At 66.5% G+C, this 56645-nt stretch carries 56 protein-coding genes and 1 tRNA gene (2 of these 57 cut by a window edge); 30 read left to right on the top strand and 27 right to left on the bottom strand.

The genetic code is table 11. The features are described 5' to 3' along the window. Positions 1–607, bottom strand: the 5' portion of a protein-coding gene (locus DI276_RS44045; protein ID WP_112275278.1) for an LmeA family phospholipid-binding protein. The gene continues 224 nt to the left of window position 1, outside the view; 607 of the gene's 831 nt are visible here — the first part of the coding sequence; it begins with the start codon at positions 605–607; the stop codon falls past the left edge of the window. Next, positions 604–1368, bottom strand: coding sequence for an alpha/beta hydrolase (locus tag DI276_RS44040; RefSeq protein ID WP_269814361.1), 765 nt, complete (start codon positions 1366–1368; stop codon positions 604–606). Before DI276_RS44040 ends, DI276_RS44045 begins: the two co-directional genes overlap by 4 nt. Positions 1369–1502: 134 nt before the next feature. Between DI276_RS44040 and DI276_RS44035 the strand changes: the two genes are divergently transcribed. The 7 genes from DI276_RS44035 (at position 1503) to DI276_RS44005 (ending at position 8390) form a co-directional block, all read left to right on the top strand. Further along, positions 1503–2267 carry a response regulator transcription factor gene (locus DI276_RS44035; RefSeq protein WP_112275274.1) on the top strand — a complete coding sequence of 255 codons (765 nt, stop codon included), beginning with the start codon at positions 1503–1505 and terminating at the stop codon, positions 2265–2267. A 10-nt stretch (positions 2268–2277) separates the two neighbouring features. Next, positions 2278–3150: a mycothiol synthase gene (mshD, locus tag DI276_RS44030; RefSeq protein ID WP_112275272.1), complete on the top strand. Its 873-nt coding sequence runs from the start codon at positions 2278–2280 to the stop codon at positions 3148–3150. Positions 3151–3347: 197 nt separating this feature from the next. Then, positions 3348–4472 carry a phosphate ABC transporter substrate-binding protein PstS gene (gene pstS / locus DI276_RS44025; protein ID WP_112275270.1) on the top strand — a complete coding sequence of 375 codons (1125 nt, stop codon included), beginning with the start codon at positions 3348–3350 and terminating at the stop codon, positions 4470–4472. Between the two features lie 72 nt (positions 4473–4544). Next, entirely contained in the window at positions 4545–5519 is a 975-nt protein-coding gene (gene pstC, locus DI276_RS44020; RefSeq protein WP_112275268.1) for a phosphate ABC transporter permease subunit PstC, read from the top strand. Then, on the top strand, positions 5516–6430 hold the full coding sequence (gene pstA / locus DI276_RS44015) for a phosphate ABC transporter permease PstA (RefSeq protein WP_112275266.1): 915 nt from the start codon (positions 5516–5518) through the stop codon (positions 6428–6430). Before pstC ends, pstA begins: the two co-directional genes overlap by 4 nt. A gap of 15 nt (positions 6431–6445) precedes the next feature. After that, positions 6446–7222, top strand: a complete 777-nt coding sequence (pstB, locus tag DI276_RS44010) for a phosphate ABC transporter ATP-binding protein PstB (RefSeq protein ID WP_112275264.1) — start codon at positions 6446–6448, stop codon at positions 7220–7222. 10 nt (positions 7223–7232) lie between these two features. Beyond that, complete coding sequence (locus DI276_RS44005; RefSeq protein WP_112275262.1) at positions 7233–8390, top strand: hypothetical protein; 1158 nt, start codon at positions 7233–7235, stop codon at positions 8388–8390. 3 nt (positions 8391–8393) lie between these two features. Here the strand turns inward: DI276_RS44005 and phoU are convergent, their stop codons facing one another. The 7 genes from phoU to DI276_RS43970 form a co-directional block, all read right to left on the bottom strand. Beyond that, positions 8394–9059 (bottom strand): phosphate signaling complex protein PhoU, encoded by a 666-nt coding sequence (phoU, locus tag DI276_RS44000; protein ID WP_112275260.1) that lies wholly within the window; start codon positions 9057–9059, stop codon positions 8394–8396. Between the two features lie 71 nt (positions 9060–9130). Further along, positions 9131–12079 (bottom strand): LCP family protein, encoded by a 2949-nt coding sequence (locus tag DI276_RS43995; protein WP_157985334.1) that lies wholly within the window; start codon positions 12077–12079, stop codon positions 9131–9133. 296 nt (positions 12080–12375) lie between these two features. After that, positions 12376–13224 carry a GGDEF domain-containing protein gene (locus DI276_RS43990; RefSeq protein WP_112275357.1) on the bottom strand — a complete coding sequence of 283 codons (849 nt, stop codon included), beginning with the start codon at positions 13222–13224 and terminating at the stop codon, positions 12376–12378. 142 nt (positions 13225–13366) lie between these two features. Then, positions 13367–13819, bottom strand: coding sequence for a hypothetical protein (locus DI276_RS43985; RefSeq protein ID WP_232837333.1), 453 nt, complete (start codon positions 13817–13819; stop codon positions 13367–13369). Beyond that, on the bottom strand, positions 13812–14936 hold the full coding sequence (gene dusB / locus DI276_RS43980; RefSeq protein WP_232837332.1) for a tRNA dihydrouridine synthase DusB: 1125 nt from the start codon (positions 14934–14936) through the stop codon (positions 13812–13814). Before dusB ends, DI276_RS43985 begins: the two co-directional genes overlap by 8 nt. A gap of 10 nt (positions 14937–14946) precedes the next feature. Further along, complete coding sequence (locus DI276_RS43975) at positions 14947–15594, bottom strand: DUF4937 domain-containing protein (RefSeq protein ID WP_112275257.1); 648 nt, start codon at positions 15592–15594, stop codon at positions 14947–14949. A gap of 33 nt (positions 15595–15627) precedes the next feature. Continuing rightward, entirely contained in the window at positions 15628–15879 is a 252-nt protein-coding gene (locus tag DI276_RS43970) for a hypothetical protein (protein ID WP_112275255.1), read from the bottom strand. Positions 15880–16079: 200 nt separating this feature from the next. On the opposite strand from DI276_RS43970, the gene DI276_RS43965 reads away from it, so the two are divergent. Continuing rightward, complete coding sequence (locus DI276_RS43965; RefSeq protein WP_157985333.1) at positions 16080–16751, top strand: DUF4241 domain-containing protein; 672 nt, start codon at positions 16080–16082, stop codon at positions 16749–16751. A 14-nt stretch (positions 16752–16765) separates the two neighbouring features. Here DI276_RS43965 and DI276_RS43960 read toward each other — a convergent pair whose 3' ends face one another. Next, positions 16766–17317, bottom strand: coding sequence for a superoxide dismutase (locus DI276_RS43960; protein ID WP_112275251.1), 552 nt, complete (start codon positions 17315–17317; stop codon positions 16766–16768). A gap of 91 nt (positions 17318–17408) precedes the next feature. Here DI276_RS43960 and DI276_RS43955 point away from each other — a divergent pair, with 91 nt between their 5' ends. Further along, complete coding sequence (locus tag DI276_RS43955; RefSeq protein ID WP_112275249.1) at positions 17409–17885, top strand: DUF6328 family protein; 477 nt, start codon at positions 17409–17411, stop codon at positions 17883–17885. On the opposite strand, the gene DI276_RS43950 is transcribed toward DI276_RS43955, so the two are convergent. Next, positions 17850–18536 (bottom strand): hypothetical protein, encoded by a 687-nt coding sequence (locus DI276_RS43950; protein ID WP_112275247.1) that lies wholly within the window; start codon positions 18534–18536, stop codon positions 17850–17852. The two genes, DI276_RS43955 and DI276_RS43950, sit on opposite strands and share 36 nt — an antisense overlap. A 319-nt stretch (positions 18537–18855) precedes the next feature. On the opposite strand from DI276_RS43950, the gene DI276_RS43945 reads away from it, so the two are divergent. Beyond that, complete coding sequence (locus DI276_RS43945; protein ID WP_112275245.1) at positions 18856–20337, top strand: MDR family MFS transporter; 1482 nt, start codon at positions 18856–18858, stop codon at positions 20335–20337. A 78-nt stretch (positions 20338–20415) separates the two neighbouring features. On the opposite strand, the gene DI276_RS43940 is transcribed toward DI276_RS43945, so the two are convergent. Genes DI276_RS43940 through DI276_RS43930 form a run of 3 tightly spaced genes read right to left on the bottom strand, consistent with a single transcriptional unit; the run spans position 20416 to position 23126 of the window. Continuing rightward, entirely contained in the window at positions 20416–20739 is a 324-nt protein-coding gene (locus DI276_RS43940) for a hypothetical protein (protein ID WP_112275243.1), read from the bottom strand. Next, positions 20736–22415, bottom strand: coding sequence for a hypothetical protein (locus DI276_RS43935; protein WP_112275241.1), 1680 nt, complete (start codon positions 22413–22415; stop codon positions 20736–20738). The genes DI276_RS43940 and DI276_RS43935 overlap by 4 nt, the downstream gene beginning before the upstream one ends. A gap of 60 nt (positions 22416–22475) precedes the next feature. Next, positions 22476–23126 (bottom strand): hypothetical protein, encoded by a 651-nt coding sequence (locus tag DI276_RS43930; RefSeq protein WP_112275239.1) that lies wholly within the window; start codon positions 23124–23126, stop codon positions 22476–22478. 191 nt (positions 23127–23317) lie between these two features. Here DI276_RS43930 and DI276_RS43925 point away from each other — a divergent pair, with 191 nt between their 5' ends. After that, the gene (locus DI276_RS43925) at positions 23318–23785 is read left to right on the top strand and encodes a hypothetical protein (protein ID WP_157985332.1); all 468 of its coding nucleotides are present in this window, start codon (positions 23318–23320) and stop codon (positions 23783–23785) included. Further along, entirely contained in the window at positions 23782–24750 is a 969-nt protein-coding gene (locus DI276_RS43920; protein WP_112275235.1) for a TIR domain-containing protein, read from the top strand. The genes DI276_RS43925 and DI276_RS43920 overlap by 4 nt, the downstream gene beginning before the upstream one ends. A 39-nt stretch (positions 24751–24789) precedes the next feature. Here the strand turns inward: DI276_RS43920 and DI276_RS43915 are convergent, their stop codons facing one another. The 5 genes from DI276_RS43915 to DI276_RS43895 form a co-directional block, all read right to left on the bottom strand. After that, complete coding sequence (locus DI276_RS43915; protein ID WP_112275233.1) at positions 24790–25647, bottom strand: helix-turn-helix domain-containing protein; 858 nt, start codon at positions 25645–25647, stop codon at positions 24790–24792. A 44-nt stretch (positions 25648–25691) separates the two neighbouring features. After that, positions 25692–27467, bottom strand: coding sequence for a copper resistance CopC/CopD family protein (locus DI276_RS43910; protein ID WP_232837331.1), 1776 nt, complete (start codon positions 27465–27467; stop codon positions 25692–25694). Between the two features lie 80 nt (positions 27468–27547). Next, on the bottom strand, positions 27548–28261 hold the full coding sequence (locus DI276_RS43905; RefSeq protein ID WP_198681274.1) for a YcnI family copper-binding membrane protein: 714 nt from the start codon (positions 28259–28261) through the stop codon (positions 27548–27550). A gap of 53 nt (positions 28262–28314) precedes the next feature. Next, complete coding sequence (locus DI276_RS43900; RefSeq protein ID WP_232837339.1) at positions 28315–29253, bottom strand: multicopper oxidase family protein; 939 nt, start codon at positions 29251–29253, stop codon at positions 28315–28317. A 160-nt stretch (positions 29254–29413) separates the two neighbouring features. Continuing rightward, on the bottom strand, positions 29414–32119 hold the full coding sequence (locus DI276_RS43895) for a plastocyanin/azurin family copper-binding protein (protein WP_232837330.1): 2706 nt from the start codon (positions 32117–32119) through the stop codon (positions 29414–29416). Positions 32120–32723: 604 nt separating this feature from the next. Between DI276_RS43895 and DI276_RS43890 the strand changes: the two genes are divergently transcribed. Then, positions 32724–33152 carry an MmpS family transport accessory protein gene (locus DI276_RS43890; RefSeq protein ID WP_157985331.1) on the top strand — a complete coding sequence of 143 codons (429 nt, stop codon included), beginning with the start codon at positions 32724–32726 and terminating at the stop codon, positions 33150–33152. Between the two features lie 469 nt (positions 33153–33621). On the opposite strand, the gene DI276_RS43885 is transcribed toward DI276_RS43890, so the two are convergent. Beyond that, positions 33622–34353 carry a DUF7873 family protein gene (locus DI276_RS43885; protein ID WP_112275225.1) on the bottom strand — a complete coding sequence of 244 codons (732 nt, stop codon included), beginning with the start codon at positions 34351–34353 and terminating at the stop codon, positions 33622–33624. A 201-nt stretch (positions 34354–34554) separates the two neighbouring features. Here DI276_RS43885 and DI276_RS51645 point away from each other — a divergent pair, with 201 nt between their 5' ends. Together DI276_RS51645 and DI276_RS50565 are read left to right on the top strand one after the other, a co-directional pair. Then, positions 34555–35499 (top strand): helix-hairpin-helix domain-containing protein, encoded by a 945-nt coding sequence (locus DI276_RS51645; protein ID WP_198681273.1) that lies wholly within the window; start codon positions 34555–34557, stop codon positions 35497–35499. A gap of 909 nt (positions 35500–36408) precedes the next feature. After that, positions 36409–37737: a putative sensor domain DACNV-containing protein gene (locus DI276_RS50565; protein ID WP_157985330.1), complete on the top strand. Its 1329-nt coding sequence runs from the start codon at positions 36409–36411 to the stop codon at positions 37735–37737. Positions 37738–37770: 33 nt separating this feature from the next. On the opposite strand, the gene DI276_RS53560 is transcribed toward DI276_RS50565, so the two are convergent. From DI276_RS53560 to DI276_RS43860, 4 genes are all read right to left on the bottom strand, one after another. Next, positions 37771–38391: a Cap15 family cyclic dinucleotide receptor domain-containing protein gene (locus tag DI276_RS53560; protein WP_157985329.1), complete on the bottom strand. Its 621-nt coding sequence runs from the start codon at positions 38389–38391 to the stop codon at positions 37771–37773. Then, positions 38388–39107 (bottom strand): nucleotidyltransferase family protein, encoded by a 720-nt coding sequence (locus tag DI276_RS43870; RefSeq protein WP_198681272.1) that lies wholly within the window; start codon positions 39105–39107, stop codon positions 38388–38390. Before DI276_RS43870 ends, DI276_RS53560 begins: the two co-directional genes overlap by 4 nt. Before the next feature lie 196 nt (positions 39108–39303). Continuing rightward, positions 39304–39774 (bottom strand): NUDIX hydrolase, encoded by a 471-nt coding sequence (locus tag DI276_RS43865; protein ID WP_112275221.1) that lies wholly within the window; start codon positions 39772–39774, stop codon positions 39304–39306. 8 nt (positions 39775–39782) lie between these two features. Continuing rightward, positions 39783–40526 (bottom strand): DUF5919 domain-containing protein, encoded by a 744-nt coding sequence (locus tag DI276_RS43860; protein WP_112275219.1) that lies wholly within the window; start codon positions 40524–40526, stop codon positions 39783–39785. Positions 40527–40697: 171 nt separating this feature from the next. Between DI276_RS43860 and DI276_RS43855 the strand changes: the two genes are divergently transcribed. The 8 genes from DI276_RS43855 to DI276_RS43820 all read left to right on the top strand — a co-directional run bounded on the left by DI276_RS43855 (position 40698) and on the right by DI276_RS43820 (position 46527). Next, positions 40698–41150, top strand: a complete 453-nt coding sequence (locus DI276_RS43855; protein ID WP_112275217.1) for a hypothetical protein — start codon at positions 40698–40700, stop codon at positions 41148–41150. Further along, entirely contained in the window at positions 41150–41395 is a 246-nt protein-coding gene (locus tag DI276_RS43850; RefSeq protein ID WP_112275346.1) for a hypothetical protein, read from the top strand. The genes DI276_RS43855 and DI276_RS43850 overlap by 1 nt, the downstream gene beginning before the upstream one ends. Continuing rightward, positions 41382–41633 (top strand): AMED_5909 family protein, encoded by a 252-nt coding sequence (locus tag DI276_RS43845; RefSeq protein ID WP_232837329.1) that lies wholly within the window; start codon positions 41382–41384, stop codon positions 41631–41633. The genes DI276_RS43850 and DI276_RS43845 overlap by 14 nt, the downstream gene beginning before the upstream one ends. A 221-nt stretch (positions 41634–41854) precedes the next feature. After that, positions 41855–42073, top strand: coding sequence for a hypothetical protein (locus tag DI276_RS43840; protein WP_112275213.1), 219 nt, complete (start codon positions 41855–41857; stop codon positions 42071–42073). A 134-nt stretch (positions 42074–42207) separates the two neighbouring features. Next, on the top strand, positions 42208–43533 hold the full coding sequence (locus DI276_RS43835) for an FtsK/SpoIIIE domain-containing protein (protein WP_332874758.1): 1326 nt from the start codon (positions 42208–42210) through the stop codon (positions 43531–43533). Next, entirely contained in the window at positions 43530–45134 is a 1605-nt protein-coding gene (locus tag DI276_RS43830) for a replication initiator (RefSeq protein ID WP_112275211.1), read from the top strand. The genes DI276_RS43835 and DI276_RS43830 overlap by 4 nt, the downstream gene beginning before the upstream one ends. A 17-nt stretch (positions 45135–45151) precedes the next feature. After that, the gene (locus DI276_RS43825; protein WP_112275209.1) at positions 45152–45346 is read left to right on the top strand and encodes a helix-turn-helix domain-containing protein; all 195 of its coding nucleotides are present in this window, start codon (positions 45152–45154) and stop codon (positions 45344–45346) included. Positions 45347–45546: 200 nt separating this feature from the next. Further along, a complete protein-coding gene (locus tag DI276_RS43820) occupies positions 45547–46527 on the top strand; it encodes a tyrosine-type recombinase/integrase (RefSeq protein WP_408610633.1) in 981 nt (326 codons plus the stop codon). A 74-nt stretch (positions 46528–46601) separates the two neighbouring features. Here the strand turns inward: DI276_RS43820 and DI276_RS43815 are convergent. Beyond that, positions 46602–46677: transfer RNA gene (locus DI276_RS43815), tRNA-Lys, on the bottom strand. Positions 46678–46879: 202 nt separating this feature from the next. On the opposite strand from DI276_RS43815, the gene DI276_RS52810 reads away from it, so the two are divergent. The 4 genes from DI276_RS52810 (at position 46880) to DI276_RS43795 (ending at position 50519) form a co-directional block, all read left to right on the top strand. Beyond that, a complete protein-coding gene (locus tag DI276_RS52810) occupies positions 46880–47299 on the top strand; it encodes a hypothetical protein (RefSeq protein WP_232837328.1) in 420 nt (139 codons plus the stop codon). 110 nt (positions 47300–47409) lie between these two features. Further along, entirely contained in the window at positions 47410–48291 is an 882-nt protein-coding gene (locus tag DI276_RS43805) for a methyltransferase domain-containing protein (RefSeq protein ID WP_157985328.1), read from the top strand. A gap of 93 nt (positions 48292–48384) precedes the next feature. Beyond that, the gene (locus DI276_RS43800) at positions 48385–49503 is read left to right on the top strand and encodes a serine hydrolase domain-containing protein (RefSeq protein WP_112275203.1); all 1119 of its coding nucleotides are present in this window, start codon (positions 48385–48387) and stop codon (positions 49501–49503) included. Further along, positions 49503–50519: a serine hydrolase domain-containing protein gene (locus DI276_RS43795; protein WP_112275201.1), complete on the top strand. Its 1017-nt coding sequence runs from the start codon at positions 49503–49505 to the stop codon at positions 50517–50519. The genes DI276_RS43800 and DI276_RS43795 overlap by 1 nt, the downstream gene beginning before the upstream one ends. Here DI276_RS43795 and DI276_RS43790 read toward each other — a convergent pair whose 3' ends face one another. Both DI276_RS43790 and DI276_RS43785 read right to left on the bottom strand, forming a co-directional pair. Continuing rightward, positions 50520–51431, bottom strand: a complete 912-nt coding sequence (locus DI276_RS43790; RefSeq protein WP_112275199.1) for a CobW family GTP-binding protein — start codon at positions 51429–51431, stop codon at positions 50520–50522. A 15-nt stretch (positions 51432–51446) separates the two neighbouring features. After that, a complete protein-coding gene (locus DI276_RS43785; RefSeq protein WP_198681271.1) occupies positions 51447–52262 on the bottom strand; it encodes a TIGR03619 family F420-dependent LLM class oxidoreductase in 816 nt (271 codons plus the stop codon). Positions 52263–52357: 95 nt separating this feature from the next. On the opposite strand from DI276_RS43785, the gene DI276_RS43780 reads away from it, so the two are divergent. The 3 genes in view from DI276_RS43780 to DI276_RS43770 are tightly spaced (at most 1 nt apart) and all read left to right on the top strand, a layout consistent with a single transcriptional unit that may run on beyond the window. Continuing rightward, complete coding sequence (locus DI276_RS43780) at positions 52358–52891, top strand: hypothetical protein (protein WP_232837327.1); 534 nt, start codon at positions 52358–52360, stop codon at positions 52889–52891. Between the two features lies 1 nt (position 52892). Then, positions 52893–54818 (top strand): flotillin family protein, encoded by a 1926-nt coding sequence (locus DI276_RS43775; RefSeq protein WP_232837326.1) that lies wholly within the window; start codon positions 52893–52895, stop codon positions 54816–54818. Then, a protein-coding gene (locus tag DI276_RS43770; protein ID WP_112275194.1) for a DNA repair ATPase crosses the window boundary here: on the top strand, positions 54815–56645 show its start. Its footprint extends 2576 nt past the window's final position; the window shows 1831 of its 4407 coding nt (coding positions 1–1831); the start codon lies at positions 54815–54817; its stop codon lies off the right edge, out of view. Before DI276_RS43775 ends, DI276_RS43770 begins: the two co-directional genes overlap by 4 nt.

Genomic DNA, 56645 nt, shown 5'->3' with positions numbered 1-56645 from the left:
CGTAGGCGCTGAGGGTGACGACCTTGCCGGCGACGTTGGTCTGGCCGGAGAGCTTGATCGCCGCCGTCGTCTTGGGGGCCTTCGGGTCCGTCGGCGTGGTGGTGGTCGTCGTGGTGGCGGTCGCGCGCTTGTCCGGCTCGATCGAGAGCTTGTCGAACGGCGTGACCTGGTTCGCCAGGCGGTTCAGGTCCAGCGACTTGATCTTGACGCTGCCCTCGACCTCGTCGATGGTCGCCTTCGAGACGTTGCCCGCCAGCAGGTCGGACAGCTCGACGCGGGTGTGCCGCAGGTCGGCCTCGACGTCGAGGTCGCGCAGGTCGACGCCGGTCTGCTCGTTCTTGATCGGCACGCCGTACGCGCGGATCTGCACGTGCTTGTAGTCGCCGCGGAGCGCTTGCAGGGCGAACGGGAAGCCGTTGATGCGCACCGACGGGTCCTCGTCGAGCTGCAGCTTCTCCCGCATGCGCTGGGCGATCTGGTACTCGCCGGCCGCCGCGAGGGCGAAGTCGGCCGCCACGAGCAGGATGCCGAGCACGATCACCGTGATGAGGAGGAACTTCCCGCGCCGAGACTTCTTCCGCGGTTGTGCAGGGTTGTGCGCAGTCATTCCTCGTCCTCGACTTTGCCGGCGATCCATGCCGCCATCCGGTCTACCAGGTCTGGAGTCGCGGCCGATTCCGCGTGCCGCATGCCGGGCTCGATCCACAGCTCGGCATGTCCCAAGGACGCGCGGTGCAGTGACCTGGCGTGCTCCTGGCTGAAATAGTGGTCCAGGTCACCGTGCACGATCAGCAGTGGGGTGGGCGTGATGCGCGCCACCACCTCCAGCGGACTCTCCGGCGGTTGTACCCAGCTGTCGCCGAGCCGAACCCCGATCGCCCGCGCCGCGAGTTTGCCGTGCGGCTGCTCCAACAACCAGTGCACCCGCCGCATCGGCGCCGTCTCCCGCGACCACCACCTGGCCGGCGCGCTCACCGACACGACGGCGTCCGGCCTGGTCTCACCCAGTGCGGCGTGCCGGATGACGATCGACGCGCCCATCGAGAAGCCGACCGTGGCGATCTTCGAGTAACCGAGCTCGCGCGCCGTGCGCACCGCCGCCTCGATGTCGTGGACCTCGTCCGCGCCGACCGTGGACCGTCCCTCGGAGCGTCCGTGACCGCGGAAGTCGAACGCGACGACACCGGCGTGCGTGGCCAAACGAGCGAGCACCCGCGCGACGTACGGCTTGGTCACGTTGTTCGTGAACCCGTGCCCCACAACGAAAGCGAGGTCGTTTTCACCCTTGTGGTGGACGCCGTGCAGACGTATTCCGTCATGTGACGTGGATGTAACAGGCGTGACGCTTGTGGAAACAACTGTGAGCACGGCTTCTTGACCTGGGACTTTCTCGGGTTGCACCGGTATTGTCTCCGTCATCCGCAGGCAACGGGGCCCGGTCACCGTACGCCGCTGGTCTGGTCGAGGTGACCTGACCTCGGCCGATTTGGAGGGCGCCGCGAATGAGCATCGACGTGCTTCTGCTGACGACAGACCCGGACCCGGAGGCTGTGCTTCCCGCGCTGGCTCTGCTCCCGCACGCCGTGCGGCCGTTGCGGCCGGAGGTGTCCGCGCTTCTCGAAGCCGGTCCTCACGACATCGTGCTGGTCGACGCCCGCACCGATCTGGTCGGCGCCCGCTCGCTGTGCCGCCTGCTCGACTCGTCCGGCGTGGACGTGCCCGTGGTGGCCGTGGTCACCGAGGGCGGTCTGGTCGCCGTCAACTCCGACTGGTCGGTCGACGAGATCCTGCTGCCGAACTCCGGCCCCGCCGAGGTCGACGCCCGGCTGCGGCTGGTCCGCTCGCGCCGCGGCACCACGCAGCCCGGTGGCGACGGCGCCCTGCAGCTCGGCGACCTCGTGATCGACGAGGCCACCTACACCGCGCGCCTCAAGGGCCGCCCGCTCGACCTCACCTACAAGGAGTTCGAGCTGCTCAAGTACCTCGCGCAGCACGCGGGCCGGGTCTTCACCCGCGCGCAGCTGCTGCAGGAGGTCTGGGGCTACGACTTCTTCGGCGGCACCCGCACGGTCGACGTCCACGTGCGACGGCTGCGCGCCAAGCTCGGCCCCGAGCACGAGGCCCTGATCGGCACCGTGCGCAACGTGGGCTACAAGTTCGTCCGCCCGCCGCGTCCCGGTTCGTCGCGTCGTCCCTCCGAGCTGGCCGAGGTCGACGAGGTGGGCGACTCGGTCCGCGTTCTGGATGAGCGTTTGATCGCGCGGTAGGTTCGCCTGTGTGGCGCAACTGAGCTGGTACGACGAGCTGACGACCGACCAGGCTGTGGAAGTCCGGCAGCTGCTCGAGGCTGCCGAGAGCACCGACGGCGTGGCACCGGTCGGCGAGGCCGTGCGACTGCGGATGCGCCCCGGCGCGACCGGCAGCAGGCACCTCCTCGCGCACCGCAACGGCGAGCTCGCCGGGTACGCGCACGTCGACATGATCGGTGACTCCGGCGGCCACAAGGTCGCCGAGTTCGCCGTGCACCCGAAGCACCGGCATCAGGGCGTCGGTGAGGCACTGGTGAACGCCCTTCCGCAGGAGAACCTGCGGATCTGGGCGCACGGCGGCCACCCGGACGCCGACCAGCTCGCGACGAAGCTCGGCTTCCGCAAGGTCCGTGAGCTGCTGCGGATGCGCCTGCGGGTCGAGAACGAGCTGCCGGAGCCCAAGCTGCCCGACGGCGTCACCATCCGGCCGTTCGTCCCCGGCAAGGACGAGGCCGCGGTCGTCTACGTGAACCACCGCGCGTTCGACTGGCACCCCGAGCAGGGCTCGATGTCGATCGAGGACGTCCGCGCCAAGGAGGACGAGGACTGGTTCGACCCGGCCGGCTTCCTGCTCGCGTTCGACGCCGACGAGCGGCTGGTGGGCTTCCACTGGACCAAGGTGCACACGCCGGAGCTCGGCGAGGTCTACGTCGTGGGCGTCGACCCCGCCAGCCAGGGCGGTGGCCTGGGCAAGGCGCTGACGCTGGCCGGGTTGCGGCACCTGCAGCAAAAGGTCAAGGAGGTGATGCTCTACGTGGAGGCTGACAACGCTCCGGCAGTGCGCGTTTACACTGGGTTGGGCTTCACTCTTTGGGATGCCGACGTCCAGTACGCCCGGTAGTGAACAAAGCGTCACAAACCGCATACGTGCAGGTCACGGCGTCACCCATCTGGCGGTGTGCCTGGTCACTTCCCGCTCTGTGTTCACCTCACGTTCACCTCGTCTAGGCGGACTGTCCACTCTGGCTACCTACCTTCCGTAGCGAGCGGCGACGTCCGTCGCAAAACCGCTAATGCTTCCGCAGGTGGAGGACTCAGGTGAAGATCCAGCGGCACGGTGCCGTGCTCGGTCTCGTCGCGGCGAGCGCGCTGCTGCTCAGCGCGTGTGGCTCCGACAACAACGCCCCCGCGGGTGGTAACAACACCCCGTCCAACGCGGCCGCCAAGGTCGAGTGCGGCGGCAAGGCCAAGCTCAAGGCCAGTGGCTCGTCGGCGCAGGCCAACGCCATGACCCGGTTCGTCACCGCTTACGAGAGCGCGTGCGACGGCAAGAGCCTCGACTACAACTCCAACGGCTCCGGTGCCGGCGTCAAGGAGTTCAACGGCAAGCAGACCGACTTCGGTGGCTCGGACTCGCCGCTGAACAAGGACAAGGGCGAGGTCGAGGCGGCCAAGACCCGCTGCGACGGCAGCGACGCGTGGAACCTTCCCGCCGTCTTCGGCCCGATCGCGATGACCTACAACGTTGCGGGTGCAGACGGTCTCGTCTTCGACGCCGCCACCATCGCCAAGATCTTCAGCGGTGCGGTCACCACGTGGAACGACCCCGCCATCGCCGCGTTGAACAGCGGCAAGCAGCTGCCGGCGGACAAGATCGTCGTGATCTTCCGCTCGGACGAGTCGGGCACCACGGACAACTTCCAGAAGTACCTGGAGGCTGCTTCCGGTGGCGCCTGGACCAAGGGTGCCGGCAAGGCGTTCACCGGCGGTGTCGGTGAGGGCGCCAAGGGCAACGAGGGCACGTCGGCGGCGGTGAAGGGCACCAAGGGTGCCATCACCTACAACGAGTGGTCCTTCGCCAAGGCCAACAAGCTGCAGATCGCCAAGATCGTCAACTCGGGTGGTGGCGAGCCGGTCGAGCTGACCACCGCGAGCGCCGGCAAGGCCATCGAGGGTGTCAAGATCAAGGGTCAGGGCAACGACCTGGTGCTCGACCTGAACTCGCTCTACGCGACCAAGACCGCCGGTGCCTACCCGCTGGTGCTCGCCGCGTACGAGATCGTCTGCTCCAAGTACGCCGACGCGGAGACCGGCAAGGCGGTCAAGGCGTTCCTGACGGTTGCCGTGACCGATGGTCAGAAGGGCCTGGAGGAGGCCGGGTACAGCCCCGTGCCGACCGCGTTCCAGGAGAAGCTGCTGACCGCCATCAAGGCGATCGCCTGACGGTAGTGACCACCGCGCCGGGAGCGTCCGACACGATTGGACGCTCCCGGCCGACTACGGATGATTGGCACCATGGCTGAAGAGGTCACCGGGAGCTCGCCGCCCGCCAAGTCGCAGGGCCGTCGCCGTGGCGACGGCATTTTCCGTTCCATGACCACTGGCTCAAGCCTGGCAATCGTGGTCTCCATCGGGTTGATCGGCCTGTTCCTGCTGATCCAGGCCGTTCCGTCGCTCAACGCGAACAACATCAACTTCTTCACGAGCCCGGAGTGGTCGACCGGCGACGTCGGGAACCTGCGGTTCGGCATCCGCGACCTGCTCGTGGTCACGGTGCTGTCGTCACTGCTGGCGCTCGCGATCGCGATGCCGGTGGCGATGGGCATCGCTCTGTTCCTCACGCACTACCTGCAGCCGAAGTTCGCCAGGCCGTTCGCGTACATCATCGACCTGCTCGCCGCGGTGCCGTCGATCGTCTTCGGCCTGTGGGGCGCCAAGGTGCTCGGCCCGTCGCTGGAACCGATCGCCACGTTCCTCAACAAGAACCTGGCATGGATTCCGCTGTTCTCGGACGGCAACGTCTCGCTCTCCGGCGGCGGCAACATCTTCACCGCCGGCATCGTGCTCTCCATCATGATCCTGCCGATCATCACCGCGGTCAGCCGCGAGGTGTTCCGCCAGACGCCGGTGATGCAGATCGAGGGCGCGCTGGCACTCGGCGCGACTCGCTGGGAGATGATCCGCACCACGGTGCTCCCGTTCGGGCGCAGCGGTTACATCGCCGGTTCGATGCTCGGCCTCGGTCGTGCTCTCGGTGAGACGGTCGCGGTGCTGATCATCCTGCGTTCTGCGACGAGCTCGTCGACGTTCAGCTTCTTCGACGGCGGCTACACGTTCGCGTCGAAGATCGCGTCGGCGGCACCGGAGTTCAGCGAGCCGTTGTCCACCGGTGCGTACATCGCTGCCGGCCTGGTCCTGTTCTTGTTCACGTTCGCCGTGAACGCCCTCGCGCGCTACGTCGCGGGCCGAGGAAAGGCGAAGGCGTCATGACGGCCACGCTGACCGATCCCAACAGGCCCGCGCAGACACCTGCGTTCCAGAAGATCAGTCCGGGCAGGCAGTTCAAGAACTACCTCGCCATGAGCCTCATGGGACTCGCCTTCCTGGTCGCGGTCATTCCGCTGGTGTGGCTGCTGTTCACCGTGATCAGCAAGGGCTACAGCGCGCTGCTGAGCGGCGACTGGTGGGGCAAGTCGCTCAAGGGCGTGCTGCCCGAGCAGTTCGCAGGTGGCGTCTACCACGCGCTGTACGGCTCGATCGTGCAGGCGCTCGTGTGCGCGGTGATCGCGGTGCCGATCGGCATCCTCGCCGCCGTCTACCTGGTCGAGTACGGCAACAACGGCCGGTTCGCGCGCATCACGACGTTCATGGTCGACATCCTGTCCGGTGTGCCGTCGATCGTCGCCGCGCTGTTCGTCTTCGCGCTGTGGGTGACCACGTTCGGGTTCGAGACCAGCGCGTTCGCCGTGTCGTTGGCGCTCGTGTTGCTCATGCTGCCGGTCGTCGTCCGCTCCACCGAGGAGATGCTGCGCCTGGTGCCGGACGAGCTGCGGGAAGCCTCGTACGCGCTGGGTGTGCCGAAGTGGAAGACGATCGTGAAGATCGTGCTGCCGACGGCGCTGTCCGGCATCGTCACCGGCGTCATGCTCTCGATTGCCCGTGTGATGGGTGAGACCGCGCCGGTGCTGGTGCTGGTCGGCTACAGCCGCTCGATCAACTTCGACATCTTCAGCGGCAACATGGCTTCGCTGCCGCTGCTGATCTACAACGAGCTGCTGAACCCCGAAGAGGCGGGCCAGTTGCGGGTGTGGGGCGCTGCGCTCACGCTCATCCTCCTCATCATGTTCTTCAACCTCGTGGCGACCGTGATCTCGCGGTTCTCCGCGATCAAGACCAAGTGAAGCGGCGGAAGACCGATGGCCAAGCGCTTTGACATCAAGGACCTGAACATCTACTACGGCAAGTTCCACGCGGTGAACAGCGTGAACCTGGCCGTGCCGCCGCGTAACGTCACCGCGTTCATCGGGCCGTCCGGCTGCGGCAAGTCGACCGTGCTCCGATCGCTGAACCGCATGCACGAGGTCATCCCCGGCGCGCGCGTCGAGGGCAAGGTGCTGCTGGACGGCGAGGACATCTACGCGTCCAACGTGGACCCGGTCGAGGTGCGCCGCACCATCGGCATGGTGTTCCAGCGTCCCAACCCGTTCCCCACGATGTCCATCAAGGACAACGTGGTCGCGGGCCTGAAACTCGCGGGCATGAAGAACAAGCGGGAGCTCGACGAGGTCGCCGAGCGCTCGTTGCGCGGCGCCAACCTCTGGAACGAGGTCAAGGACCGCCTCGACCGTCCCGGTGGCGGTCTCTCCGGTGGTCAGCAGCAGCGCCTGTGCATCGCGCGTGCCATCGCGGTGCAGCCGGACGTGCTGCTGATGGACGAGCCGTGTTCGGCTTTGGACCCCATCTCCACGCTGGCGATCGAGGACCTGATCACGGAGCTGAAGAAGGACTTCACGATCGTCATCGTCACGCACAACATGCAGCAGGCCGCGCGTGTCTCGGACCAGACCGCGTTCTTCAACCTGCTGGGTGTCGGTCAGCCGGGACAGCTGATCGAGGTGGACGACACGGAGAAGATCTTCTCCAACCCCAGCCAGAAGGCCACCGAGGACTACATCTCCGGCCGGTTCGGCTAAATTTCTGCGGGTGAGCCCGCAGAGCAAGTCTCGCAAGAAGAAGCAAGGCACGGTCGGCCGTCGGCCCGAGAAGCAGTCCCCGTACGGGGCGTTGCTCGAGTCGGCGGCCGCACTGCGTTCGGAGTCCTGGCTGCTCGCGGACGCCTGGGCGAGCGAGCTCTACGCCACGCTCTGGCTCGCCGGATCCGGCCACGCGCCGATGATCGAGGCGCTGGCCGCGATGCAGGACCCGGCGGCGCTCACCGCGTTGCGCGCGTTGTCCGGTGTGGGCGATGAGGACACGCGCGCCGCTGCTGCTCTTGCCGCTGATGCCGTTGCGGCACATGGTGTTGCCGAACCCTCGTGGTACGTCGAGGACGCGTCGTTGGAGTTCCGCGAGGCGTTCCTCGTCACGAACCTGTTGGGAGACGTGGAAGTCGTCGCGATCACCCAGGAACGTGCCGGTGCTCGCGAGACTGTCCTGTTCATGCGCCAGCCGGTGCTCGGGGCCACCGCGATCGAGCTGTTCGGCACGCCGGACGAGGGCACCGTGGCGTTGCTGGAGGACATGATCGCCTCGACGCCGGAAGCGTTCCGCGACCTGATCACGCCGTTGAGCGCGGCCGAGGCGTTCGACCGGGTGTGGCCCGACATCGAGCAGTTCTGGGAAGAGGGACCGGACGAGGAGGCCGAGGAAGGGCTGATCGGTTCGGAGGACATCCGGCACCCGATCCAGCTGATCGCCCTGGCCGACGCGCGTGTGAGTGCGTTGGTGTCCGAGGACTACGAGATTCCGGTGATCAGTCCGGACAGGATGGACGAGACCGTCGCGGCTTTTTTGGCGTCACCGCACGGGATCGCCGACGTCGAGGCCGCGCGGGCGTTCGCGCGCGTCGTCGTGGGTGCGGCGGTCGAGCAGAACCGCGATCCGGTCGTGTACGGGCCGGCGTCGCTCACCGCGGTGCTGATCCTGAACGTGGCTGCGCGGCTGCACGTGTCCGACGCGGATCTGGCTCTGCTGCCCGAAATCGTGCGCGCGTGGGCCTACTTCACCGTCGACGCGCGGGAGCTGCCGCGCGAGGAAGCGCGCAAGGCGTGGGACGAGGAACTGCCCACCGTGCTCGCCGAGTTCTCCGAGGCCTACGCCGATCCGGAGCTCGCGGCAGAACGCGATGGGCAGTTTCGCTGAGGTTTAGAGGTTTTCGTCGCCACCGTAGCCGGGCATCCGGCCGGTGACGACGAAGACCGTGCGCTTGGCGACCGACACGGCGTGGTCGCCGTAGCGCTCGTAGAACCGGCCGAGCAGCGTCACGTCCACGGCGGTCGCCACGCCGTGGCTCCACTCCTTGTCCATGATGACCGTGAACAGGTGGCGGTGGATGTCGTCCATCGCGTCGTCCTCTTCTTCGAGGCTGCGCGCGCGGTCGACGTCCTTGTCGCGGATGATCGAGGCCGCCTCGGTCGCGAGCTTGACCGCGATCCGGCCCATCTCGGCGAAGTACGGCTGCACGTCGTCCGGCAGCGCAGGCGCCGGGTGGCGGCGCCGTGCGGCCTTCGCCACGTGCAGGGCGAGGTCGCCCATGCGCTCGACGCTCTCGGCGGCGTGGATCACCGCGAGCACGGTGCGCAGATCGGTCGCGACCGGTGCCTGCAGCGCGAGCAGCGCGTACGACTGCTCCTCGATGCTGGCTCGGACGTCGTCGACCTTCTGGTCACCGCTGATGACCTGCTCCGCGAGGCCGAGGTCGGCCTGCAGCAGGGCAGCGGTCGCGTTCTCCATCGCCTCGGCGACCATGCCGGTCATGTCGGCCAGTCGGTCGGCGAGCTGTTCTAGCTGGTCATGGTAGGCCTCGCGCATGCGCTCAGCCTACGTCCCGACCTTCGCAGCAGCGACATTCCAGCATGAACCGGAGGTGAACCCCAGGCGAATCACTTCGCGCAGGGGTCCTGTGCCGCGTTCACCACATCCAGCTGACCTGCGGCCTGGTTGGCGTTCTGCCCCTGGTTCTGCCCCTGGACCGGCGCCCCCGGCTGCGGTGCCTTGATCACCTCGTCGAAGCTGGAGCCGATCGTGAGCATCACCGCGCCGCCCATCTCGGGCGCCTCCACCAGTTCCGCACTGGGCACCGCGGCCTTGAGCGTCGCTGCCCAGTCCTCGCGACCCTTCGCGAACTTGATGGTGGTCTTGGTGGAACGCTCCTGGGCTTCACCCCTGTTCGAGATCTGGAAGCCCTTCTGCTGCAGGGCGTTGGCCGCCAGGTTGGCAGCGCGGTTGCCGGCCGCGTTGCCGTTGACCACCTGGATCGTGACCTGCTTGGGGTCGATCACCGTGCTGGGCTTGGCCGCGGTGTTGGGGTCACCGGGATTCTGCTCGGCCGGCTTCTCCTGCGGTAGCGGCGTGCCGTCGATGATCGTCTGGAAGAGCTTCCTGACGTCGTCGTCCCGCAGGCGCTCGATGTTGTCGCTCGGGTCGTTGATCCGCTTGTTGTCGTCGGTCCAGTGCGGCATCGTCACGAACGAGACGCGGCCGGCTTCGAGGCTCTGCAACGAGTTCGCGAGCTCGAGCAATGACGCCACGTCGATGTTGTCACCGGCGGTGGACTTCGTGAGGGCGTTGATGAAGTTGTTGAGCTTGGTCGGGCTCAGCAGCACCTCGTTCGACAACGCCTGGCGCAGCATCGCCGACAGGAAACCCTGCTGCCGCTTGATGCGGTCGAAGTCGGTGCCGCCGTCGCCGACGACCGTACGTGCGCGCACGTACGACAGCGCCTGGTTGCCCTGGAGCGTGTACTTACCCGGCTTGTCGAGGATGACGCCGAGCTTCTCGTCAACGATCTTCGTGGGCGTGCAGATCTGTACACCGCCGATCGCCGTCGACATCTCGCGGAAGCCGACGAAGTCGATGCTGACGAAGTGGTTGATGTTGAGGCCGGACAGCTGGGTCATCATGTTGGCCACGCACTTGGGCCCGCCGTCGTTGTAGATGGAGTTGGCCATGACCTCTTTCTCGGGGGCGAGAGGTCCGCCGTACTCCCCGGTGTCCGGGTTCCAGCTGTTGCACGCGGGCCGGTCGACCCGCACGTCCCGCGGCAGCGAGACGACGACCATGCGCTTCCGGTCCGCCGGGATGTGCGCGAGCATGATCACGTCCGACCGCGCGCCACCCTCCTGCGCCTGGGTGCCGACGTTGTCGCCCGCCTTGGCGCCTGCCCTGGTGTCCGAGCCGACCAGCAGGAAGTTCTCGTCACCGAGCTGCTTCTCCGCCTGCTGCACGGCCTGCTTGTTGCCACCGAGCGCGTCGATCTGCGTGAACTTGGACTCGGCCCACTTCGTCGCGGCCCAGCTGATGCCGCTCGCCGCGAACACGACGGCCGCGGCGGCGATCGCACCGATCTTGGCGCCGCGCATCAACCTGCGCTGCTTCGGCGTGCGGCCGGCGATCTTCTGCTCGCCGTCCTCTTCACCTTCGGTCAGCACGACCGGGTCGGCGAACTGGGTCGCCTCCTCGATCTCGTCGCCGTCCTTGACCCACGGCATGAGCTTGGCGCGTCGCTCCTTGCGCTGACGCTCCTGCTCGAGCAGTTCGTCGTGCACCGCGGAGAACCGCGCGAGGGTGTGGTCGACCTCGCGGCGCTTCTTCACGTCCTCGCCGATGGCCTCCATCTCGGTGGTGAGGCTCGCCGGGTCCATGTCTTCGCGCTTCTCGACCTTGGCCACGCCGGCTGCCGAGGCGATCTGGGTGGCTTCTGGTCCGGGGTCGGCCTTGGGCTCCTCCGCCGCGGGCTTGCTCGGCGCCGCAGCGCTGTTCGCCGCGGGAACCGGCGGAACGGGAGCGCTGGGTGCAGCGGGGCCGCCACCGAGCCGGTTGGCGATCGCCGCGCCACCCGGTGCGGGCCGGGGACCGCTCGACTCCGCCCTCGGGGGCATCGGCCGGGGACCGCTGGACTCCGCGCGGGACGGCATCGGGTGCCTGCCGGTCAGGTCCCCGTTCGGGGGCATCGGCCGGCGGTCCGGCCGCTCGCCAGGGGCGGGAGGGCGCGGAATGCTGTTCGAGGACGGCGCTTCACCCGGCAGGAGGCGGCGGGGTGCACCGGCGTCCGGAGCGTCCGGCGCCTTCGGCCGCGGCATGCCGTTGGACGTGACGTCCGGGGCAGGCGGGCGCGGGACGCCGTTGGACGACGGCGGGTCGAGCCTGCGCGGCGGTGCGCCGTTGACCTCAGGCGCCGGAGCCGGGCGGCGGATCGTGCCGTTGGGCACGCCGTTGGCCTCCGGCGCTCCACCCGGCGCGGGACGCCGTGGGACACCGTTCGACGAGGGCGCGTCACCAGGAGGCATCCGGCGCGGGTCGGCGGGTGCCGGTGGCCGCTGGATGCCGTTGGACGACGGCGCGTCGCCGGGAGCGAGCCTGCGCGGGGTGCCGTTCGGACTCATCGGGCGAGGCTGCATGCCGGTCGCGTCCGGACGCGGGCGCTGCCCGGTCTGCTGACCGGGAGCGGCAGGCGGGTAGGCGCCGTTCTGGGCAGGCCTCGGCCGCGTTCCGGTCTGCTCGGCGGGGGCGTCGGGCAGCCGGCGCCTGCCGGTCTGCTCGCCGGTGAAGTTCTGCGGTGGCGCCTGCTCTGCCAGCGGCGGCCGCGGGCGCGTGCCCGTCTGCTCACCAGGCCGGTGGGCGACGGGCGGCTGCTGCCGCGGTGGCTGTGGCTGTGGCTGCTGTGCCGGCGGGTCGGGCAGCGCACGCCTGCCCGTTGCGGGTGGGTCGGGCAGGGCACGCCTGCCTGTCGTGGGAACGTCGGGCGAGCCAGGCGGGACGGGTCGGGGGATGTTCGTCCTGCTGTGCTGCTCGATGAGGTCCGAGACGCTCAGGCCCCCAGAGCCTTCCATCGAGCGACGTCTACGGCCGGTCGGCTGGTCTTGGGGGTCCTGATCACCACGGGAAGAGGGGCCGCCACGTCGGGGGTCGTCGGGCACCCAATCTCCCTTCTGGGTCAGAAGCTAAAAGCGGTTCGTCATTACGAGTTGACGACGACCGGGACACAAGGGTTGCATCACCGGCGTGTCAGTTGCGCCCGCGATACTACGGATGTAGCCGACTTCTGACGACCACTCCGGGTGATACAGGTTCGATCTGTACGCGATTACGCGCAGTCCGTCTGCCCTGAACGGGTGAGCCAGCTCACTCAGTAGTAACCGAGAACACGTGTCTCGGTGATGGCACGCCGACCACTCGCCGCACCGGCGAGGCGAACCCGTCCATCGGCACGGTACGCCACCGCGTTGCGACCTGACTGCTTGGCCGTGTACAGGAGGCTGTCGGCACGCAGCAGCTGTTGCTCGGCACCGACCGCCGGGCGGCCGGGCACCTCGTCCGCGGGCGGCTCGTACGCGAGGCCCGCGCTGACCGTCACGCGCAGCCCCGGCGCGATCTCCTGCCACGGGTGACGCTCGACACGTTCGCGGGCCGCCTCGGCGATCTCCACGGCTGTCGCCGCGTCCACCCGCGGCAGCACGAGCACGAACTCCTCGCCGCCGTAGCGGGCGCAGAAAGCACCCTCCGGCAGGCCCTGCTGCAGCAGCTCCACGACGCGTTGCAGCACGCGGTCGCCGAGCAGGTGCCCGAAGCTGTCGTTGACCTGCTTGAACCAGTCGAGGTCGATCAACGCGATGGCGAGCCCGTGCCGGCACGCGCCGTGCTCGGCCAGCAGGTCCATCAGCCTCTGGTCGAGGTAGCGGCGGTTGTAGGAGTCGGTGAGGCTGTCGCGCAGGCTCTGCTCGCGCGCCTCCGCGTGCTCCCGTCGCAGCCGGTCGACCTCGCGGCGCAGCTGTTCCGGGACCTGCGGCTCCTCGACCTGGTCCGCGTGGACGAGGTCGAGCGCGGAACGCAGGTGCTGGTACGCCTGCCGCCACTGGCCGCGGGAGGCGAGCAACGTCGCGATGGACTCGTGCAGCCCAACCAGTCCGGGACCCTGCTCGTCGACGCTGGCGTCGTCCTGCTGGGCCTCTGCGATCTCTGGTCGCAGCGCGGTCATCGCGGTCACCTCCTTACTTGCCAGGTGTCGTCCCAGAAGAGGCGGCCCTTGAGCTAGAAGGACGCGTGGGGGCGGGATTTCCCCCGTCCGGTTGACCGTCAGCTGCTCCGATCAAGTGAGCTTGTCCGATCAACAAACCCGTTCAGCCACCGAGGCAGGGCGCGAACCCGTAGACCTCGTCGTCCAGGAGCACGACGTGCAGCGACCCGATCTGGCTGCCGATCACCGCGTCCTCCTGGCGCAACGTGACCGTGACGGCGACGACGTAGACGTCCCCACGCGGATGGCTCTTCTCGCCAGGGGGTGCCCAGTCGGCGTCCGTCCGAAGCGTTGACCAGGTCGGTTCGACCTTGATCGTGGCGCCGCGCAGGTCGCACGTCTTCTGCCGGAAGTCCGGGTGTTGGGTGTCCTTCAACAACTTCTGCTGCTGCGACGCACCCTCGTCGCCCGCCTTGTTGAGCCGCTCGTAGAACTGCTTGAACTTCGCCTTGTCGCCGTCGCTGAGCTGGACCGGCCGTGCCGTGCCCGCGACCGGACCGGCACAACCCGCGAGGAGCGCGAGCGAGGCGAGGAGAACCGCGATGCGCTCAGCCACCGGAGTGCATCACGTCCGCGCCGACCGGCACCGTCGCGTCCTCCGGGTCGTCCAGCCACCCCTCCGGCAGCACGACCTTGGCCGCGGACCCCTGCCGCCCGCGCGGCCCCTCCGCGTTCTCGGGGAAGGGGATCGTCGGGTCGAGCTGCCCGATCAGGTCGTCCAGCTGCTGCAGGCTCGACACCATCGCGAACGCCCGGCGCGTGTCGCCGCCGACCGGGAAACCGTGCCAGTACCAGGCCATGTGCTTGCGCAGGTCCCGCAGGCCCTTGTCCTCGCCGTAGTGGGCGGCGAGCAGCTGCGCGTGCCTCTTCAGGATCTGCGCGACCTCGCCGAGGTCCGGTCCGGCGGGAACGGGCTCGCCCCGGAAAGCCGCCTGCAGATCCCGGAACAACCACGGCCTGCCAAGGCATCCACGCCCGACGACCACGCCGTCGCACCCGGTCTCGGCGACCATGTCGAGCGCGTCCTGGGCGCTGAAGATGTCGCCGTTGCCCAGCACCGGAATGCTCGTGACGGCTTCCTTGAGCCGCGCGATCTTCGACCAGTCGGCCTTGCCGGAGTAACGCTGCGACGCCGTGCGCGCGTGCAACGCCACGGCCTGTGCGCCCTCGTCCTGCGCGATACGTCCCGCGTCGAGGTACGTCAGATGGTCGTCGTCAATGCCGATGCGGAACTTCACGGTGACCGGCATGTCTCCGGCGTTCCGGACGGCGGCCCGCACGATCTGCCGGAACAGCTCGCGCTTGTACGGCAGCGCCGCGCCGCCACCCTTGCGCGTCACCTTGGGCACCGGACAACCGAAGTTCATGTCCATGTGGTCGGCGAGGTTCTCGTCCACGATCATCTTCGTGGCCTCGCCGACGTTCTTGGGGTCGACCCCGTAGAGCTGCATCGACCGCGGGTTCTCACCCTCGTCGAACGTGATCATGTGCATGGTCATCGCATCCCGCTCCACGAGCGCGCGGGCGGTGATCATCTCGCACACGTAGAGCCCGGCCCCGTACTGACGGCACAGCTGCCGGAACGCCACGTTGGTGATGCCGGCCATGGGGGCGAGCACAACGGGCGGGTCGACGGCGAACGGGCCGATTTTGAGGGTGGAGGGAACGGACACGCCCTTCAGGTTACGGCACTGACCTGCCGCGATCTTCACCGAGCGTGACCGAGATCGCCTCCACGTGCCAGGTCGGTTCCAGCACCAGCGCGTGTCCGGACATCGATGCGATGTCGGTGTCCGCACCCGCCCGGGCGCGCAGGTCGGGCACCTGTTCGGCGTACCGGCGATGTGTTTCGACGTCGGGCCAGAACGTGGCGACGAGGTAGCGCCGTGCGGCCGTCCGGGCGAGGACCCCGCCCAGCATCCCCGCAGCCGCCATCGCCGGCGCCCACACCTCGCGCTGGATGGCGACGAAATGTTCTTCCGCACCCGCTTGTAGGTGGCAGTCCGCGACGCGCAGCAGTCCGCCGCCCATCGCTTCGGCCACCTCAACCCCGCCGGACATCGCGAGAACCACCTCGCCAAGGGCGATCGTGATCCCGGTGCAGCCGCCCGCATCGGCCACCGAGTCGTGCCGATCACGCAGGAACTCCTGGTGGCTGCCGGCGTCCGCCCACAGCGCCAGCACGTGAGCGCGGCCGGTCCGGCTGTCCCAGCCACCCACCTGCCCGATCAGTCCCGGCTGGTCGGCGATCACCGACCACTTCTGCTGGGCTGCGGCGAACCGATCGCGTGCGCCGGCCGGCACGTCACAGGTGATCCATTTGGCGAGCACACGGCGATCGTCCGACCTCGTCCGCGGTGGAGGTCAACCCGTGCCGGCGCACGCCTCCAAGACGGCGGCCTGGCTGCGACGTTCGTCACGTCTGCCGTTCGTCCACCGGTGCTCGTTCGGGCACTGCCACCGCGGGTCCGTGCCGTCGTCCTGGGTGAAGCAGCCGCCCAGCGCGACCAGTCCGGCCTCCGCCGCCACCCGGACCTCGTCGACCGGCAGGCCCCACTGGATCGGAACCCACTTCGCGCCGCAGGTCGGGCAGTGTTCTTCGACCGGCGCGGCCACCGTCGTACGTCTCCTGGTCGAACGCCACCAGCCGGATCCGGTCGATGATCGGCAGGGAGCGGACCGCGATCGATCCCATGCCTGCCAGCGTCGCACCTGCACGGTTGCGCGCGGGCGGACTTCACGCACCGCGAACACCCCGGTGCCCCGATCGGGTGTCAGGGGGCTTCTGCCAACATGCCCTCTGGAGGTGCCTACGCGTGGGGGCGGTTCAACTGATCAGGTCCGGGTTCGAGCGGTTCTTCGTCGACGGGCCCGTCGGCAAGTCGACCGGCGGTGGCGAACAGCAGGTCGTGGCCGTGCAACAGGTTGGCGAGCTCTCCCTGCCGACCGGCAGACTCGTGGCGGCAGACCCGTTCGTGCTGTGGCCGGAGGACGCCGAGGCGTTCACCACCACGGTCGAGCCCGGCACCTACCCGGTGTCGGTGTCGACGGTGTCGTGGGTCGACGGCGACGGCTTTCCCGACCTCCGCCAGGGCTACCGCGTCGCCGCCGCCAAGGTGACGGTGCGGGACGAGCCCGCGTACTCGTGGACGCCTGCCGTGCTGCCCGGCGAGCTCGTGCCGATGCACGAGGAGTTCGGCTACGACGTGAAGTCGAGCACCGGCGCGTTCTTCGACCTCTCCGCCGCGCCCGCGGTCGACCGCCTCGCCGCCGACGACGAGGCCGGCAACTGCGACCTCATCGACGCGCTCGGCAAGGTGGGCGGCGGCCGAGGCCCGGCGAACGTCACCGACCCGCGTTCCGGGTTGAACGTCGTGGCGTTCTCGACCGGCTGGGGGGACGGCATCTACCCGACCTGGGTCGGCCGCAACACCGCGGGTGACCCGGTCGCGTTCGTCACTGATTTTTTTGTGATCAACAGAGGCTAGTTCGTGATCAACCGCTAGAACGCAACGTTCACGCAGGCGAGCCGCGGTCCAGCCGTGCCCGCCTCGCCAGGACCGGTGTGCGTGTGTTCGTTGTGCAGCACGACGGACTGCGCGTGCCGGTCGGTGAACTGCCAGTCCACAGTGGACGACGTGTGGGCGAACCCGTTGCCGTCCGTGTGCACGTCGAGCCAGATCTCGTTGCGGGGGTTGGCGTACGCCGGGTCGACCGACGGCTGCACCGGGTCCACCACGTGCTGGTAGTGCGGCCCGGACTCCGGCGGCGTCGCCCCGCACTTCTTCACGTGCACGTGCGCGCCGTACGCCCGATGCGGCAGCAATCCCCTGAGCATCAACAACACCGTCGTGCCGCCGCTGACCGTCGGCACCGACACGACCGTCACCTTGGCGCCGGTCGGCACCTTCGCGTCGTACGTGACGGCTTTGGCCGTGGCGCTGTAGCTCTCGAACTTCGCGAACGTGTGCGCCACGCCCGCGTGAGCCTGGGCCACGCCGGTGGTCGCGGTGAACAGGAGCGCGGTGGCCACCGCGACTGCAAACGCCTTCATGGCTTTCTTGCATAGTCCTACCAGCGCAGGTCCGCCATTTTTGCGACGGGACCGGCGTTTCGACTGGCCACTTCCGGGTAAGTCGGAGTGGATGAGCGAAGCCGAGGAATCCGACCAACGCAGACTCGCCCGCAACGTCAACGAGCTGCTGCAAGAGCTCCGCGTGGCCCAGGCCGGCGTGCAGATCCTGTTCGGCTTCCTGCTCTCCATCGCCTTCACCGAGAAGTACGCCTCGACCACCACGTACATCCGCATCACCCATCTGGTGACGGTGCTGTGCGCGGCGGTCGCCGTGGCGTTCCTCACCGCCCCGGCCGCCTGGCACCGCGTGCTGTTCCGCAAGGGCCGCCGCGAGGACGTAGTCGAGTCGGGCAACACCTTCGCCCTCATCGGGCTGGCCTTCCTCGCCCTGGCCATGACCGGCACCGTCCTGCTGCTGGCCGAGGTGATCCTCGGCGACCGGGCGTCCGTCGTGGTGGGCGTGCTCGCCTTCATCGTCTTCGCGGGCCTCTGGTTCGTCGTGCCGTTCGCGTCATCCCAACGTGCTCAGGACCGCAAGCGCCCCTAGCCCGATCGTCACCGGCACCGCGACCAGCACGTTCTTCCTGGTGGGCTGCGGCAGCACCTGAACGCCGAGCGGCACCAGCGCAATGCACAACCCTGCGGTACCAACGGTCGACAACAGCTCAGTGCCCTTCAGCACCCCGAGCGGCAACAACCCCATCGCCGCCACCCCCACGGCCCGGAACGGCCCGAGCACCCCGCTGCGATACGCCGCGAACGCCAGCACGAACCACCCGAACATGATCGTGAACGACAGGAAGCTGAACAGGTGCAGGTCGCCGTACCCCTTGGCGACCAGATCCGTGGCCCCGGCAACACCCAACTGCCGGACGGCGCTGAACGCCGCGTGGTCCACCCCGGCGTGAAACGTGCGTCCGAACAGACCAACCGTGACCAGCACCCCGGCCCAGCAGGCCAGCACCGGCCGCGTCTCCGCGATCCGCTGCGCGAGGAAGACCACCGCGGCGCACATGACGACGTGCCCCGCCAGGAACGTCGTGTAAGCCGCTGTCAGCAGCCCCGGATGCTCCGCCGCAGCCCGCAGCTGGTCCGGGAAGAAGAAGTGGAACGGCGACCGCAGCAACGTGCCGACCAGCAGCAGCACGGGCCCCAGCACCAGCGCCGCTCCGCCAACCCAAGCCCCAGGAAACCTCATGGCCCGAACGGTGCCAGCGCGTCCGGCCCGCGAAATCGGACCGAACTCCGAACTTCCGCCTCAGACCACGGTCCGATCCGGAAGAATTTTTCCAGGCCGTGTCGATCCGCGTCCGCGCCGTTCGACGGGTTGGTAGACGGACAAGGACCCGGTCCGCCAACGGCGAAATTCGGGTGAGAGGGGCGCAGCGATGAGGAACACTCGGGAAGACCGATGAGTTCTGTCAGAACTGCAGGTCTCTACCGGTGTCACGAAGAGCGTCGACGCCGGCGGCCTTGGCCGCGACACGACCGTGCCAGCAACCGAGTGAGGGCCTGACATGCCTGCTGCGATCCAAGACCGACCCACCGCCAAGGCGGCCCGAACACCGCTGGTGGTGCGCCTGCTCGTGCTGGCCACGTTCGTGGTGATCCTGAACGAAACCCTGATGATCAACGCGATTCCGCGCCTGATGGAGTCGATGCACGTCACCGAGCAGGCAGCGCAGTGGGTCTCCACGGCGTTCATGCTCACCATGGCCGCCGTCATCCCGGTGACCGGCTGGTTCCTGCAGCGCGTCACGACCCGCCAGGGCTACGCGATCGCGATGGGCGTGTTCCTCGCGGGCACCGCCCTGTCCGCCGCGGCGCCGACGTTCACCGTCCTGCTGTTGGGCCGCATCGTCCAGGCCGCGGGCACGGCCGTGATGATGCCGCTGCTGATGACCACCCTGATGACCGTCGTGCCGGAGCAGGACCGAGGCCGGGTGATGGGCAACGTCACACTGGCGATCTCGGTGGCCCCCGCCCTCGGCCCGGCCTTCTCCGGCCTGATCCTGCAGCTCGGTTCCTGGCGCCTGCTGTTCGTGACGGTCCTGCCCATCGCGGGTGCCGTGACCTACTTCGGCCTGCGCCAGCTGAAGAACATCGGCGAACCCCAGGTCGGCTCCATCGACTGGCTCAGCGCGGCACTGGCCACCGTGGGCTTCGGCGGCCTGGTCTACGGCCTGAGCCTCTTCGGCGAAGGCGACGCCCACCTCGGCCCGACCATCGGCATCGTCCTGGCCGGCGCCGCCACCATCGCCATCTTCGTGCTCCGCCAGCTCAAGCTGCAGCGCACCGGCGCACCCCTGATGGACCTGCGCACCCTCGGCCACCGCACCTTCGCCCTGGCGCTGGCCCTGATGTGCATCGCCTTCCTGGCGATGATGGGCTCGATGATCCTGCTGCCCCTCTACCTGCAGAACCTGCGCGGCCTGACCCCGTTGCAGACCGGCCTGCTCCTGATGCCGGGCGGCCTGGCCATGGGTCTCCTCGGCCCAACGGTGGGCAAGCTCTACGACCGCCTGGGCAGCCGCCCGCTGATCGTGCCGGGCTCGATCGGCATGGTCCTCTCCCTGGCAGGCTTCACCCAGGTCTCGGCGTCGATGCCGTACTGGCAGGTCCTCGGCCTGCACGCCCTGCTGATGGTGAGCCTGGCAGCGACCTTCACCCCGATCTTCACGCTGGGCATGGGCGCGCTCCCGCCGAACATGTACCCGCACGGCAGCTCGATCCTCGGCACGCTGCAACAGGTCGCCGCAGCCCTGGGCACCGCCCTGGTCGTCACCGTGATGTCCGCCCGCACGGGCCAACTGGTGGCCGACGGCGCAGGCGCGGCAGCGGCACAGCTGAGTGGCATGAAGCTGGCCTTCGTGGTCGCGACCGTGCTCGCCGCGGCCACGATCGTCGTCGCGGCCCTGCTGCCGAACCGGGCAGCCAGCGCCAACCCCGACGCAGCCGACAGCGACGCCGCCGACGCTGCCGTCGTCAACGCGCACTGAGGCTCAAATGACAGAAGACCCCCAGGTCGTTGACCTGGGGGTTTTTGGTGCACGCGGTTGGACCACCTGACCGGCGCCCTAGAAGAGGGCGTCGAACGCGGCCGCCAGGTCCTTCATCTGCTCGCCGAGACCGCGGTCGGTGAGCTTCCCCAGCAGATGGTTCGTGACATCCCTGCTGGGCTGGGGTCTGCGTGCCTCGGCCTGCAGGTCGTCGATCGCCTCGATGGTCGACGCCGGCGTCTGCGCGTCGTTCAGCTCCTCGCGCAGCTCGTCGAGCAGCCGCAGCACGGCGGCCACGTCCCGGACGTGTCCGATGTGGACGTCACCGGCCCTGGCTTTGCCGCTGGTGCCGATGTTGCTGCCGATCACCGGTCCCTTGATCTCGAAGTTCTTGTCCTTCATGACTTCCTGCCCTTGACGACCTTGACGTTGCCGGCCCTCGCCTTGCCGACCGTGGCGATGTTGCTCGAGATGACCGGGCCGGTGATGTGCACGTTGTTGGTCGTCACCTGCGAGGCCTGTTCCATGAACTCGGTGACCGAGATGCTCTTGCTCTCCAGGAACTCGCCGATCGTGCGGAGCAGCCGTGACTCCAGCACCTTGATGTAGCGCTCTACGTCGGTGAGCTGGAAGTAGTTGTCGACGTTGTCTTCCGCGACGAGCTCACGCAGGCTGATCATCGCGCCGTACTTGTCCGGCAGGAACGTTCCCGCCGGCTGGTCCATCGGCGCCATCCACATGACGGCGGAGGCGAACCGCCTCGGCAAGCTCGCCGGGAACTTCAGCAGGTCCACCACCGCCTCACCGAGCGGGCGCAACGAGTACGGCGACAGGTTGTCGATCTCCCGGTGCTTCGCCTCGATGGGATACAGCACGCTGGGCGTCCACTCGACGTAGAGCAGCTCGTCGTCGAGCCCGAACGTGAGATGCGCGGAGATCACGACATCGCGGTCCCAGGTCTCCACCTGAAAGGCGCGGAAGTAGCGCATCCACTCGCGCGGACTGGTCACCAGATCGTCCACAACGGACTTGTCAGCGGTGCGTACCGGTGCCTTCTCCGTGTCCGGCAACACGTTGGCGGTCTCCGCGTCGCCGAGATGGTCGATCAGTTCCACGGCGGAGACCACGACGCGGTCGGACGTGGTGAGGTCGCGCAGCCGGTGACCGGGTGACAGCGACGTTGATCGGCCGGTCTTGAGCAGGTCGTTCGTGACGTGCTCGTAGAGCTCGGGCAGCGTGAAGCCGAGCATTGTCGCCGGTTCGCCCTCATCGTCGTGAGCGGGTTTGAGCGGGAGCGCCATCGACCACGGTTCGAACATCCTCCCCGCACCCACGAACGGCCGATAGTCCCGGTACACCGTCACCTGTGCCTTGTCCGGGCCGTCCGGCGGCTGTGTGTCCTCCTCGACCGGGTAAAGCGCCAGCGCGTCGGCGTAGACCTGGTGCCCGAGCTGCCGGACCTTCCACTCGTTCTGCCACAGCTCCTCACCGGGGCTGGTGCGGAACCTGTTGCGCCGGAAGCTCTTCGTGAGCAGCAGCCACACGGCGATCCGGTCGGCCAACAGCACGCCGAAGATCAGTACGACCGCAACGATCGCGACCACGATCTCGGCGTCGCCGCTCGACGCCTCGTACGAAGGGTACGAGCTGTTCCAGTTGCTGCCTTCGAATTCCGACGACGCCTTGAACGCCACGACGGCCAGTGCGATCGAGCCGCCGATCGCGCCGACGATGAGCGGCCCGCGTCCGGTAGGCGTGGCGAGCTTCCGCACTATGGGCCGGATGCGGAGCCCGGCGCCCGCGGCGGCCAGTGGCACGGCGATCAGCAGCCACGGCCCGAGAGCGACCACGTGCGCGGTGAGCAGCAGCACGAGCGTGAGCAGCAGCAGTACGGCGTCGCGAACTTTGCGCCGCATCCGCCCGGCCACCGCCTCGCGCAGCACCGCGCCCGTGTTGACGCCGGGTGACTGTGGAATCGACCGCGTCTTCTCCACCAGGTACTCGCGAATGGCCGCGTCCGCGAACTGCTCGTCGCGGTGCGCGGCTCCGCAGAGGAAGCGCGTCGTGTCGTCGCGCAACTTCGGAGAATGGACTCCCGGAGCCCTCGCGGGAGATGACATTGTCATGTCCACTTTCTGTCATGGTTTCGCGTGAGTTGTCATCAAATTGAGCATCTTCTCCGCCTGCGCTCGGCCGGAAGGGGGTGAGACAACGAACAGGACATATTCGATGCCGTTGGCCTCCCACCAGGCTCCGGTGCAGAACTGAGGCACTCCGTTCGGTGCGGTGGTGTAGCTCCACTTCACGCCGGGGTAGCCGTGCAGCGTCGTATCGCGCAGGCTTTCCATCGAATACGAGTTCTTGCCGAGCTTGGCCTCGTGAGCAGTGCTGATGCGCTGGAGCAGGGACAGCTGTGGTTTTTCCGGCGGCGCGCCGCCGAACCGCAGCTCGAAGCCCGGCCAGGCGCCGCTGCGGGCGATCTGCACCGTCGCCACGTCGCCCTGGTTGACGGTCCAGCCGTCCGGTATGGCTGTGACCAGCCCAGATGGGCCGGAGATGAGCTGGTAGTCGACGGCCTCGGTCGTTGTGGTGGTGGTCCTGGTGCTTCGGCTGGTGACTGTGGGCCATGCCGTCGTGGTGCGGTAGTCGGTGCTGTAGTCGTAGGGCGTGTTTTGCGCTTGCGGCTCGTCTTTTCGCGTCGTCACCAGCGCGGTACCGATCAGTATCGAAACAACGAGGTATCCTGACGCAGACGCCAGTGCGAGCGAACGCGAGCTGAGTTTTTCCATTGGGCATCCTCCGCGTTCTGGCAGAATAACCACTCCGGAACGCTTCCTGGCAGAAGTCGGGTGATCGAGTGAATGTCAATGCGCCGAATGAGTGTCATGAAGTGGTCGACGGGCAAATCGCGCGCTTGCTCAGCACTGACGACCCGTGTTCGCGTGCGCACGAACTGTTAGCGATCATTTCGGCGGAGGGCGTGACCGACGAACACATCGCATCCCTGGAAGAACTGTCCGACGCCAAGGAGCACCTGGCAGTGGCACTGGCACTTCGTTCGGTATCACTGCGCAGCGTGACCCACGACGGCAAGCTGGTGATGGTCGAACGGGCCCAGGTGGACGGCTGCGAGCGCATCGCCACCCGGATGCTGGAGCTGGACCCGCCGGACGAGTTGCGCACCTTCGCCGTCGACCTGCAGCGGGAGGTGGCGTCGAGCCGCGAGTGGACGTGGGAGCCACGAGGCATGGCCGTGCTGGTGCTGTTGATCGTCCTCTGTGTCCTGCTGGTCCTGTTCGGTGGTGGGCTCGCGTCGATCACCATGGTGGCCGCCGGCTCGGTGGGCGGTGCCGCCCTCCTCTACGTCTTCGTGGTCCGCCAACGCAAGCAACGCTGGAGCCTGCTGGCCGACCAGGTGTCCCCGCTGCTGTCGCGGGTGGGCCGATGACGTCGCTCGACGCCCCGCCGATCCGCTGCTTCCTGAGCTATGCCCGCAAGGACGACGTCGTGATGGACTTCGTCGGCCCGTTCACCGAGTCGCTGCGCCAGTACGCCTACGCCGACCGCGGCCGCGAGCTGGAGATCTTCATCGACCGCGAGGCGATCGGCTGGGGCGACCTGGCCCAGCCGACGATCCGGGCGGCCGTCCGCAACGCCACGGTGTTCCTGCCTCTCCTGACCCGCCGCTACTTCGACCGGCCGTACTGCCGGGAAGAGCTGTTCATCTTCCACAACCAGTCGATCGTGGACGGTGTGCACGGCCTGCTGCTGCCCGTGGTGCTGCTCGGGGACGGTTACCTGACCGAGGAGAACCCCGATCTGGCCGTGCAGATCGTCGTCGAGCGTCAGCACCGCCACCTCCGCGAGGCGTGGATCGAGGGCCCGTCGTCTGCTCCGTGGCGGCGCACGATGCTGGCGTTGGCCGGCGAGCTGGTCGATCGGGTGGAGGTGGCGGAACGAAGCCTGCTCACCGAGTCCTCGTACGAGCCTGACGATGCTGTTGCGAAGGTGGAGCGGTTCGGGCTCGACACCAGTCATGTGGCGGATGTGATCTCCCAGGTGCTACAGGAGTTCCAGCACGTGCTGACAGCCGCCGAGGACGACCGGACGAGGGCGGAAAGGCTGCTGCCGGGTGCGTTGCGATTGCGGGATGAGGTCCGCACCTATGAACGCCGGGTGTTCGAGATCGATCGCTTGATGCGCGCGGCGCCGTTGCCGATCGTCCCCGATGCCTCGGCATTGCACGAACTCGTCTCCGCCACCGAGCAGCTGTTGCGCAGCACTCGACGCGCGGAGTTGACGAGCGTGCCGATGCGGCGTTCCATGGCCGCGTTCCGTGAAGGCCTGACCACCTTGCGCGGCGCGGTGAACGTGGTCGCGTCATGGATCAGGCCGCCGAACCCTCGCCAATAACCGGCTGCGACGGCCGAGGTGACCGCGTGAGCGGGCACGTCAGCCAGAACCTCCGTCCCGAGGGACCGGAAACGACACGTCTTCGTCGACTGCGAACCGCACCGACACCTCACCGGTCCGCTGCGCGATCCACGCGGTGAGGGCGTCGGCTCGACGAGTCGGTCGCCAGCTCAGCACGATGTTGAGCCGGCGGCCGCGCTGGCGCACCAATCTGCCGAAGAACTCTGTCAGCCGCACGCCGTCGAAAGGGCCGTGGGTGCAGAGGAACAGCACGGTGCCCCGAGCGGACACGGCGTACAACATGGCATTCCTTTGACCGTCGATCTCCGAGCAGGCCGACGCGCCGTCCGAGTGCAGTTGGGGACCGGTCAGCCCAGGGAAGGGCGCGCGGTGCATCCACAGCGTTTCCGCGCCCACCGGCGCGGTGCGGCGGGTTGCCATCACCACCGGATCGGTCTGGAGGCCGCCAGGCCGGTTGGAGAGGACGGAATCGGAGAGCACGCCCCAACGGATGAGGTAGTTGCGCACCGTCGTGGCGGAGAGGGCGATCCGGAACCTGTTGTTGACCAGTTCCGCCAGAGCCTGGTTCGTCCACAGCCAGTAGCTGAGCCCGGCCTCGTCCGGTCCGCACGTCGTCACGGTCCTGATCGTCCACAGTTGCTGTGCGTAAGACAGCGCGAGTTGCTCACCGCGCTGTCTTCCCCGTCGTCTGCTCCGCAGCGCTTCTTCGCCCCTGGTCCGGTATTCGCGGTGCCAGACGCTGATCGTCTGCCGTGACACGCCGAGCATCCGCGCGACCTGCGCGCGGGAGACACCCGACTCGACCGCGGCGATGGCGCGCCGGCGCAGGGCCTCCAGCACGTCGGGAGAGACCTTGCGTGCGTCCAGGGGGTACATGCCGTCACCATCCGTTCGTCCGGGTCCATCACCGCTCGTGCGGTTCAGGGAATGGCCACGGAGACGCGCACGATGGCCTCGTCGACATCGGATGTGCGAACCTTCAACGACATGTCCCAGCGCCCGGATACGGGCAGGGAGAGCGCATCCGAGATGTAATGTCCAGGCAACCCGCTGTAACGCAGCGGCACGGTCAACGGCCCCGGTGCCCGCTCGGGATGGCTCATCGTCGCGCGCACCTCGGCGACCTCCTTCGGGCGGCCGAGCTCGTCCAACACCGCGAGGTGCACCTCACTGCTCCCTGGTGCGCCGGGCGTGACGAGCACCGCGACCTTGCCACGTCCGGCCGCACCACCGGCGTCGAAGTCCGCGATGACGGGCTCACCGGGCGCGGGCCGCATCACCTCGGCGGGCCGGTTCTGCGCAGCCTGCTCCGCCGCGGCCGAGCTGGTGCCGACCAGGACCGCCGTGAGCCCCAGCACGAGGGCCGCGATGCCCGCCTCGGCGGCCACGACCGCTCCGAAGCGCCGCACCTGACGATCACCGGGGCCGCGCGCCGCCCGGCGCCGGTCCGAGGGCGTGACAACGGGGAAGCCGTAGTGGCGCTGGACCCAGCGCCGCGCCACGGCGCCCAGAGCGAGGAGCACGGCCGCCACCGCGATCTTGCCCAGCAGCACCCTCCCGTAAGACGTGCCGACCAGTGCCGACGGGGTGCCCACGAGCCGCCAGGACTGGAACACGCCGGTGATGACCAGCACGAGCACGGACACCAGGGCCACTCGGGAAAATCGCGGCACGGCAACGCGCATCGCGAGCGCGTCCGCAGACCTCACGACGGCACTGATCACGACGAGACCGCCCAGCCACACGGCCATCGCCGCGAGGTGCGCCGCATCGGCCACCAGGGCCAGGCCAGCCAGATCACCGGCTCCGCTGTGCGAGGCGGCGCTCCAGGTAAGGGCCAGCACGCAGGTCGCCGCCAGCACCACCGCGCCACGGCGCCGACGCTGAAGGTCGGTGGCCTCACCGCCGTCCGCGCGGCGCAGGAACCACAGGAGGGCGCCGCCCGCCAACCCGAGCAGCAGCAGGCGCGCCACCATCGCCATTCCCAGCCGCGTGCTCGCCGTGTTCGCGGCCAGCGACAGGTCGAACGCGGCGGTGAGCGACCGGCCCGTGGCGTACGGCCCGTACAGCAGCAGCACCAGAACCGTGGCCGCCAGCAGACTCCACCACCCGCTCGACAGCAGCACGCGGACGCGGCGACCGACCGCGGCGTTGGCCTGGCACCACACGACGAAGAAGGCCGCTCCGGCCAGCAGCGCCAGCCCGGCGAAGGACAGCCATCGCGCCGTTCCGTACGACAACACCACGGCCAGGTCGGCCTCGGTGTGCGTCTGGACCGGTGCCGGCAGCGCCGCCGACGTCGACGGCTGTCCCACGCTGAACACGAACGCGCCGTGCACCGGATGGGTGTCCGCGGAGGTGACCTGCCAGTTCACCGTGTAGGTCCCGTCGGACAAGGCCCTCGGCACGGAGACCACGAGAACCTCGGGCCTGCCCTCGGCGTGGGCGGGCGCGGTGGTGGTGATCGTGTCACCGGCCGGTCCGACGATCCGCACGGTCGCCAGCCCGATCTCCACCGGCTCGCTGAAGGTCAGTGACACCTCGGCGGGTGACGTGCCGACCACCGCCCAACCGGCCGGACTGGTCGAGACGACGACGGCGTGCGCCTGCGCAATGCCCTGACTGCCCAGCACCGGCAGCAACGCCAAGGCGAACGCGATGCACACGCGCACGAAGTTGTTGATCGCTCCTCGCACCGCACTTCCTCTCACCGGCCTGACTGACGTGGTGGGCGCGAGGTCGACGGCCGGCGAAGGGCCGTCGACCTCGCGGGCTCTCAGATCCGCACCGGCTCGTTCGCCGTCGGCTCTGCTTGCGCGGCAACGCTTTCCGCCGGAGCGATCGGCCGCCTTCGCGCGGTCACCGCCAGCCAGAGCGCGATGAGACCGGCCAGGAGCCCGGCCCCGCCGAGCACCCGGCCGAGCGTGTCGGTTCCCGCGGCGGGCGCGGCGGGTGCGGCGGCGACCGGCGCTGCGGCCACCGACAGCGTCGGAGCCGGGTGCTCGGGACGTGGTCCGCCGTCCTGCTGGACGTCGATCCACCTGACCACCTCACCGCTGGAGTAGGTCTGCACCGCCTTGAACACCAGCTTGGTGTTCGTCTTCGGCAGCCTTCCCATGGAGACGCCGAACTCCTGGAACTGTCCGGGTTGGATGGCCCCGCCTTCCCAGACGATGCCTGTCACGACCTCACCCGAGGCGTGCTCGCCTGACTCGGCGGGTGTGGCGGGCTTCTCCTTGCTGGTGGTCGCCGTCCAGCCGGGAACCGGTTGCACGGAAACCGAACCGAACCGGTGATCGGCCGGGAAGGACACCTCCAGCCGGGTCGTCGAGGCGTCCGCGCGCTCGTTCGGCACGCGGAACACCACCCTGGCGAAGCCGCCCGGCTCCGCGGTGCCTGGTGAGACGGTGACGTGCGCCGATGCGGTCGACGGGAAGAGGATGATGACGAACGCCGCCAGGACGACGAGCGCAGAGCCAGGCCGAGACATCGTTTTTCCTTCCACCGTGGGAATTCCGTCGCGATTGCGCGTGCTCGTCATGCTCAGCTGCCCAACGGGAGGGGCAGACCGATCGCGGGCGGGTCGACGTTGAAGATGGACACCAGTCCCGCCATCCCGTGGTGGGTCTCGGCGTGGGAGAAGATGTGGCAGTGGATCATCCACTTGCCCACCCTGGTCGGCACCCAGACGATGTCGAAGGTCTGCCCGACCCCGACGAGCAAGGTGTCCATCTGCTGCGGGACCGGTAGCCGCCTGCCGTCCTGCGCGAGCACTTCGAAGTACCCGCCGTGCAGGTGGATGGGGTGGATCATCTCCGGGCCGGCGCCGATCAACCGGATGCGCACCCGCTCGCCCACCCGCGCCCGCAGCGGCACGGTGGCGGGAAAGCTCTTGCCGTTGAACACGAATCCCAGCGGGCCGTCACCGATGATCAGCCGGTAGTCGCGGGCGGCGACGATGTCACCGAGCCTCGGCACCACCTCCAGCGAGCCGTAGAGTCCCTTGCCCTCCTGGTCGCCGTGCATGTGCGAGTGGTACCAATGGGTTCCGGTGCTGATCGCCTTCCACTCGTAGGTGAAACTCTGCCCCGGCTCGATCTCCGGCTGGGTGAGGCCGGGCACGCCGTCCTGGTCGTTGGGCAGGTCCATGCCGTGCCAGTGCAGCGCGGTGTTCTCCGGCAGATCGTTCTGCACGATGAAGCGCACCGTGTCGCCCTCGTTGACCCGGATCACCGGACCGGGCACGGTTCCGTTGTAGGCGAAGGCCTGCCGGACGTTGCCGGGCGAGACCTCCCACGACAGGGGTGCCGCACGCAGGCGGAACACCTTGACCCCGCCGACCACCTCGTACTCGGCGAGGCGAGTCCCGTCACCGAGGTCCTGTCCCGCAGCGGCCGGCGGCACCGGGTCCACAGTGGACTTGATCGTGAGACCCGACGCCGTCACCCCCACCATGGCGGTCAGGACGAACAGGAGAACCATCAACACCGGCAGGACCTTGCGCCGTCTGGAGGTCCGCGTCTTGCCTGTCGTCAGAAAATCATCGCTAACCAGATATGTGGACATGGGTCGCCTCCCGCAGGGCAGCCGTGGGCAGGGGAAGCCGTCCTGGAACGGCTTCCCCGCCTCGCGGTGGGTGGTGTCAGCAATCAGTTGCGTAGGTGAGCGGGTGCCGCTGACGACAGGTCAGCTGGTCGTTCACCGGACTGCTGGGCACCTTCTGCACCCAGCCCTCGTAGACCAGCGGCACGGCCAGTACGCCCATGCCACCCATGCCCATGTAGTCCACGACCGGGTCGTCCATCGCGGTCGTGGAGACCGCGTCGAGCACCATCTTGCCGACCACGGCGGCGTCGGAAGGGCTTCCGTCGCCGTTCGGGTCGATGTCGACGACCGCCAGCGTGTTGGCGAACTTGCTGGAGACGTAGGCGTAGTAGCCGCCGCCCCGCTTGGCGCCGTAGTTGATGCCGTGGCAACCGGAGTCGCAGGGCAACCACTTCACGATCTCGTCGGTCTTCGGGTCGATGACGGTGAGGTTCGACGACAACGTGTTGGCCACCACCAGCGCGTTGCCGTCCGGGCTCACCGGCAGCTGGATGGGCAGACCGCCGAACGAGCCGCGGTCACCGGCCACCGGGTCGTAGTTGCGCCACAGGTCGATCTGCTTGTGGTGCACGTTGGTGTTGCCGTCCTTGCACGCGTCGGCCTTGAGCGAGATGCAGGACACCGTCGCGCCCATGAAGTTCGCCTCGTACGCCTTCGCGCCATCAGGCGTGATGCCCGTGGCGATCGGCAACTCGCCGGTCGCCTCCTTGCGGATGTTGCCGGTCGCGACGTCCACGACGGTGGAGTCGTAGGTGTTCACGTTCGGCGTGACCATGGTCGCGCCGTCGCCGGTCATCCAGTGGGCGTGCGGGTGCGCGACCTTCTCACCCGGTCGCTGGACCGGGATGCGCCGGTCGATCTTCGTGCCGCCCGGCGAGAGCTCGACCACCGACGCACCACCGTTGATCGCGACGTGCAGCTGGTCGGTGTCCGTCCTCGTCATCACGTGCGAGGGGTCGGGCCCGACCTCGACCTGCCGGACGAACCGGCCTGTCGCCCGCTCGAAGACGGTGAGCTTGTTGCCGAACCACTCGGTTTGGTAGATGTACTTCTCCTCCTTGTCGGTCCACATGTTGTGCGGGTTGTTCATGTTGATCTCGGGCAACGCCACCTTGCGGTCCACCTTCCAGGTGGTGACGTCGACCTTCGTCGCGGTACCGGACTTGGTCTTGCCCGCCGTCCGCTCCTTCTGGGTGTCGATCCAGACCTCACCCACGCCGGGAGTGCCTGGCCGCTGGGTCAGCGCGGGCAGGGTCTTCGGCGTGTTGAACTTGTTCTTGAGGTAGGCGTCCAGCAGGGGGACGATCTGCGGCGATCCGTTCGAGTCGTACATGAGGATCGGCGCGGGCGGGTAGGTCGGGTTCCACGTTTTTTCTTCGGTGTTGCTGAACTTCTGCCAGTTGGCCGGTGCGGTGATGTTGAAGAACTTCTGCACCAGTTGCGAGATGATGTCCGCGTCGGACGGGACGTTCATCGAGCGGCTGTTGACCCTGAGCTTCTTGCCGAAGTCCAGGCCTGGCGTGAGCGGGTCGTCCACGACGACCGCGCCGAGCATGTACGGGTGGATCTTGCAGACGAACGCGTAGAGACCGGGTTCGGTCAGCTGCGCGGTCGTGCTGCCGACGAAGGCGCCCGGCTGGTCGAACGGGAAGCCCGCCGCGCCCTCCGGCCAGATCAGGTTCGTGATGGTGTGCGCCGACTCCGCGTCCGGGCTCGAGATGTCGAAGTTCACCGTCACAGGCAGGCTGATCGTGGCGGTCTGCACGTACTTCTGGATGTCGGCCAGCACCTTCATCAGCTCCACGCCGACCGGCAGGTCGGCCAGCGCGGTCTTCGCGTTGGCGGGGCGGGCCGCCATCTGCTGGGAGAGCTGGGTGATCAGGGTGTTCGCCTTGATCGCCCGCAGGTCCAGCGGCGGCATCACCTTGCCGATCGCCGTGCGCAGGTTGTCCAGCCCGAGAAGCTGCTCGGTGTTGACGCCGAGGCTCTGGAGCAGCGGCGAACCGTTGTTGAACTGGAGCTGGGTCAACCGCGCCAGGTCACCGTTGAGGATGTTGCTCGCGTCCGTGCCGAGCAGAGCTCCGTTGCCCAGCAGTGGCAGGCCGTCCAGCGGCAGGCCGGGGATGAGTCCGTTGGTCTTCACCCGCGGCAGCTCGGCCACGGCGAGAGACTTCGTACCGAACAGGCTCAGGTTCGTGTCGTACCAGGAACCCTGGTTGTCGGTGAGGTGGAACGACACCGGGACGGGTCCGCCGCCGATCGGGAGTCCACCCGAACCGGTGGTCGTCGTAGGGGCGGGCGTGTTGGAGCTGGTAGAGGTCGTGGGCGCCGTCGTGGTCGTGGGCGCCGTTGTAGTGGTTGTCGGTCCTGTGGTGGTTGTGGGCGTCGTGCCACCGACGACGACCGACCCGAGCATGTCCGGGTGGAAGCGGCAGCGGTAGTTGACGGTGCCGGCGGAGGTGAAGGTGAACGAGTAGGACTCACCCGCGTTCACGTCCGCGGACAGCGGGCCGCCTGTCACGCTGTGCACGACACCGTTGGTCTCGTTGTTGGTCCACCTCACGGTGTCACCGACACTCACGTTCAGAGTCGGCGGGTTGTACTGCAGGTTCTGCATCGACACGTCGAACGTGGCCGCGGTGGCTACCGGCGTGTTCAGTCCGACCGCGGTCAGGGCGAGCAGCAGCGCAGAGCCGAACGCGAGCGCCCGTGACCCGCGACGTCGCCTCCTGGACGAGAACATGCGTGATATGTGTGGAGAGCGCATCGATTTCCCTTCTGACACCTGTTGCGGCACATCGGAAAACTCCACGCATGACAAACAACACCCGGTTGAGGTTTCGGTTCTCCGCATTGGCTTCCAACAGCGTTGCGGTGGACATCCGCGTGGTGCACCGGCCGTCACGTGAAGACACCTAAATAGTGACGCGGCCAATGTCCAAAGAATTACTCAAGCGTTAACGATCTGTCAACTGGGTCGCACTCGTCGGCGCTCTGCGATGTGACAAAGACCTAACAGAGTATTCGGTGCAACCCAATGCGCGACATTGCGCGCAGCGTCAAGTCGTGCACATATTCGCAGGTCAGCGCGTTGTGAACGGTGGTTCGAACTACATGCCAAGCGACAGGTATTTACTTTTCAAAGTAGAAGCTTGACAGTGTCGAACTCATTCGAGGCCGAGATCGCGAACGTCTTCCCCGAATGGCTCTGGCTAAAACATCCATGCAGCTGCCACGATGACCCGAACCGGCGCCGCGACGGCCGCCCGGCAATACGAGGACCCGTCCAGAAGAGAGAGTGATGGCATATGCCGTCTGCCACGAGCACCCGCAAAGACGGTCCACCGATGTCCCCTGCCACCAGGCCGGCCCGCCATCGAGCCCGGCTGGCCGGGGCAGCCGGGCTGGCCGCGGTCGTAGCCGTCGGCGCGGCCGTCTGGGTGTCCGGCACGGATCCCGCTCCCGTCCCGGACACCCACACGATCGTCTACGAGGTCACCGGTTCAGGAGGCAGATCGCCCGAGATCAGGTTCGCCGTGGAAGGGACGAACAAGACGGAGAAGGCCGAAGCCGTCAGCCTGCCGTGGCGCAAAGAACTGACCGTCTCCTCGGGACCAGGTCTCAGCGTGGCCCAGGTCATGGCGACCAACGGTCAAGGCGAGTCGATCTCGTGCACCATCACCGTCGACGGCCACGTCGTCGCCAACAACACGGCCAAAGGCGAATACACCACCGTGTCCTGCTCGAACATGATCGCCCCGGCGGTGGAGCAGTGATGACCGCACCAGCACAACAGAAGGCCTGGAGATCACGATCCGCCCGGTGGGCACCGTCGCCTGATCGCGGGTGGGGCCCCGGACATGTCCAGTCCGGGGCCCCGCTTGGCCGCCCATTTGCACACACCAGCGACTTTTAAGAGCCGGATCAGTCCTTAGGTCGCCGCGCTCTTCCGTTGAGCTACGGCCGCATGGGCAGAGCGGCCAGCAGGATTCGAACCTGCACCTCAGCGAGTCTTGTCCGTACTCGGGCGATCTGGTGATCGGCGGAAATGCTGAACCTGGAGCGAGAGTCTGAGCTTGATCCCGGCTGCCTCTGCCAATTTGGGCTATCCCGGCGTGATGGTGCCGGGAGAGGGATTCGAACCCCCACCTGTGACCGAGTGGTTCAGGCTGACGTTTCAGCTTCAGCTTTCACGCTCCCAAGTGGGAGCGCACCCCCGCGCTCCAGCGGGGGAGTCTGTCGACGTTACCGGAACAGGTAGTCGAAGACCACGTCACCGACACGCTGGTCGGTGATCTCCAGGTTGTTGGCTTCCTCCCGGGCGAACTTCACCGCGTGCTGCAGCTTCTCCACCCGGTCGACGAGTTCGTTCACCCGCCGAGCAGGCAGGGCACCGGAGAACTTCACCGTGGTCCAGTAACCCACCGGAATGTCCTCGTAGTACACCTCGACCTGCGCCGGGTGCTTCTCCGTGGCCTCGGCCTTGACGTGGTTGCGCGGCACCTTCTTGGTGCGGATGGTGCGGACCTGCTCAGTGCGCCAGTAGTCGGCGGACTCGTCGAAGTTCCAGTCCTCGGCCGCGTCCAGCAGGGGCAGCTTTTTCACGAAGGTGTGCAAGTCAGTCAGCTGCTTCTCGAGAAAGAGCAGGTACGACACGGGCACGTCGCGCAGCAACGCCTGCCCGTCGACCACGACATCAGCCTTCGCAACGCAGTTGGCCCAGTCCTTGGTAGCCGTGACGTCGAAGAGCCGAGTCATCACAGCGGCGGTCTTCCGCAACACGTCCTCGGCCTTGACCTGCACGCGAGTGGACTCCGGCGGCAACACCTCGCCGTCCTCGTCCTTCGGCTGGTACGTCCGGGAGATACCGGCCAGCAACGCAGGCTTCTGCAACCCGTGATGCGCGTCGGTGAGGTCCCGAAGCGTGCCCCCTTTGACACTCTTCTCCACCGCGATGATCTGGTTCAACTTGGTCATGCCGACCCCCCTTTGGTCTCGCGCACCGTACTTGCCGCGCAGCCGCGCCCGCACGCGATTTCGCATCGAACCTCACGACAAGGCGCGGTACCCGCCGACTGCCGAGCGGCAGCGTCTTCATACGACTCGGCAACCTCGACAGCGCCGCCGAACCTCCAGTTCAGTTGTCCCGGGAACAGGCGGACGTCATCCCGGTCGGCGGTGAACCAGGATCCGCCCATCAGCGTCACGACACGCGATTGTCGCGATCCGATGAAGCCACGCGTGATGAATCGCCTCACTCCGGTCCACCACGCCGAGAACCTGGTCGTGCTCGTCGACCCGCTCAACAGCTTCGCTCACGCCGCACACGGTGGCAGTCCTGCGGCCAACAACCTTCGTCAGCGTGAAACTCCGGGGTCACCACTGGCGATAGGTCAGCAGATGGATCGGCCCTGGCCTGAAAGGCCCGCAGACATGAGTCTTCCTCGTCGCGCACGCGGCACGTGGTACTTCGTCCTGGTGATCGTAAGCGCTGGCGTTTTCGCTGCTGTGCCCTTCGCGCACGCCGCTCACCGGTTGCGGAGACCGTCACTCTGGTGGTGGACCGCGCTTTACGCAGCGGCCACGGTCGCGTTGATGATCATCATGCCGCCATCACAGGATCAGCCTGCGGCATCCACTACGGACATACGCAGCACAATCGGCGGTCTCGTCGCTATCGCGATCATGGTGGCGGCATGTATCCAGCTCAGTGGCATCCGGCGGGACGTCTACGGGCTGCCCCACCCCATCCAGGCTCCTTCGCAACCGCCACAGCCGTGGGCCACGGACCCAGCGGTCGCCGCTGCGCTGATGTGGCGGGCTAGAAGAGAAGAAGCTCGTGCGCTCGTCGCACGTGATCCGGCACTTGCACGGGACCTCCGGATCGGCCGGCCGGATCTGCCACGGCAGTACGACGACGGTGGTCTGGTGGACATCAACACCGCGCCGCCATCCGTCATCGCGCACTACTGCGGAATTGATGACCGCGCAGCGAGACAGATCGAGCGTGCCCGCAGCCAGCGCTCCATCCCCTTCCAATCGGTCGACGAACTGCTCGTCTTCGCCGAACTGGACGTCAGCTTGTGGGACCTGATCCGCGAGCGTGCGGTTGTCTACTCCTGAACGCCTTCACGCTGCGCACTCGCCGCCGCCACCGCGCCCACCTGGTCCGCATCGTTGAAGCCCTGGTCGCCAGCAATCACCATCGCCGGCCTGGACCGGCTCGTCCTCGTTTCCGCATCCCCCACCCCGTAACAACGACGGGGTCGCACCCGCCCTGCCAGCGGATACGACCCCGAACGCAGTGGTTCGCACAATGGCTAACTTGGTGGGCCGCCAGGGACTCGAACCCTGAACCCGAAGAGTAAGAGCCTTCGCTTGGCGTTGTTCGTCGATCTTCCTCGACAGTGCTCACTACCTGCACGTATGTGGCATTGATCTGAGCACTGTGGACAGTCGCATCTCGACGTTTGTCGTCGTTTTGTGAGAGTTAAGTGTGGGTTGATCTTGGTCCTTTGGGGCCCGCCCGCACCCCTGCCATCATCCCGACACTGAGCTTCGAACGCGGCCGGTGGCGTTGGGTCAAGGTACTCATTCCAGCCTTGACGCGGCGTCGCCGGCCGTTGTCATGCTCGCGGCGTCGGGGCTGGATCGGCTTGGTGGTCGTCGAGCGTTCCCGCGGATTCGTCTGGGGCCTGATCGGTGGCAAGGCGGCGCAGCCGTCGCGGCAGTCGAGCGCCGTGCACAGCCCGCCTGTGGTGACTGCGCTGGCGCTCGTAGGGAGCTGGGGACGAATCAGGCTCGGATCGGGTGGGGCGTCAGCTGGCGCCTGGGGTCCGGCGCGCAGCGCCGCACGGCCGACCGGCGCAGCGAAGCGGATGCCGGGAGTGCCGGGATGGATGCTGGTGCAGCGCCAGACCGCACGCCCGCCAGCGGCGGCGCCTTGATCCTGTAGAGCACAATTCTGCAGTAACAGACTCTCAACGGAGCTCGACATGGTCCGTGCGAACGGTTGGTACGAAGGGTGGGCTCGTGTCGGTGTATCCAGCCGCGTTGGCGGTGCAGGTCCGCAAGAGTTGGCGTAAATCGTTCTTCCGTGCTGACAAAGCCGTACCGTTGCCAGACAAGAATACCTTGAATAAGTTGCTGGACGTCGCCTTTCAAGCGAGCCTGACTTATGATGAGAGGCGTCCGACACGCTTTCAAGTGATTTTTGTTGATAGCACCTATATGGACCGACGCTCGGATCATCATAACTACTTGACGCCAATAAGGAAGTCGGTCAAGTTTGGCGCCTGTTTGCCATTTGATGCAGCTCACGTACGCCGTCTAGCCCCCGCTACTGATCCGTCGCAGACGATGATTGGTGTCGAGAGGCATAGTGAAGAAGACGGGGTCGATTCATTGAGAATTTGGGGCCTTCTCGACGTCGGTTCATCCTGGGTCAACTTCATGCGACATGAAAAGAGTGGAGGTAGCCCGCCTCCTAATGCTCTGACTATCACATCCAATGAGCCGGGTCACATAGCTGTGTCACACGGGGGCGATGTGGTTGCAACTCTACGCGCCGGCGAGATCATCCTTCCTGGTGGTGACGCCTTGTACGCAGGGCCCATCGGCGAGTTTCTCGACCCTGCTCGCAGTTCTTGTTATTCTGCGGTGTGCGATCGGCTCGGGATCGAGCGGTTTTCTGAGACGGATGACGGCTGGCCGAGAAGGTGTTACACAATCGTCTTGGAGCGCATTCTTCTCGGCATGGAATCTCGCGGACACGGTGGAACTCTGCTCATGATCCCTCATGAGTGGAACGACGTTGCGCACCCGTGGAATACGGTCGTGTCTACCAAGTATCGGATCAGCGACGATCGAATTTGGCAAATTATGATAGACGACCTGGTCCTTCATAAAGAGTACTTCGGCGCCAACTCTAACCTGTGGAACTCTAAGGAAAACATCAGGGTTTCCGACTATCGGAACGTTAAGGTCCTCTCTTCGAAGAGGGATGGAGTTAGTGAGGTTATGGGTGACGCAATTCGCTTCGCTGCATCGTTGTGTGGTGTTGATGGCGCTATAGTTATGACCGATAGATTTGAGATTGTGGGTTTTGGTGCTGAAGTCACGGCGTCTGCGCCTGTGATGCGCACAATTTCCATATGTGATGACGCTGAAGGTCGTAGTGCACACTCAGTGTCGGTTGAGTCGTTTGGAACTCGGCACCGGGCGGCTTTCAGGTTTGCATGGAGCCTTCCACAGGTAATCGCATTTGTTGCTTCCGAAGACGGAGGTATTCGAGCCGTTCGGAGGGTAGGAGACGGAGTTCTCACTTGGCCTGAGGTGACGGCAAGGTGGATGTATCTCTAGGTACCCGTCAACTTCATCGCGGCCGAGTAGTCACTATTTGAAAAGTGTGCCCGCCTCGTCGAAGTCGTCAACTATTTGGGTGTTGTGCTTGGTGAAATCCAGCTCACCTTTGGTGTCTCGGTCTGTCCAATACCGCCCCTTTAGTCGCCGCTGCTTCTTATTTCCGGATGCGATTAGCGCGGTCGAACCATGGTGTATACGGCTTCGGTGCTCAAACCTTGCATCAGGTCTATTCAGGTAAAGATAGGTAAGTTGAGATGTTCCGTCGACCTCGGAAACGGCGGCTAGTGAGGAAGTCGACCTAGACTCGTTGGTTAGCAGTGTAACCGAGACATGCGACGAAGACTGACGTACTACAAGGTATACGGTCTTGGGATCTGGACTTTTGTCTGTCTCAGGGTCAACCCAGAACGACGTCAGAGTACCCTGCCAGGTCCCTCTTACGGAGCGCGGAACTCCGGGGATGAGCTGGATGATATCCAGTCGCCACAGCCAAATATCCCAGAGGGCTAGCACGGCAGTTGCGGTTAGAACAGCGATCGAGAAGTACTTTAGCCAACCTAGATCCAACTGTCCGCTTTTGATCCAGGCGCCCACGACGAATACTAAGACTGCGACGCCGACGACTGTGCGGATAACGACGTTTTTCGTCATGAGTACCCCAGGTAGTTCCATGCGGCTTTGGCGAAATCTCTGCCGTCGGCCCGACTCCAGGCTTGGTCTTTGTGAAATAGATACTTGCACCGGCTTACTTCGACCCAGCGGTTTGCGCTTACTGTGGGTTCGTCGTTGCCTTGCAGAGTTTCCCACATGTGCAGTAGCAGGCTGCGGATGGTGTCGCTCCAGGTGTTGCCCATGAATAGGGAGTCCGGACAGTTATACGTTAGGCACTCAACAAAGAAGGATGGCACCTCCCGGTGGGAATTTGCGAGAACCATTGCGTTCTCGGTGCGCTTGAGGATGCGAACGGCTTGCTTGTAGAAGCTACTTGTATTCCCATTTTTAGTGCGACCTTCCGTCAGCTGCTGTGCGGGGTAGTTTACGATGCTGCGGCCATCTTTCTTGAAGACCTTTGACCCGGGCCGGTAGTTCTCGCGTGAGAGGTAGTACTTATAGTCGAAGCACGGCACTACATCTGCGTCTACGCGGGCGCTGCCAGAATTTACTCTAAAAGCAGTGGAGCCTGTGCTGTCTACCTGGCCAGGAAACTTCTTTCTTAGTGCGATTCCGAGCTCGGACCTGAGCTTTGCTGGCGTCCAAATTCCCGCGTACGGGCTCGTTGTCGTAGGATGTGTCCCGGGCTTCGCCTCCTCCCAGTAGGTGACATCTGTGCATTGGACCGCGACGTCGACGTCGCTGTCGGACCTCACGTTGGTATTATTTGCGTACGATCCCTTCGCGTATACTTTTAGACTGCAGTTTTCGAAAGGTTCATGGTTTTCAATCGCTTGACGGATCATTCGTTCGGTGCGGTCTTGCTTTTCCTGCTCAGTTTGGCTCGATGGACCCGTCCAGCTGATGAGCTTGTCTTCAAGTGACATCTGCCGATTAGTTCCTCTTGATTGGCTAGGTAAAATAGGGTTCTGATCTACCTGCTAGGGCGTGGTCGATGCGAAGCCGGATTGATGGATGAATGTTCAAGTGGGCAAGCTCGGCGGTGTTAGCCCATACGACCTCTTTGGATTCGTCGCTGACTCGTATTTGGCCGCCTGTTGGTGTCGCCTTGAAGCAGATTGAGAACTCTTGTCTAATCTCGCCGTCGTCGTATTTAATGACGTGTTCAGGGTTGGAGTATAGGCCGACAAGTCCTGTTACTGCGACATTGATTCCTGTTTCTTCCTCTACTTCTCTGATTGCGGACTGAGTCAACGTCTCGCCGACTTCCTGCTGCCCTCCAGGAATGGCGTACAAATCGTTGTCGGTCCTGCGGATCATGAGAATCCGCCCAGTTTGATCTTGCACAAATGCGCTGACTGCAGGACGAAGGCTGTTGGCTTTGGGTGCGTTCGGGTCGTGGAAGTAGTCCACGCGGGCCATGTGGCTCCCTAGAATGTTGCTGGCTTGGACAGGTTCCAGACGTGCTCGAAGCTCTCAGAGTAGGTCTCGAAGAGATCGCCCGCAGCTAGCCGACGCAGGTGCAGCGCTGGAGCGTGTGCGGCTTGGAAGCCGTAGACATGGGTGTTGACGACCATCTCGTCATCGAAGCGGAAGATCGAGTTGTAGAGCGTCGTCTTGTGGAAGCGCATCTCAACTCCGTCAACGTCCACCAGCGGGCGGTAGAACGCCAGCGCATTGCGGATGCGTGACCCGAGCGTGCCCTTGCCCAGCTGCTCTTCGTCGCTGCGCTTGGCGACTTCGCGGCTGGCCGGATCGCCGAAGATCAGGCGGATGCGGGCACCCTTCGCAGCCTTGTTGGCGAGGTCGCGCATGAACGTCGGCCGCTCCACCAGGAAGATGCCGGCGTGCACCAGCACCTCCACATGCTGCGTGGCGTTCGTGATGAGGTGGTCCCACAGGTCCGCGGGGATCGTGTTCCGGTGCGGGTAGAGCTTGACCACCTCGGACTCGGTGATCTCGGCCTTCCTTTCGGCGGCAACTGCGTCCGGCCAGAGGTATGTCTCGGTCTCTTTGACCATGGACGCGATGGTGTTGCGGTGGCGCGGGTACGGCGCCCGGCCCTTCGTGATCCAGCGTTCGACGGTCTTCTGATCGACGCCCGTGGCCTTGGATACCTGCTCGTATGTGAGTCCGTTGCGTAGCAACGCGTCTCGTAGTCGTTCGTTCGCCATGATCGCTTCCTGAAGGACGTCCTTGGGGACGTTAGGGACGTCTTACGTTACTGGGGACGTCTATAGATGTCCTGCCATGCGGTGCTGACGTCCCGGTTTTCAGCCGAAAGTCGTAGTCGTCGAGAACTTCAGGCAACGAGCCTGGACGACGCAAACGACAGGAGAGCCACGATGGCGATCACAGGTGGGAGCAGGCTCCCTGCGGGTCACGACTTCGTGTTTCCCAGGGGCGCGCTCGTGATGGGCGTTGAGCCCGTGCTCAAGTTCCAGTCCGCCGACGAGCGGGCGAAGGGTCTGCCGGTGGAGCAGGAGAAGGACAAGGAGACCGGACTCCTTGTGTGGTCCGTGCTGGTGATCGACCAGGCGGCCGAGCGCAAGACGGACGCGGTGGTCACCGTGAAGATCTCCGCGCCTCACCAGCCGGTGCCACCGGAGGCAATCCCAGGTACGGACGTCCGGCCCGTGCTGTTCGAGGGGCTGACGGTCACGCCGTGGATCGATGACAAGGGCTGCCGCGCCACACACGCTGGTGAGCGTCACCGGTGCCGGGCGAAGCTCGGGTACAGCCTGCGGGCGTCCGGCATGAAGCCGGTCGTCAGCAAGCCTGCCGCTAAGGCGGCGTGATGCCGGACATGGTGCGCGTCCATGTGACCGCCGATGTGCCGATGCGTCCGCTCGCGATGCCGTTCGCCGACCGGATCGAGATTCGTCTCGGCAATGCGTTCCCGGCCGTGCTCGTGATCGACCGGGACGTCGTGCCCCAGCTGCGGGACGTACTTGACCAGGCTTGGCGGGCGCTTCAAGCGTCGGCGGCTCGCCAGGGCGGGCGGCACACGCTCGCGGAGGAGGCTGACGATGTCCGCAGTTGACGCTATGAGCTGGGGCGTCGCGGAGAAGGTAATGACGCTGAGCGAGGCACACGACGTGCTGAGCAAGCTCATGCCCAACCCCAAGGCCGCGCCTGCGGTGCTGCGGGACTACTACCTCCGCTCGGCCGCTGTGTACGCGCGAGTCGCTGAGACCGATCGCAGCCACCACCACGAAGCCCTCTATTGGGCCAACCGTGAGCGCGAGAAGGGGGAGGAAATCCCGGCCCCCAAGCGCTAGCCAGTCCTGTTTAGACAGAACGCGTGACTCCGTTGGGTCACGTGGCGATGCCGCACACCTTGTTGCGGCGCAACGAGAACGTGAGACGCAGGAGCGGAACCCGGCTACCAACCTCGCCGCTCCTGCGTTGTCCACCCAACTGGGAGTGAACAACGATGAGCGTAGAGCCTGAGCGCATTCCTGCGCCAGACAGGGCCACGAAACAACTGCTGTGGGATCGCATGATCTCCAGCAAGCAGACCGTCTCCAGCTATGTCGTCATGCTCGACGGCGGCGCTTTGGAGACGTTGGAACTCACCGCCGCACAGGCTGAAGGGTTCGAGTGCCTGACCTGCAAGGCGCAGTGCTCCGCGGGAACAGGTGCGTTCCTTCCCGTTGGACGTATCCCGAGCGTCGGCAGCGTCTTTCAGTGCGTCAAGTGCGCGGGCGGTGCGCGATGAACGGAAACCGCTGGATCGACCCTGCGCCGTTCGAGGGTGCACGTCCCCAGTTTCCTTGGTGGGTATGGCTTCCCGGCTGGGTCAAGGTTGTACTCGCGCCGCTCGCACTGCTGTGGCTGATCGTCCGCCTTGCAGTGAAGTCCGTGATCCTCGCCGTGCACTATCCGGTCACGATGACGCTCGGCCTGGGCGGCTACGTCGGCTATCGCCAGTTCGGGCTTTCTCCGCTGGTGCTCGCTCTGCTGTCGCTCGTGTGCGCCTTGATCGTTTGGTACGGCCTCGACAGGGGCTCGTTTCGGCGGCACGGCTGGTACTGGCTGCTGACTGAGTGGCGGCGGCTCACGGTCTACGTGCCGCAGTGGCGGACCGTGATGCGACTTGCTGAGCTGACCAAGGAAGTCTGCGGGAAGGAGTACCTCCCGAAGCTGCGCCGCGTCCGGTCTGAAGGCTGGCGGGACAAGGTTCGGGTGCGGATGATCCCGGCGCAGTCGCCGGTGCAGTGGGAAGCCCGGCGGGACAACCTGGCGCACTCCTTCAACGCGCGGTCATGTCGCGTGCGGGTGCTGAAGCCTCGATGGCTTGAGCTCGACTTCATCCACGCTGACCCGCTGTCGCGTCCGGTTGCCGTGCCACCGCTCGCCGACGTCGGAGAGGTCGACCTCAAGCGGGTAGTTGTCGGCCGGACCGAGACCGGGAAGGCCTGGCGGCTGAAGCTGCTCGGCTCGCAGGTGCTCGTGGTGGGTGTGCCTGGCGCGGGCAAGGGTTCGGTGCTCTGGTCGATCGTCTGGCAGCTGGCTCCGGCCATCAAAGCCGGCATGGTCCGGCTCGTCGGGATCGATCCGAAGGGCGGCATGGAACTGGGCCAGTGTCCGGACGCGTTCGAGAAGGTCATCTACGACAATGGTCCAGAAGCTGTTGCCCTGCTTGAAGAAACCGCAGCAGAGGTCAAGGAACGCGCCTCTCGGTACCGGGGCATTCGGCGGCTCTGGGCGCGCAACACAGGTGAGCCGTTCACGGTCCTGATCGTGGATGAGCTGGCGGACCTGATTGCCTACCAGCCGGACAGGAACCTCCGCGAACGCGCCGCCCGCGCTGTTCAGACGATCACCTCGCAAGGTCGTGCACCCGGCTATGCCGTCGTCGGCCTGGTCCAAGACCCGCGCAAGGAAGTTGTCGCCTTCCGGCACCTCTTCACGACCCGTGTTGCGCTGCGCCTGGACGAGCCGGTGCAGGTGGACATGGTGCTGGGCGACGGCGTTCGGCAACGCGGCGCGGCTGCTCACGAGATCAGCGAGAACACGCCCGGTGTCGCCTGGCTCAAGGAGGACGGGCAGCGCGAACCGGAACGCGCGAGGGCCTTCCACGTCACGGACGCGGACCTGGTCGAGTTGGCTGTCTACCTCGCCCCGGCCACTGTGCACGAGCTCCCCGAACGGTCCGAGGGGAGTGCAGCGGCATGACCGAGTACCTGAACCGCTCGGAGCGGATGAAGGAGCCGGCCGCGCTCGACGTAGCTCGCGCTGTCGCCGAAGAACACGGTGTCTGTGTCCGACCGTTGGCCAAGGAACGGATCGACCTCGACACCGGCCGCGTGGACATCGTGCCCGTGCCATGCGGCTCGACGGTCGCGAGCGTCTGCCCTACATGCGCGGAGAAGAACCGGCGTCTGCGGATGGCGCAGTGCCGGGAGGGATGGCATCTGACCGACGAACCGGACTTCACGCAGAACGCTCCGAGCAACGATCAGCGGGAACTGACTGGGTACCGGGCTGACCTGGTCAAGGCCTTCCGCCTGGCCCTCGATGAGGGTGACGAGGTTGGCGCGGAGGAGGTGCGGGAGGAGGTCGCGGAGGTCGACGCAGAACTTCGGCAACTCGGAGTCCGCGGCTCACTCCCCTCGCTGGAGGTTCCGCTCAAGGCTGCGCGGAAGCGGTCGACCAGGCGGCGCCAGGACGCCCCGAACCTGCCTCGTCGGCCGGTCAGCAAGCGCACCGTTGGCAAGGTCTTCGGCGGCAAGTACCAGCCCTCGACGTTCCTCACGCTGACGCTCGACAGCTACGGCAAGGTTCGTAGCGACGGCACGCCCGTCGATCCCTCGCGGTACGACTACCGCCGTGCTGCTCGGGATGCCGTGCACTTCGCGGCGTTGCTGGACCGGTTCGTGCAGAACCTTCGGCGCTGTGTCGGTTGGGAGGTCCAGTACTTCTCTGCCGTCGAACCACAGCGGCGGCTCGCTCCGCACTGGCACGCGGCGGTCCGAGGAAGCATCTCCCGTGCAGAGCTGCGGGCGGTCGCTGAAGCCACCTATCACCAGGTCTGGTGGCCTGCGCACGACGAGATCAAGTACAACGGCGACAACCTGCCGGTGTGGGACGTGCGGGCCAAGGGCTTCGTTGATCCGCAGACGCGAAGGGCCTTGCCTACCTGGGAAGAAGCCCTCGATGAGGTTGAGCGACCGGCACACGTGGCGCGGTTCGGGGTGCAGGTGCACTCCAAGGGCATCCTCGGTGGCACTGAGGAAGCCGGCCGTCACATCGGCTACCTGACGAAGTACCTCACCAAGAGCATCAACGAGTGCTTCGAGGCGCAGACGGCCCGGCAAGAAGACCACGCTGAACGCCTCTGCGCTGAGCTCGCGGTCACGCCCTGCTCGCCGCAATGCGGGCTGTGGCTGCTCTACGGCGTCCAGCCTCGTGGGGCTCGGCTGTCGACGGTGCCGGGGAAGTGCAAGGGGAAGGCGCACAAGCGGACCACGCTCGGTGTTGCTGGGCGGCGGGTCTTGGTGTCGCGGAAGTGGTCGGGGAAGTCGCTCGCGGACCACAAGCACGATCGCAAGGCGTTCGTTCGGCAACTGCTGGCCGATGTCGGGATCAAGCCCGATGACCAGCCTCAACGCCTCGTCTGGAACAACGTCCAGCCTGGTGACCCGAACGTGCCGCCACGGGCACACCTGCTTCTGAGCGCCGTCGCAGAGCGCCGCAGGTGGAAGGCCGAGTACACGGCCGCGCTGCTCGCATCCGCCGGACCGCCGAGGAGTTCGGCAACACCGGAAGCTGCTTGATCTAGGGGGAGAACAGCATGGACGCACAACAGTTTGAGCCACTGTGGACAGTCGGCGACGTCGCACTCTTCTTGAACGTCCCGATCCACACGCTCTATGGCTGGCGAACGAAGAACTACGGCCCGCCTGCGAGGCGCGTAGGCAAGCACCTGAGGTACCTGCCGTCCGAGGTACGGAGCTGGTTCGAGCACCTGCTTGAGGAGGCGGCCTGATGGCACGTCCTCCGCTCGACATCGGCACGTATGGCGCGATTCGTTGCTATCAAACGGATTCAGGCTGGCGTGCGACTACGAAGTATCGCGACTACGACCGTAAGACGCGGCCGGTGGAGCGGTGGGCCAAGACCAAGACGGCGGCAGAACGAAGCCTCAAGAAGGCTCTCGCCGAACGCAAGGGACCGTCCGGTAACTCGTTGACCCGAGACAGCCGGTTCAAGGAGGCCTTGGCTCAATGGTTCACGAAGTTCCAGGCGCTCGCTGACGCTGGGAAACGTTCGCCGAGCAGCGTGGACACGTACCGAAGCATCATGGATCGGCACGTTCTGCCTGGCCTCGGTGAGCTGCGGATTCATGAGATGTCGGTGGCGCGGATCGACGCCTTTCTGAGCGCGTTGTGGCGGTCGATCAGCGTGGACACGGCCAAGACTGCTCGCTCGGTGATCTCGGGGGCTCTGCGGATCGCCGTAAGGGACAAGGCGCTGGACACGAACCCGGTCAGGGAGGTGGAGCCTCTGGAGGCTGGGCGTAAGAAGAGTCCGCGGGCGCTCACGCTGGAGGAGCGGATTCTCTGGCTGGAGATGCTGGAGTCCGATCCAAAGGCCGTGAAGCGGGACCTGCCTGACCTATCGCGCTTCATGATGGCCACGGGCGTCCGCATCGGTGAGGCGTTGGCCGTCTACTGGGAGGACGTCGACTTCGAGGCCGGCACAGTCGCCGTGAACTACACGGTCATCCGGGTCAAGGGCGTCGGGCTGATCCGGAAGTCGACCAAGACGGAGGCTGGTGAGCGCACCCTCCTGCTGCCTCAGTGGGCGCTCGACATGCTGCGACGGAGGCACAAGGCCACCAGCTTCCCGAGCGGGCCGATCTTCCCGGATGCGCTCGGCGGGCTGCGTGACCCGTCCAACACCCGGAAGGACCTCCGGAATGCGCGGGGCGGGGACGAGTTCGCGTGGGTCACCTCGCACGTCTTCCGGAAGACGGCGGCGACCATCCTCGATGATTCGGGGCTCTCTGCGCGGCAGGTCGCGGACCAACTCGGCCACGCGCGACCGTCGATGACGCAGGACACCTACATGGGTCGCAAGACGGTCGGTCGGAGGGCTGCGGACGCTCTGGAAGGGGCGCTCGGAGAGCCCAAAGACGATCAAGCTGGTGACGGCAAAGTTGAATGACCAGCAGTTTTGTGAGGGTTAAGTGAGGGGTGGGTCCGCCAAAGCGAAACCCCCAGGCCTGTGACCTGGGGGTTTGGTGGGCCGCCAGGGACTCGAACCCTGAACCCGAAGATTAAAAGTCTCCTGCTCTGCCAATTGAGCTAGCAGCCCTCGACGGGAGAGCCTACCGATCGTGGCCCGCGCCTGTCGCACGGGTTGCCCAACGTCACCATTGACGCCCCGCCCGGCCCCAACGACCCCAAGCACCGCATCGGGAGGATCAGGCAAGACCGAGCGCCGATCAACGTACCGCCGACCGCCTTGCAAAGGCTTCCATCGGAGAACACACCAGGACACTCCAAGGAGCCAAGGGATGCCACTCGTTCACCACGTCGCGCTGGGCCGATCCGGCCCGCGAGTCAGCCCGTTCGCACTCGGCGCGATGACCTTCGGCGACGCCCCAGGGGTGGCGGGGTGCATTGTCGAGGAGTCCGAGATGATCCTCGGCAGCGCTTTGCTCCCTGACTTCTTGAGCAGCGGCATCCGGCGGCCCGCTCTGTTCGCCCTGTTCAGGGCCTTCGGTCTTGTCCTGCTCGGGCCTGCCCCGGCCTCACCTCAGCCACCCGGTCCACCTGTGGAGCGGAGTCGTCCAGCAGCTCCCTGCGGGCGCCAGCGGGACCACCACAGATTGCTGGACACGGCGCTCGACTGCCGCGACGGCTGCGCCGCATTGCCACCGAACGAGGGCCAGGACGAAGTGAACCTCAGTGTTCGTCCGGCGAACACAGGCTGAAGCCGCGGCCGAGTGCATGAGCCCACGTGGTCCACGCGCGATGTCCACGCACGGCGGTCCCGCGCGCCCGCCGTTAGCATGGCAACCGGGCCGATCGGGTGAGGTTCGCGATGATCAAGGCGGTGCTGGCGAAGCTGAAGAACGACGGCGTGAGCGGCCTGATCACGGTCGTGCACGATCGCTTCTTTCCGGCCCAGATGTCGTATTACGACAGCGCCCGGCACCTCTTCCGCGACAAGGTCGGCCTGGAGATCGGTGGGCCGACCCGCTGGTTCAGGGGTGGCAACCTCGTGCCTGTCTATCCCGACGCCGCTCGGATCGACAATTGCAACTTCAGCGCCCAGACGCTTTGGGAAGGCTCGATTGTCGAGGGCGCCACGTTCCGCTACGACGAGCAGCACGAGCCCGGTGTCCAGTACGTCGCCGAGGCCACTGATCTGAGCATGATCGCCGACGGGACCTACGACTTCGTGCTCTCCTCGCACGTCGTCGAGCACACCGCCAACCCGATCCTGGCGATGTCCGAGTGGATTCGGGTGCTCAAGGAGCAGGGGACGCTGGTGCTCGTCGTCCCGCACCTGAACGGCACCTTCGATCGGAACCGGCCGGTCACCACGTTGGCGCACATGATCGAGGACTTCGAGCAGAGGATGCCGGAGACCGACACCACGCACGTGCCGGAGGTCCTGGCCCTGCACGACCTGGCTCGCGATCCCGAAGCCGGCAGCCCGGAGGAATTCGCGAAGCGGTGCGCCGACAACCTGGCCACCCGCGGCCTGCACCACCACGTCTTCGACACCGCGCTGCTGATCGAGCTGGTGGACCACGTGGGCCTGGAGATCATGGCGGTGGAGGCGTTTCGCCCGTTCAACATCGTCGTCATCGCCCGCAAACCGGCAGGGGCGGTCTCCAACGCGAAGTGGACGAGCGCGGACGCCACCTGGTCGAGCCCGTTCCCGGCGGACCAGCGGCGCTGGGCGGCGGAACGGTAGAGCCTGCTCCACCTGAGCAACGGCAGCGTGCGTGACTGTGCCGGGCGACCAGAGTTGAAAACCTTGTGCCTAACCGGAACGGGGAGGCACAGAATGAAGAAAATGCTGGTAGGCGTGTTGGCGGCGGCCATGTTGTGCAGCGGGACGGCCATGGCCGCGCCGGCCGTGGGCACGGAGAAGCAGCTCGACGGACTGGTCAAGCAGCACAGGTTTCCGGCCGCGTTGTCGACGACCACCGAGGCCAACGGCAGGACGACGTCTCACAGCAAGGGCACGGCCGAGCTGAACAAGCACGTTCCGGTGCCCAAGAACGGTGTGGTTCGAGTGGGTTCGAACACCAAGTCGTTCGTGGCGGCGGTTGTCCTGCAGCTCAACGCAGAGAACAAGGTCGACCTGGACGCGCCGATCACGAAGTACCTGCCGAAGAGCATCAACGACGACCGGATCACCGTGCGGCAGCTGCTCAACCACACCAGTGGGCTCGCGAACTACACGAACTACATGGGGCTGGACAAGTTCGAGGAGGTGCGGCACCGGTACTTCGAGCCGCGCGAGTTGCTGGACATCGCGAACGCGCACGAGCCGACGAACCAGCCGGGTGAGAAGTTCAAGTACAGCAACACGAACTACGTGCTGCTGGGGCTGTTGATCCAGAAGGTGACCGGTCGGCCGGTTGCGGAGAACGTCGACCAGCGGATCATCAGGAAGCTCGGGCTCAAGGACACCTACTGGCCGACGCAGGGCGACCAGACGATCCAGGGCAAGCACCCGCACGGATACGCCAGGACCAGCAACGGCGTGGAGGACGTCACCGAGCTCGACCCGTCGTGGGGCTGGGCCGCCGGGCAGATCATCTCCACCACGAAGGACCTCAACACCTTCTTCCGCGCGCTGCTCAACGGAGACCTGTTGCCGCAGAAGCAGATCGACGAGATGCGCAAGACGGTGGACACGAAGGGCGAGATGTGGCCGGGCGCTGAGTACGGGCTCGGCATCGCCAGCTCGCCGCTCACCTGTGGCGGCAGGTACTGGGGCCACGGCGGTGACATCCACGGGTACGAGACGCGCGGTGGGGTCACCGCGAACGGCAGGGCGTTCTCCGTTGCCGTCACGGCACTTCCCGGCACGTTCCAGGACACGCCCGAGCAAGCGATGAAGGCGCACGAGGCCGTTCTGGCCACTGTGGACTCCGCGCTGTGCGGTGCCAAGTGATGATCACAGCGGCGGTGGCCGCCGTAGCGCTGCTGATTCCCCAGCAGCTGGACCAGATCGTCAAGGACGGCACGCCTGGCGTCGAAGCGCATGCCAACGGGCACAACTACGCGAAGGGCAACGCGCCGACGAACGGCCGGGTGCGCATCGGCAGCATCACCAAGTCGTTCGTGGCAGTCACGACGTTGCAGCTCGTGGCGGAAGGCAAGATCGAGCTGGACGGGCCGGTCGGCAAGTACGTGCCGCGGATCAAGGACAACCGCATCACCGTCAGGCAGATCCTGCAGCACACCAGCGGTCTGCCGGACTACCCGCGGGGCATCGGCGTCACGAAGATCGGCGACATCCGCGACGTGCACTTCGAGCCGCACGACCTGCTGGACGTCGCGTTCAGGAACGAGCCGTCGTTCCAGCCGGGCGAGCGGTGGGAGTACAGCAACACGAACTACGTCGTCGCCGGCCTGATGATCCAGAAGGTGACCGGGCGGCCGGTCGCGGAAGTGGTCGGGCAACGCGTCATCGACCGCGCCAAGCTCAAGGACACCTACTGGCCGAAGCAGGGCGAGCGGACCATCAGGGGCAAGCACGCCAGGGCGTATGCGTTGAGCGACTTGGCAGACCCGAAGTCGAAGGTGGTCGACGCGACGGAGCTCGACCCGTCGTCGGCGTGGGCCGCGGGCGCGATGATCTCCACGCCACAAGACGTCGCCAAGTTCTACAAGACCCTGCTCAGCGGCGGACTGCTTCCCCAGAAGCAGCTCGACGAGATGCGCAAGACCGTGCCGATCGACGACAGGACCGCGGCCGGGCTCGGCCTGGAGAGCACCAAGCTGAGCTGCGGCGGCGTCTACTGGGGCCACGGCGGCTCGATCCACGGCTGGGCGTCGCTCGGTGGGGCGACCGACCGCAGGGAAGCGGCGATCACGCTCACCGCGCTCCCCGGCACGACGAGCGATCAGGCCAGGACGTTCCAGCAGATGTTCGACGTGATCGACACGGCGCTCTGCAAGAAGTGATCAGTCGCGGGCGTACCGGAGCACCCAGAGCATGTCCTGCTCGGTGACCGGTCCGTCCGCGACGCACGCCAGCAGCCAGTCGGTCAACGAGTCCGGATCGATGCCCGCCCCGATCAGCACCAGCTGCGTCGGGGCGTCGTCGACCGGGGTGAACGAGACGTAGGCGCCAACGGTGTGCAGCATGAACGTGCCACCCGGAAAGCGCACAAAACCCTTGGCGCGGAACAAGCCCTCAGGCCGGGCACCCAAGAAGTCCATGAACAGCTTGGGATGAAGAGGCTCATCGCTCTCGAACGTCACGCTGTCGTACGAAGCGTGGGCGTGCGAAGAGTGATCTTCGAGGTCGTCGAACGACAACTGCCGAGGTCCCAGGTCCGGCGGCCGCACCTCGAACAGCAACGAGGGATCGATCCGCCCGAAGGAAACAGGCAACACCGGCACGGAACAGGGCAACGACGGCAACTCAGCCACTCGGTCGACCTTGTTCAGCACCACCAGATCAGCCAACGCGAGTGAACGGTCCAGGTGCGGCACCGCGGCGAACTCGACGGCGTCCACCACGTAGATCAGCCCGCCGTACGACACCCCTGGCGCCTGCAGCACCAGCCGGACCAGCGCCGCCGGCTCGGCCAACCCGGACGCCTCGATCACGATGACGTCCAGGTCGGCCGAAGCGAGCTTGACCAGCATGGAATCCAGCTCGGTGCCGTCCACCGCGCAGCACAGGCAGCCGTTCGACAGCGACACCATCGAGTCGACCTGCGCCGACACCGCGAACGCGTCGATGTTGATCCGCCCGAAGTCGTTCACCACGACGCCGATCCGCGTGCCGCCCGACGTGCGCAGCAGGTGGTTGAGCAGGGTGGTCTTGCCGGAGCCGAGGAAGCCGGCGAGCACGACGACGGGGATCACGGCCGTTCAGGCTACCTACCGCAACGTGATCAGCTGCGCCAGTGCCTCGTCGAGCGGCATGTCGATCGACGACGGGAACACGATCAGCTGGTCGACGCCGAGGTCCTCGTACTGCCGCACCACCGAGGCGTCCAGCGCGGCCGTGGCCACGACGTTGATCTCCAACGCGCCGAGCGAGTCCGACCGCTCCGTCATGGCGGACAACCTGCGCAACCTCTTCAGGTTCGCCGCGGTCTCCTCGGGCGTGCCGACGCCGATCCACGCGTTCCCACGCGTCAACGCCCGCCGCAGGGCCCCGTCCGACGCTCCGCCGACGGCGATCCGGGCGTTGGCCGGGCGCGGGTGGGCGTCCACGCCGCTGAACGACACGTACTTGCCGTCGTACGCCGGCGCGGGTGAGTGCCACAACGCCCGCATCGCGTCGATGTACTCGTCCGTCCGGCGGCCGCGGTCCGCGAGCGGCACGCCGACCGCGGTCAGCTCCTGGGTCAGGTAACCCGCGCCGACGCCGAGCGTGAACCGGCCGCTGCTCAGCACGTCGAGCGACGCCACCTGCTTCGCGAGCACGACCGGGTTGCGCTGCGGGAGGATCACGATGCCGGTGCCCAGCTCCAGCCGGGTGGTGACCGCGGCGACGAAGCTCAAACCCACGAGCGGATCGAGCAGCGGAGTGTCCGGCTCGGACGGCGACGGGTCGGCCTTCGGGCTCGGCAGCACCACGTGCTCGGCGGCCCACCACGAACGGTAACCGAGTGACTCCACAAGGGAAGCCAGCCGGAGAGTCTCGGCGGGGGCGATCGTGTCGCCCATGTTCAGTCCCTGAACCCCCATGTCCATGATCACGTCAACGATCGAGTGACGTCGATCATTCCAGCGAACTCAACATATTCCGCCCGCCAGACATTCATACTGCGAGAAGGGGGGCGATGATGACCGAGTTCGTGGCCGCGGCGCTGGCGTTTCCGACCGTGCTGTTCAGCTTTCTGGTGCTCGTGGTGCTGGCGTACTGGCTCACGGCAGCGCTGGTCGGCATGGACCACCTGCACGCCCCGGTACTGCCGATCTCCATCTCGATGTTCATCGTGATCACGTGGTTCGCCGCGCTGGTCGGCACGGTGCTGACGCCGGAGGGCAAGCTCCGGTACGTCGTGCTCGCCGGCGCGCTGCTCATCGGCGCGTTGCTCACGAAGATCCTCAGCATCCCGGTGCGGAACTGGACCAAGCCGGAGAAACCCGCGTCCCGCAACGACTTCGTCGGCCGCACGGCGATCGTGCGGACGGCGCGGGTCACCGAGAACTACGGGCAGGCCGAGGTCACCGCGGACGACGGTGGCACGGCTGTCGTGCAGGTGCGCGCCGCGCAGAGCACTGAACTGAAGGCGGGACAGACCGCGCTGATCTTCGACTACGACGCCGAAGGCGAGTTCTTCTGGGTCGTGGACATCACCACAGGGGGCTGACATGGGTGCGATTTCCACGGGATTGCTCGTGCTGATCGCGGTGGTCGTGGTCGTGCTGATCTTGGCGACGATCACGCTGAGCAGGCTGTTCAAGAAGTGCGAGCAGGGCAAGGCGCTGATCGTCTCGAAGATGCGCAAGGTCGACGTGACCTTCACCGGCACCGTGGTCCTCCCGGTCCTGCACAGATGCGAGACGATGGACATCTCGGTGAAGACCATCGAGATCCGCAGAGCCGGCAACGAGGGCCTGATCTGCAAGGACAACATCCGCGCGGACATCCGCATCACGTTCTTCGTGCGGGTCAACAAGACCGTCGAGGACGTCATCAAGGTCGCGCAGGCGATCGGCACCGAACGCGCGAGCCACGAGGCCACGCTGCAGGAGCTGTTCAACGCCAAGTTCTCCGAGGCGCTCAAGACCGTCGGCAAGCAGCTCGACTTCGTCGACCTCTACACCCACCGCGACGAGTTCCGCGACCGGATCGTCCAGGTCATCGGCACCGACCTCAACGGCTACAGCCTCGAGGACGCGGCCATCGACTACCTGGAGCAGACGCCGCTCAAGCAGCTCGACCCGGCGAACATCCTGGACGCGCAGGGCATTCGCAAGATCACCGAGCTGACCGCGATCGAGCACGTCAAGACCAACGAGTTCACCCGCAACGAGGAGAAGGAGATCACGCGCCAGAACGTCAGCGCGCGTGAGGCGATCCTCGAGCTGGAGCGCAGGCAGGCGGACGCGGAGATCAGGCAGAAGCGCGAGATCGAGACCGCCCGCGCGCAGCAGGAGGCGGAGACCCAGAAGGTCCAGGCCGAGGAGCGGCTCAAGGCCAACACCGCGTTCATCCGCACCGAAGAGCAGCTCGGCATCCAGACCGAGAACAAGGCCCGCGAGATCGCCGTGGCGGAGAAGAACCGCGAGCGGGTGATCGCCGTCGAGACCGAGCGCATCGAGAAGGACCGGATGCTGGAGGTCATCGCCCGCGAACGCGAGACCGCGCTGCGCATGATCGAGAAGGACAAGGAGCTCGAGCACGAGCGTCGCGCCATCGCCGACCTGGTGCGCGAGCGGGTCGCGGTGGAGAAGACCGTCGCCGAGCAGGAGGAGAACATCAAGCGCCTGCGTGCGGTCGAGGAGGCCGAGCGCGAGCGCCAGCAGATCGTGATCATGGCGGAGGCCGAGGCGCAGCAGTCGCTGGTCAAGGACATCAAGGCCGCCGAGGCCGCGGAACAGGCCGCGCAGCACAAGGCCCGCGAGGTCGTCGTGCTCGCCGAGTCGCGCCAGCAGGCCGCCGACCTCGACGCCCGCGCCAAGATCCGGCTCGCCGAGGGCGTCCAGGCCGAGACCGCCGCGGCGGGGCTGGCGAACGTCCAGGTCAAGGAACGCGACGCCGACGCCATCGAGAAGATCGGTCGCGCCGAGGCCGTCGTCGACCGCGAGAAGGCGCTCGCCGACGCCGAGGGCATCAAGGAGCGCCTCAAGGGCGAGGCGGAAGGCTTGTCGCACAAAGCGGAGGCGATGGCCGCGCTCGACAGCGCCACCCGCGAGCACGAGGAGTACCGACTGCGCCTGGAGGCGGAGAAGGAGATCCGGCTCAAGGGCATCGATGTGCAGCGCCAGGTCGCCGAGGCCCAGGCCATGGTCCTCGCGGCCGGGCTGGAGAAGGCCGACATCGACATCATCGGTGGCGACACGATGTTCTTCGACAAGATCGCGAACGCGATCACCGCGGGCAAGCAGGTCGACGGGTTCGTCGGCAGCTCCGACGTCGTGCAGGCGTTGGGCGCCAAGTGGATGGACGGGACGGCGAACTTCCCGGAGGACCTGACCAAGATCCTCAGCTCGTTCACCACCGGTGACGCGCAGAACCTGGCCGCTGCCCTGGCCCTGACTCAGATGGCCAAGGTCAACGGGCAGAACGCATGACCCAGCTCGACGCCGGCACCTACGAGGTGCTGCGAGCCCGGCTGGCCGAACAGGCCAGCGGGCTCGCCCGGAGCACCGAGGCGCTGAACGCAAAGCGCGTCGAGACGTTCGGCAGCACTGCCCTCGAACTCGTTGCCACCGAACGCATCCGCACCGAGAACAACTGCGTGCCACGCGACATCGTGCCGATCGGCGAGACGATGCTGTTCGGCTACAACGTGTTCCTCGGCCTCAAGCCCGAGACGACGGTGGACGACGTCTTCGCGGTCCACGGCAAGGACTTCGGCACGATCGACGCGGAGTTCCTGCACGATCCGAGGTTCCGCAACGACTTCGCCGAGCTCTACCGCTACTACCGCGAGACCAGGCTGCTGCAGCTGCGGATCGTGGAGGCACGGCTGCTCGCGGTGTTCCAGACCGGCGCGCGGATCGAGGACATCCGCGTGCTGCGCTGGGACATCGCGGTCGACGGCACGGTCACCTACCTCGACAACCGCGGCGACCGCGACCACGTGTTCCCGCCCTCGCACGACGTCAACTGGGTGGAGACCACCCGCGACCAGCACGTGCTCGGCCGGCACCCGCACATCGCGATCGAGAACGAGGTCTTCGTCGAGACGGTCGGCGGCACGCTGACCGTCAAGATCGAGAACAACACCGAGGTCGGCCAGGGCATCTACGAGGAGCCCGTCGACGAGCCGTTGCAGAGCCTCGCGGACGCCGACGTGCACTACGCCCGCGTCGGCCCGTTGATCCTGCTCAGGATCCGCCCGTACAACGAGACGGTCTGGCGGCACCTGGTCTTCAACACCCGCACCAAGACCGTCGCCAGGCTCGACGGCATCGGCCAGGCGTGCCAACGACTCCCAGAAGACCAGGGGATCATCTTCCCGGGCGGCTACTACCTCGTCACGGGTGCGGACAAGACCTTCGACGTCGACACCGACGAGCTGGAGTTCGAGCGGGTCATCCGGTCGGCGAACGGCGAGGACGTGCTGTTCGTCTACCACGCCCGCCGCGAGGGCCGCAGCTTGCTGTTGCCCTACAACGTGATCCGCAAGGAAGTCGCCACACCGATCACGTGCCACGGCTACTCGCTCTTCCCCGACGGCACGCTGGTCGTCTTCCGCGAGACCAGCCCCGAACCCGTTCGCGTGCACCCGATGCAGGTCTGGCGCACCCCGTTCGTGGCGGACGAGGTGCTCCCCGAGGAGACCGGACCGCTGGCCCGCATCGGCAACGCCGAACTGGTCCGCGGCATCTCGGACTGCCTGTCGGTGACCAGGATGGCCGCCGAGATGACCCCGAGCGCCCCGGTGTTCGAAGGCCTGATCGCGTTGTGCACCAGGGTGATCGACAGCGTGCACTGGCTCGCCGAGCTGGGGCTCAGGGACGACGTGCTGGCCGTCCGCGCCACCGCCGAACAGGTGCTGGACGAGTTCGAGGCCGTCCGCAAGCTCACCGAGCACGCCGCCGAGCAGCTCCACACAGCCTCGGAGAAGCTCGCCTCGCTGATCAGGCTGGCCAGGTCGGCGGCACCGAGGAGCGCCGACGAGTGGGTCCGCCTGCTCGCCGATCTGCGGTCCGCGCAGGGCCGGCTGATCACCCTCAAGGACCTCAGGTACGTCGACGTCGAGGAGATCGACCGGCGCGAAGCCGAGCTCGTCGAGGAACTGGGTGCCAGTGCGCGCAGGGCCGTCGCTTTCCTCAGCGGCGAGGGCGCGTTCGCCCAGTACCACGAGGAGATCGAGCAGATCGCGGCCGCGGAGCTGAAGACCGCGGCCGAGGCCAAGCCGCTGCGCGAACGGCTCGCGCAGCAGCAGACCG

The sequence above is a fragment of the Lentzea terrae genome, from assembly GCF_003265345.1.
Taxonomy (GTDB): domain Bacteria; phylum Actinomycetota; class Actinomycetes; order Mycobacteriales; family Pseudonocardiaceae; genus Lentzea; species Lentzea terrae.
Note: the sequence above shows the minus strand (reverse complement) of the source record. Positions and strands in the feature narration are given on the sequence as shown.

Coding starts and splice junctions, on each gene's coding strand:
- DI276_RS43950 (WP_112275247.1), bottom strand. CDS start 18,536: ATGAGGTTTCCTGGGGCTTGGGTTGGCGGAGCGGCGCTGGTGCTGGGG.
- pstB (WP_112275264.1), top strand. CDS start 6,446: ATGGCCAAGCGCTTTGACATCAAGGACCTGAACATCTACTACGGCAAG.
- DI276_RS43855 (WP_112275217.1), top strand. CDS start 40,698: ATGGCGATCACAGGTGGGAGCAGGCTCCCTGCGGGTCACGACTTCGTG.
- DI276_RS43895 (WP_232837330.1), bottom strand. CDS start 32,119: ATGTTCTCGTCCAGGAGGCGACGTCGCGGGTCACGGGCGCTCGCGTTC.
- DI276_RS43845 (WP_232837329.1), top strand. CDS start 41,382: ATGTCCGCAGTTGACGCTATGAGCTGGGGCGTCGCGGAGAAGGTAATG.
- DI276_RS43990 (WP_112275357.1), bottom strand. CDS start 13,224: ATGACCGCGCTGCGACCAGAGATCGCAGAGGCCCAGCAGGACGACGCC.
- DI276_RS43920 (WP_112275235.1), top strand. CDS start 23,782: ATGACGTCGCTCGACGCCCCGCCGATCCGCTGCTTCCTGAGCTATGCC.
- DI276_RS43890 (WP_157985331.1), top strand. CDS start 32,724: ATGTCCCCTGCCACCAGGCCGGCCCGCCATCGAGCCCGGCTGGCCGGG.
- DI276_RS43805 (WP_157985328.1), top strand. CDS start 47,410: ATGATCAAGGCGGTGCTGGCGAAGCTGAAGAACGACGGCGTGAGCGGC.
- DI276_RS43945 (WP_112275245.1), top strand. CDS start 18,856: ATGCCTGCTGCGATCCAAGACCGACCCACCGCCAAGGCGGCCCGAACA.
- DI276_RS52810 (WP_232837328.1), top strand. CDS start 46,880: ATGCCACTCGTTCACCACGTCGCGCTGGGCCGATCCGGCCCGCGAGTC.
- DI276_RS43865 (WP_112275221.1), bottom strand. CDS start 39,774: ATGGCCCGCGTGGACTACTTCCACGACCCGAACGCACCCAAAGCCAAC.
- DI276_RS43960 (WP_112275251.1), bottom strand. CDS start 17,317: ATGAAGGCGTTTGCAGTCGCGGTGGCCACCGCGCTCCTGTTCACCGCG.
- DI276_RS43995 (WP_157985334.1), bottom strand. CDS start 12,079: ATGGAAGGCTCTGGGGGCCTGAGCGTCTCGGACCTCATCGAGCAGCAC.
- DI276_RS43800 (WP_112275203.1), top strand. CDS start 48,385: ATGAAGAAAATGCTGGTAGGCGTGTTGGCGGCGGCCATGTTGTGCAGC.
- DI276_RS43775 (WP_232837326.1), top strand. CDS start 52,893: ATGGGTGCGATTTCCACGGGATTGCTCGTGCTGATCGCGGTGGTCGTG.
- DI276_RS43850 (WP_112275346.1), top strand. CDS start 41,150: ATGCCGGACATGGTGCGCGTCCATGTGACCGCCGATGTGCCGATGCGT.
- DI276_RS43780 (WP_232837327.1), top strand. CDS start 52,358: ATGATGACCGAGTTCGTGGCCGCGGCGCTGGCGTTTCCGACCGTGCTG.
- phoU (WP_112275260.1), bottom strand. CDS start 9,059: ATGCGCGAGGCCTACCATGACCAGCTAGAACAGCTCGCCGACCGACTG.
- DI276_RS44035 (WP_112275274.1), top strand. CDS start 1,503: ATGAGCATCGACGTGCTTCTGCTGACGACAGACCCGGACCCGGAGGCT.
- DI276_RS43825 (WP_112275209.1), top strand. CDS start 45,152: ATGGACGCACAACAGTTTGAGCCACTGTGGACAGTCGGCGACGTCGCA.
- DI276_RS43885 (WP_112275225.1), bottom strand. CDS start 34,353: ATGACCAAGTTGAACCAGATCATCGCGGTGGAGAAGAGTGTCAAAGGG.
- DI276_RS43955 (WP_112275249.1), top strand. CDS start 17,409: ATGAGCGAAGCCGAGGAATCCGACCAACGCAGACTCGCCCGCAACGTC.
- DI276_RS43940 (WP_112275243.1), bottom strand. CDS start 20,739: ATGAAGGACAAGAACTTCGAGATCAAGGGACCGGTGATCGGCAGCAAC.
- pstC (WP_112275268.1), top strand. CDS start 4,545: ATGGCTGAAGAGGTCACCGGGAGCTCGCCGCCCGCCAAGTCGCAGGGC.
- DI276_RS43915 (WP_112275233.1), bottom strand. CDS start 25,647: ATGTACCCCCTGGACGCACGCAAGGTCTCTCCCGACGTGCTGGAGGCC.
- DI276_RS43860 (WP_112275219.1), bottom strand. CDS start 40,526: ATGGCGAACGAACGACTACGAGACGCGTTGCTACGCAACGGACTCACA.
- DI276_RS53560 (WP_157985329.1), bottom strand. CDS start 38,391: ATGACGAAAAACGTCGTTATCCGCACAGTCGTCGGCGTCGCAGTCTTA.
- DI276_RS43900 (WP_232837339.1), bottom strand. CDS start 29,253: ATGGTTCTCCTGTTCGTCCTGACCGCCATGGTGGGGGTGACGGCGTCG.
- DI276_RS43905 (WP_198681274.1), bottom strand. CDS start 28,261: ATGTCTCGGCCTGGCTCTGCGCTCGTCGTCCTGGCGGCGTTCGTCATC.
- DI276_RS43930 (WP_112275239.1), bottom strand. CDS start 23,126: ATGGAAAAACTCAGCTCGCGTTCGCTCGCACTGGCGTCTGCGTCAGGA.
- pstA (WP_112275266.1), top strand. CDS start 5,516: ATGACGGCCACGCTGACCGATCCCAACAGGCCCGCGCAGACACCTGCG.
- DI276_RS43840 (WP_112275213.1), top strand. CDS start 41,855: ATGATCTCCAGCAAGCAGACCGTCTCCAGCTATGTCGTCATGCTCGAC.
- DI276_RS43795 (WP_112275201.1), top strand. CDS start 49,503: ATGATCACAGCGGCGGTGGCCGCCGTAGCGCTGCTGATTCCCCAGCAG.
- DI276_RS43830 (WP_112275211.1), top strand. CDS start 43,530: ATGACCGAGTACCTGAACCGCTCGGAGCGGATGAAGGAGCCGGCCGCG.
- DI276_RS43785 (WP_198681271.1), bottom strand. CDS start 52,262: ATGGGGGTTCAGGGACTGAACATGGGCGACACGATCGCCCCCGCCGAG.